Source organism: Segatella asaccharophila (assembly GCF_054687055.1).
Map to the genome: position 1 here is coordinate 1 of NZ_BAACAN010000012.1, position 57,671 is coordinate 57,671.

Here is a 57,671-nt window from a genome sequence, read left to right on the forward strand (position 1 = left end):
GCATAAAAGTTTCTTAATAAAAAGCGTTATTTGTTTGATTGATACTACAAATTTACAACTTTTTTGCGAGAAACTTTTATTTTTACAGTACTGTTTTTAGCCTATTTTATGGGGTGGGAAACTTCAGATAATAAGATTATTAAAAGCCCAACTTTATAAAATGATCCTTTTTAATCCCCAAATCTTCAATCGTTTAGCAAACAAATTAAGTGAGCTTTCCCCGGTGGAAAAGCTCACTTGTAATAGAAATCTCCAACACTTTCGAAACCAACAAGATACAGGCAGGATCAGAATCCCTGAAAATCTGTAACAAAAGGCATTAGCATTATCTGCATCCAATAAAGTTTCATTTCCTTATAAATCCAGGTTATTTCATATCTGCGCCAATGTAATAGCCCAGATTCGTGGGCTGGTTATACCCCATGTTCTGCATTGCCTGAGACATATCATAAGTATGATCTTCCATAAGATGCACGAAACGATGAGTAGTAGGATGATTGGTAGAGAAAAGATAGAGATACTTGTTATCACTGCTCCGCATGATTACCTCTTCACGATAATCCCCCAGGAAATCGCCATAATAGCAAGGGTTAGCTTTCGAACCATTATTAGAAGCACACCTGCTATCATCCCCTTCACCATAATAAGATAGAGTCAGGACCCGAGTCCATGCAGACATACCCTTTCTTTCACACCAAGGTTTTGACGGCTCATAGCTTTGAATCATTACGTCATCCAGCATCTGGCGTGTCAACGCTCCAGTCCACCAGATCGCATTATTATAACTGTTTCCGCCACCCTTAGCCGTCGGGAGTTGAGTACTTACCAGGTCACCCGTTTCACAACTATAAATTCCCGTACCCAGAGATGACCAATATTCACAGCCAGGGCTTTTCGAATCAATATCCGCCACGAGACATCTGCCTACATCAACATTACTTCCTTTTCCATGGCCAAAAATCAATTTTCCAGTTGCGGCATCCAACATCTGGCAGCCATATCCATGTCCTTTAATATTATAATTATCAGGTTCCTCATACGAAGCCACTATCTGCAATCCCGGATGAGTCTGGGAGAACTTACCTACATGCAAGGCATCCCCATGCCCGTTGCCACTCACCCATAGTCCCTTTCCATCATGTGATATTGCGGCAGAGCCATAGAGGATCTCATCTTTTCCGTCACCATTCAAATCCGCCACTCTGAAACAATGAGAACAGGATCCACAATAAGCAGGATAATTCAAGGTATTAAACATCCAGCGCTTTACTAATTTTCTGTTCTTAAAATCGTATGCCCAAACCTGATAATTCTTATAGATACCCCTCGAGACAATCAATGAAGGGTTTGAGATACGCACACCCTTCTGAGGAATACCGTCAAGATAAGCAACACCGATAAAAAACCGATCCATACGATTCCCATAATCATCCCCCCAATAATTCTGCCAATATTTTGCACGATCATAATTACTACCCGTTCCACCTCTTGGTATATTATCCACACGATCTATTTCAGCCCCATCAGAACCCCTGCAAATAGAAATATATTCGGGACCGTCAAGCACAAGTCCCTTCAATGTCGGTAAAGCCTTTCCGGAGAACCAGCCCACACCGTCTTCTTTCTGACGATAGTCATTTACCTTACCATTGGAATCCGTGATTACTTTTCCATCGCCGAATTTAGTACCTTCTGATGTCCTGAGAGCAACTTCACATTTTCCATCACCGTCAAAATCATATACGATGAAAGACGTATAGTGGGAACCGGAACGAATATTCTTCCCCATATCAATCTGCCACATAAAAGTTCCGTCCAACTTGTATGCCTCTAACAACGTTGTGCCATCATGCCATCCCCCCTGGTTAGCCCCGTCATACGGCTGCCTTTTCAAGACTATTTCCATTTGTCCGTCACCATCAAGATCACCAACTTGCACATCATTAGCTTCATAATTCAATGTAGGATCAGGTACATTTGTATTCAATTTTATTTTCCTGTAAAAAGTCTGTGCCATTGCAGGTGTAAAAGTATAAGAACAAACCGTCGAATCTGAACCGGCTAAGGTAACACTGTAAGTATTTGAAACCGTAGCATTTAACGTTGAGGAATCAACATAACAGGTCGCATCAGTAATCGGAACCTTATTCAATTTCATTTCAGTCTTACCACTTTCACACTTATATACATCAAAAGCAATACCTGCCGGGTCGGTACCAAGTAACCGCCAGCTTATTAACGGAAAGGTATATCCAGACGTCTGGCCTTTATACGACATCGCAATGGGATCATAGCTTACGAACATCGCACGATTACCTAAATAAACAGGGATTTTCTTATGCTCTGTCGTATCTTTGCTCAAGGATCCGGAATTATTAACAACAGAATTGTCAGAACATGACGCAAAACCAAGAAAGAGAGATAAGCCTAACCATAACAGATACTTTTTCATACGCTCAATAGTTTTTAAGAGTTAACTTCACATTATTAAATTATAGCATCTTGCCATTAACATTCATGGATAATATGATCAGGAGTACTGAAAGATCCCAGTACCCCAATTAACCAGTTTTTGCCCTTAATTTCCCGAACTGATGCTAAGGTATTTTTCTCCCTGTAGCATTATGCCGAGAGGATCAGAAAATTCCGGTAAGAAATTCATGGCATTTTTTAAAAGGTATTCTTTCAACTTTAATTCTATTTATTATAAACAGACCGATAGGTTTTATTTTGCAAAAGTAGCTGACTCTCTTATACGATAGCATATAGATTTGTTCAAATTCTATTCGTTTTGTTCAAAATGGCATATTCCCAAAGCCCAACAGCCCGTATAGAGGATACAGATCGGCTCAAAAAGAGTCGATACACATCCAACCTAGATTGTCACGAAAAGACATTATAGATTTATGGGACGAAAGCGAAAGTTGGTATTGAGATTCGTTTAATAGATGTAGTTAAATTATGAAAGACGAGGATGGAAAGGATCTGCCCATAGTTGTCCCCGGCCTCTATTCCCCGTATAAAAACTGAAGGAACAAGATGAGGCCGGATGGACATCACTATTCAGATTTGACATCACACCATTTCGGCGGATTCACATGCATCAGATTTTTGACAAAAAAGTCAAAACGTTTATGCTCTCCATAATCTCCGCCCATAGTATGGTGCGCTCCCGGCAATACCACCAGTTCAAAATCCTTATTCGACTTCTCCAAGGCATTGACGACCTGATAAGTACTCGACGGATCCACATTATCATCCAGTTCTCCGACGACAAGCATCAGAGGACGTTGCAGTTTCGGCGCGTTATAAACATTGCTGCATTTCACATAACTGGAATCGACAGGATAACTCATCCATTGTTCATTCCACCAGATTTTGTCCATCCGGTTATCGTGACAACCACAGGAAGAATAGGCAGCCTTATAGAAATCACCATGAAGCAGCACAGCCGTACAACTCTCCTGCCCCCCGGCAGAAGCGCCGAAAATGCCCACGTTATCCGCATCCATATAAGGATATTTCTTTGCAGCAGCCTTGATCCATAATTCCCGGTCAGGGAATCCGGCATCCTTCAGGTTCTTATAGCATACTTCCTCAAATTTCTTTCCACGCCAGGAAGTCCCCATGGCATCTAATTGAACCACCACAAAACCCAATTCCGAAAGAGAAGTTGTAGTCCAATTATAAGACACAAAACTCTTAGGCGTATAAGCATCGCCCGGGCCTGCATAGATATACTCGATGACCGGATACTTTTTAGCAGGATCAAAATCAGACGGGCGCTGGATAATCCCCCACATATCCGTTTTTCCATCACGTCCCTTGGCCTTGAAGACAACAGGCGCCTTCCATCCCTTGGCAAGCAGGTCAGAAATATCAGCCCTCTCCAGGACCTTGATCAGTTTGCCACTATCAGCATCACGGAGGACAGTGACAGGGGCCTGGTCAACCAACGAATAAGTATCTACAAGATAACGATAATCACTGCTGAACACCGCCTGATGCTGAGCCTTTTCCGGAGTAAGGCAAATCATGTCCTTGCCGTTAAAACCGATACGATAGTAATGTACCAGATAAGGATCCTCATCTTTATTCATCCCACTGGCTGAGAAATAGATTACACGATTCGGTTCATCTACCTTCAAGACCTGACGCACACACCAATTCCCTCTGGTAATCTGCCGGATCACCTTGCCTGCCGGCACATCATAAAGATACAAATGGTTCCAATTATCCCGTTCGCTCATCCAGATCAATTGTTTTCCATCTTTGGTATAATAACGGAACATCCGTTGATAATTGATATATTCCGGAGATGATTCCTGGACCACGGCACGGAGTTTACCCGTAGTTGCATTCATGGCAAGGACCTGATAAAGGTGATGCCCGCGCTGATTATACTCCATCATAACCTCCTTACCGTCAGCATTCCACTGGAAACCAGACAACTCATACTGGTTACTGATGACAGAACGGTCAGCTGTCAATTGTCTGCCGGTCTTCAAGTCAAAGATGACCGGTATCTTCTGAGGCAACGCATCGCCAGGCTTCGCATATTCCTGTTTATGCAGAATCGGCTGCAACTGATCCGCAGGAGACGACTCCACATAATACACATACCGCTTCTGCACGGGTATCCGTTTGCAGTCAAAAATATACCGTCCGTCAGACGACCATAGAATCTGATTGGAATAATAGCAGCCCAGCGTCCCATCCTGAGACAATACCCGTTTGGTTGAGAAAGGAGTACCGATCCGATGCACTACGATATTCTGCCCTTCAACATACGCCTCCATCTTCCCATCAGGAGAGGTAACCGGACGAAGATCCGTTTCTTCGTCCACTTCCATCCAGTGTCGCTGGTGTATCCTTCCCGGCCAAGGTCTCTGCGGCGGTTCCTTCACTATACCCAAAGCCTCATCGAGTTTATCCTTAGCATCAAACATCCTTTCCGTGCCCCTGGCCGCATCATAAAGGACATACTGTCCTTTACCGTCACGAGTCGTCATTTGGTAAGAAAACACATCCGAAGAATCTTTCCATTGCACCTCATGAGCCCAATGATAAACATGAGAAGGATCAAAGTCCTTCTTGACAGCGTATGCCCGGTCATAATCCTTCAGCGTACCCTGAGAAAACACCGGAACAGCCATCAGCAGTCCTACAGCGAAAAAAGAAAACCCTAATTTCTTCATCTATACTAAAATTTTAATTCCATTCCACATTCTTAACGTCATTTATAGTCAGTAGGCTTTACCCCAAACTGTTTTTGAAAGCACTTCGAAAAATAGGAAGGACTGTTAAAGCCGACCATAAAGCAGACCTCACTGACCCGATATTTTCCCTCCTTCAAGAGTCGGGCAGCACGGCGGAGACGGACAACCTGAATCATCTCATTTGGAGTGACATCAGCCAGAGACTTGATTTTCGCAAAGAGACTGGACCTGCTGATATTCATCTGCTCAGCGATAAAATTAACTGAAAGATCAGCATTATCAATATTCTTTTCAATAAGACGATTCATCCGTAAGAGGAAATCATTGTCAAGAGGAGTCCTGGCCATCCGGGTAATTGACTCAGACGGCGTATCAGAAAACTTCTTCATCAGCAATTTCCGCATATTGATCAGATTGCCAATACAAGCATTCAGATATTTTACCGAGAAAGGTTTCTCGATATAAGCATCAGCGCCACAGTTCATTCCTTCAGCCTTGCTCTCATCGTCCGTCTTGGCAGTAAGCATGATAAAAGGAATATGACTCGTGTTCTGATCCGCCCGGACATGGCGGCAGAACTCTGCGCCGTCCATTTCCGGCATCATCCAGTCGGAGACGATAAGGGTGACCGCATGATGTAAAAGGACATTCATTCCCTCCACACCGTTGGAAGCAGTATACACAACATAATCATTCCGGAAATCAGAAGCCAGGAAACTCCGCATATCTGCATCGTCCTCGACGATAAGCACCGAAGCCCTGGTGCCATCATCCGGCATCTCCACTCTTTCCGGTTTATCTTGCATGATCATTTCTCTACTATTCTCCATCCGGCCACTGCCATCCTGATGTTCTGGAACCTTCTTTTCTCCGTCCATGTCAACCTGGTTGACCGGGAAAGTAATTATAAATCTTGTACCCTTATTAGGTTCAGAATCAAGTTTCATCTGACCATGATGCAGATCAACTATACTTTTGACAATAGCCAGTCCAATGCCCGCCCCGGGAGCATTGGACTGCACCTGATAGAAAGCATTAAAGACCTTTGGCTGCTCCTCCTTGCTGATTCCAATCCCATTATCAGACACGATGAGTTGAAAAGACTGGCGGTCATCGGAGACGACACCACTCAAGCATATCCTGTCTTTGGTATATTTCAACGCATTCATCATCAGATTACTAATCACTTTCGTCATCCCCTCCGGGTCAACGATGGCGGAAAAATCAGCCGGTGGATAGTCGACACGAAAGTCAATCCCCTTCTGTTGGAAGAAAGGCTGGAAGCGGATGACCACCGATTTCATCAGATTACTGATATTCTGTGACTTGAAGTGCGCCAGGAGCCCCTGCCTCCGCTCTTTACTGAAATCCAGTAACTGGTTCACCAAGTAAAGAAGACGGCGGGCATTCCGGTCAATCACCTGCAGAGCCGTCATTGCATTCGAATTTCTCTTTCTATCCCAAACAGGTTCATCATCCTTCACCTCCAGATGCGACATCAACTGTTCCAGCGGTCCGATAATCAAAGTCACAGGAGTCCGTATTTCATGAGCGATCATCGTGAAAAATTTCAGCCGTGCCTCCCGTACTTCAATATTCTTACGATCATCAAGCGCCTTCATTTCATTTTGATGCTTCTTTTCAGCCTTTAGCAGACGAAAATGTGTATATTCATAAACCAGGAAAAGAATGAGGAAGATATAAAATATTTTTGCCGGCAGGCTCCACCAGAAAGGAGGATGAACGACTATTTTCAACTGAGCCTCATGACGGCTCCATACCCCATCATTATTGGTAGCCTTAACCCGAAAGATATAAGTCCCTGAGGGAAGGTTTGTATAGGTAGCATGATGACAACTTCCCACATAGTTCCATTCTTTGTCAAAGCCCTCCAGTCGATAAGCAAAATGATTCTTGCCGGGAGAACAATAGCTCAACGAAGAAAATGACAGACTGAACATCTTGTCACCATGTTGAAGATCAAGTTGGGGGACATAGCTAACAGCTTCCGGCAGCAATCTTGATCCCACTTTCTGCTGCTTATTATATACCTCCAATCCAGTTATAAATACAGGAGGATTCATCCGGTTAATCCTGATCTGATAAGGGTAAAAAGCCGTAAAGCCATTGACACCACCAAAGAAGATACGGCCGTCCAAAGTTTTCAGTTCCGCATTTGGTCGAAAGACCTCACAGCATAGTCCATCATACCTGTTGAATATGCGAGGAGCCTTTCCCTGTTCATATCTCAGGATCCCATGAGTTGTCGCCAGCCACAGGACACCCCTGTCACTTACGATGCTGCTTACCTCAGTACCATCCTGACCTAAAGGGACACGATTGAAATGATCTCCCGACGGATTATAGTAGCATAACCCAGCCATAGTACCTATCCATAACCTCCCCTTCGCATCCCTGTCCATACAGTCCACCTGATCAGAAGGAAGAGAATCGGCAAACTTTAAACTCCGGTAATTTTTCCATCCCCCGGTAAGCGGATGATAACAATAGAGACCAGCACCCTGAGAAGAGAACCAAAGATCGCCCTTTCTGTCCTCATCAATATCAAGGACCAGCGCATCCGTCTTATAAACCTGATGAAAGCCATCCCGTTTCCTGTCGTAGAGAAATATCCCATAGCCCATCGTAGAAAGCCACAAATGCCCCAGATGATCCTTATAGATCGCATAGCAGCTCTTGCTGTCAAGTCCGTCCTTTTCGGTATACTGCTTTATCCTGCCGGAATTGAGATTCATCCTAATCACTCCATTGGAATAAGTGCCTATCCAGAGATCCGATCCGTTCATACACAGAGCATGCACATTATAGGTAGAAAGAAGGCTGCTGCCGGCATAAGTAACAAACCTCCCCGTCTTTTCATCAAGGCAAGATAATCCCCCGTCATCGCTGGCTATCCATACCCTTCGATAAGGATCCTCACAGAAATGACTGACCACATTCCCCCTGAAGCCAAACCGGCCATTCGTATAACTTGAGAAGCGCCGCCCCATAGGAGATACATATTTCACCCCACCATAAAAAGTTCCTATCCAGACACCCCCTTCCCGGTCACGCAGGATAGAATAGACGAACCTCCCATCAATAGAATTCATATCATCCCCCTGAAAAGTCAGCCTGTTCCACTTTCCTGTCCGGGTATTATAGACGATAACCCCATCATCACATCCCATATAGATTTGGTCATCCGGCATTTCCACAAGAGTATGGATATGTCTTCCTGTTCCCGTCAATGTCGGATCAAGCACATGCATGACCTGACCGTTTTTCAGACAAAAGAGTCCCTCATTCCACGTCCCTAACCATAACGTTCCGTTATGAGTCTGAAGCATTTTCGCACCAGATACACCAAAGTCTGCATGAAGATGTTCAGGTAGAAAAGCATGGCATCCCCGGTTTAATCTGTTGATGGTCCAACACTCATTTTTAACTACTGCCCAGACCTGTCCCTCAGAGTCTGCGAAGATCTGAGAGACCTCACCCCTGGCTGTACGAAAAGCGAAATGCCGGACATGATGCGACCGGAGATCAAAGCAAAATCCCCCCTGTCCCTTTGTCGCAATCCATACATTTCCAGACATATCTTTTGCAAAGGAGCTGATCTCAGATTTAATCTGCGGGATAAAGCGGGAAAAGGTCTCTGTCCGGTAATTAAACCAGAAAGAGCCATGGGAAGTCCCCACAAGCATCCCATCAGGAAAAGGGCAGATAGTAGAGATATACTGGTCAGCTCCAGTTTGCAAGATACGATAAAATTCTACATTATACCCATCATAACGGCACAAACCATTATCTGTCCCCAGCCATATAAAGCCCCTGTAATCTTGTACGACATTCCTTACCGTATTAGAACGCAGTCCATCTTCTATCGTAATATTACGGTAGAGAAAGTCAGAAGTCTGTTCTCCAAAGGAGAATAAAGATACCGGCAAAAGGGCAACAAGAAATATATATCGATTAAAGGACTGTCGAATAGCCATCTTTCGTGTAGATTTTACAGCAAAGGTATCATTTTTTTACTTTATGTCAAAATTTTCATTCATTTTCATTATTTAATGAAGTCAATAGCTTTCAGAATCATTCCATTGTTTTTAATGAGTCTGAGGAAATTCATTTAGGAAAAATATTTTGCAGGACAAAATCCAAGCTTACCAATCTGCATAATCAGGACACTGAATCCGTCAACAATCATCATACAGATGGGTAAGTTGCCTTAAATTCATATCCCTGCTGAAAGATGACCATAAAACAGGGAAAAATCCATTTGATGAAAACTACAATGTTGTGTTTAACAGGCTGAAAGATGACCATAAAACAGGGAAAAATCCATTAAGCAGAATGATCTGCCCCAAACATTCATAAAGAACATCCTTTACCTTAATAGGACTTATCAGTCTTACTATAAGCAGTAATGATAAAAAGTCAAGAATGCAAATATGGCATTCTTGACTAACAGAATAATCTATATTTACATTTTATATTATTCAAAATCAGCAGTAATCACTAATTCTATATATTTGCTATTATCCGTCTTACAGGCATAGACAAAGTGGATCTTAACCTGTGTTCCTGAAGGTATACCTGCATAACGACCGATACCCACAGAACCATCATGTGTCTCAACAAAATACTCACAGCCACTCCCCCAATTTCTTGGATTACCGTTAGCATCACACCAGAAGCCGAGGCCGTTGGCAGTATAGTCACGCCCCGTAATCCATTTTCCATTAGCATCAACCATGTAGAGAGCAATATTACCATCAGCATCCTGGACCATCTTATTGAAATCTGTAACCGTCATACCCATGCATGTTTTGATAGCCGATTCCATATCACTGAAATTCACTTCCGTTGCAGAATAATCACCCGTAGGAATCGAAATCGTCTTGATAATTGTGCCCGGATCACTAACAGCCATACTGATATTAAAACGGACATAATTATCATAGTCCTTGCCATTATTAACGGCAAAGCCTACATTTTCATTAACCGACACACCAGCACTGGAATTTGTCGGCACGCTGAGGATTAAGGCTTTGTTTTCTGTATCCAGTTTGATACTGGCAACTTGAGCCGTATCAGAGATATTACCGGAATTATTATAACTCCACCCCGAACTATCATTAGGCGCCGTCTTGTTCCAACAGCCTCTGTTGACGTTGATATTGTAAAACACAACTTTTCCAGATGCCAAACCTGTGATCATATCGTCAACTGTCATTCCTAAATGACTCTGGATTTTCTCAGCATAATCTTTCAAAAGAATCGTCTTATTGATAATATGCCCCTTTCGGAATTCAGCAGAAACAGCAATATCTGCAGAAGTATCAGCACGAAGATAAGGTGATTCATTCTCTTTATAGACATGCTTACTGACAGCATCATTAGGATCAGTGCTGCACGAAATCATTATCAGCACTATACCGGTTGCCACAGCGTATAAAATATTCTTTTTCATTGTTTATGACTATTAAAATAACTACTTCGAAGTACCATCATAACCAGGATTTTGCTTTAACTTTGAATTACCATCTAAGGCTTCCTTTGGAATCGGGAAAATATCACAATAACGGTCCTTAACAGCGTCCTTGCAAAACCATGATTTACCATTATAAACATTCATATTAGTACCCTTAACATTAAATCGGATCAGATCATCACGACGATGAGCTTCACATACAAATTCTTTTGCATACTCATCCAGTAATCCTCCAAATTCAATATCTTGTCCTCCTTCATGAGTAACAATCCACTTATCAGGACCACCTTGCACTCCTTGATTTTCACGATGGCCATAATCATAATTACTCCCCCCCTTAAGTTGATCCACTGTGATAGTAGCCAGAGAAGAGTCAGACTTGAAATCACGCTTACGGACAGCCGTAATTAAATCAGCAGCTTCTTGTTCATCCTCTCCAAGACGAAGCAGGCATTCAGCCTTAATGAAATAAGCATCAGCCAGGCGAAAATAAGGTACATCATCATAGCTGGTTCCATAATCTCCACTCTTAATTTCATATTTAATCAAGCGGTAACTTTCGAAAGGATAACATCCAGGATTGTCAATGCTATGAAGTTCTTTCGTATAAATGAGAGGTTCACCGTTAACCATAATGGGAGAACCATCAGCAGCATACTGCTGCCCACCAGTCCAGGTATCATCGAAACGAGTATCTCCCTTTTCATAAGTATCCAGAAATTGAGGGAATACTACACCTCCACCAGTGGCCCAACCAGAGAAATTCCAACGAGCACGGCCAGCATTACTGATCCACAAGTTAGCCATATAATTACCGCTTGCATACTTTATGGCGAAGGGTATACCGAAGATAATCTCCGGTGAACTGGAAATATCCTCTTTGAAGTTATCACTATAGTTAGGTGCAAGAGAGAACGGCCCTGCTAAGACCTTATTAATTTCATCCAAGGCTTTACGGTACCAGCTTTTATCATTATCATCCTGAAACCAGGCATTATGGTTCAGATATAATTTTGCCAACAGCATATGAGCTGCATACTTATTGATCTTACCCATTTCAATTTTTGACGGGCACTGGTCAGCGACATCCTTTAACTCTTTCTCAATCCAATTAAATGTAGTCGCCGGAGCTGCCTGTGTTGGTTGAAATCCCTTTTCATGAACATAAGTCGTATCCAAAGGAATATTACGGAAGAGATCAAAGAGATTATAATAATACAAGGCACGGTAAGCACGAACTTGTGCCGTAATCTGCACATTAGATGTAATAGATTTGTTAGACAAGATCTTATTACAAGCATTTACTCCTGCATAATTATTATCCCAATTGACCGCAAAGAAACCCATTTGAGAATTGAACTGATGCTTATGCATGGATACATAGAGATCTCCCCAACCAATACCGATGCGGGAAGGAACCCCCCAGACATCCGAGCTCATGTCCATAATATCTGACAATCCAAACCATCCCCAATACACATTACGGAGGCTGCTATAAACAGGAGCAATAGTATGTTCCAGTTCCGTACTTGAAAAGTCATGCGACTCAGAAGAGATAGTATCATAAAGCTTTTCATCAAGATTTGTGCATCCAGTCAATACGGAAAAACCAATAATTCCACATATTGAAGAAAGGATAACATGATTATATTTTGTTTTCATGATTATAAATCTTTAAAATGTAAGTTTAACTCCAAAAGTAAGAGTACGGACAGTAGGATACTTATCACGCCAGTCAATTCCAGAAGACAGTGGATCACTATCAGAAAGCTCCGGATCAAGACCACCATAACTGGTAATAGTAAAAAGATTATCACTGGACACATACATATAGATATTCTTCACATAGCTATTCTTCTTTAAGGGGACAGTATAGCCAAGCGTCAAGTTGGAAAGTTTCAAGAAATTACCATTCTCCAAATAATAGCTGACAAATGTTTGTTTCTGAGCTGGCGACAATACATATTCTCCATATTGCTTCTTAGCTGCACTTTTCAAGCGATTATACACTTCTGCATTATTCTCATAATACGCACGTGCCTCATTCAAAATCTTAAAACCAAATTGACCGGTAAACTGCATATTCAAATCAAAGCCCTTATAGGTCAGAGCATTGCACCATCCCACATTTAACTTAGGAATTGCATTCCCAAGATATTGATGATAAGTGTCATCTGTAAGCATATTATTAGTAAATTCCTCTGCTTTTCCTGTTTTCTTATTCTGGATCATCCAAAGTCCATTCTTTGATACACCGACACTCTTCATGCCATACCATTGACCTAAAGCCTTACCAACTTCAATACGTTGGGTAGGTAAAGAGATCGGTTCACCAAGATAAGCTTCATCATGTTGATTAGCCGTTTGATAAAGTCCATTGGAAAGACTCAATAGCTTTGTCGCATTGTGAGCAAGTGTCAGTATTGTTTTCCATCGAAAATCTTTTGATTGGACAGGAACACCATTGATTGCAATCTCAATACCCTCATTACGCATCTTACCCACATTAGCAAGAGTAGTATTATAAAGATTAGGAGGACAAGGGACATCATAATTCCAAAGCATGTCAGAAGTTTTCTTATGATATAGATCAATCGTACCTCCCAAACGGTCTTCAAACAAACTAAAATCAATGCCAATATTAAATTCAGTTGATTTTTCCCATTTTAGATCTGGATTAGGATTAGAGACCACCTGCAATCCTTGCTCCCACTTACCATTATCATAATAATAGGGATTACCAAGACTCCAGCGAGTTAATGACAGATAAGGAGACGAAGGAATAACGCCGGTAACGCCGAAACCTGCTCGAAACTTGAGATTATCAAGCCAGGAATGAGTAGATTTCATAAATTTCTCGTTGCTGACCGTCCATCCTAATGATGCTGAAGGGAAATTACCCCATTTGTGATTTTCGCCAAATTTAGAAGAGCCTTCATGCCTCATGCTCAGCAACACATTATACTTATCGGCAAAACCATAACTGATACGACCAAAAAAGCCTATCAACTTATCTGAATTTTTATAACTGCCCATACCTGCTTTTCCTTCTTTCAGATATTCGCCGATAGAAAGGTTATTATATTGATAGAAATCACTCATAAAATTAGTATTATTGGCATTAAATCCATCATACTCATCACATTGATAACTATAACCGGCCATAACTTGGAAACGATGCATTCCCCATTGATGTTTATAGGTAGAAGTCAACTCCAGGTTATCCGTCTGGCCATAACTATAACTTTGTGAAGCATATCCTGTAGTATAATCAATTTTTTGCTGATAATATTTAGAAGTATAATAGCTTTGATCATGAGCATTGTCACGGTCAGTACTAAGCATCAGATTCGTTTGCCAACCTTTTACAGGCTCTACCGTAATATTCCCTGTCAGCCGTGTTTCTTCTGTCTTATATTGGCCTTTTTTTTCTTTCAGCAGTGCAACAGGATTCATATAATAATTGATCGCCATATTTTCATAGTAATCACCATCAGAAGTATAAATAGGTTCCGTCGGATTACGCATAATCGCCTGACGATAAACCTCTGATCCAGCCGCATCTACCGGCCCATTTTCATGCCAGTTTTTCATAATATTCAACTGAATTTTTATGATGTCATTACAAAACCAATGGGAAAGGCCACCATTAAAACGCATCTCATTATTAAAGGTATTAATAAATACCCCCTCTCCATTTCGATAAGTAAAGTCTGCATTGTAAACAGTATTCTTATCACCACCACTAATCATCAGATTATGATTATGAGTAAAAGCTGTACGTGTAACCGCATCTAACCAGTCCGTATCATACCCTTCATCCTGAAAGTCCGTTAATCCTGCCCTGATATCCGAGCCATCCATCATTTTCAATTTCTTTCCAAAACCAGAAAGGGTCAAATAGCCAGAATAGTTGACTGTTGTATTTGATTCCCGATGTCCTCCCTTAGTCGTAATAAGGATAACCCCTGCAGCACCACGAGTACCATAAATAGCAGCGGCAGATGCATCCTTTAACACGTCAATACTGGCTATGTCTTCCGGAGCGACTGTACTTAAGCTACCTTCAATACCATCTATAAGGACAAGAGGAGTATTTGCACCAGAAAGAGAAATTACACCACGTAGACGAATACTTGACGCCGAATTCGGATCACCACTCCCATTAGTGATCGTCAGTCCAGCAACCTTACCTTTAATCAAATCGCCAGCATCCTTGATATTACCTTGGGAAAAATCGCCTGATTTAATACTGGTAATGGCAGAGGTAACATCTCCCTTGCGTTGGGTACCATAACCGATAACAACCACATCACTTAACGTCTTCGAATCCTCTCGCAAGGTAATATTACCACCCTTTCCAGCACAAAATTCTTGTTTTACAAAGCCCACATAGGAAACTACAATATGGGCTCCAGGGGTTACTCTTAAGGTATAGTTTCCATCCAAATCTGTAATCGAACCATTCGTTGTGCCTTTTTCTATGATGCTTGCCCCAACAACAGGTTCACCCTTGTCATCTTTTACGGTTCCCTTAATGGTCATGGTACTCTGCTGGATCACCATTGTCGATAAACTCCGCGGGACATTCGAAATGGCAAACAACGGCTGAATAAATCCTCCAGTACAGAGCAAACACATCGTAACCTTTAAACATTTATTACCATGTAAAAAGTCTGAAAATTTCTGTGCCTTTTTCATAATTGACTATTTGGTTATTATTATTGATTCTCATTCATCACTCAGATATAAAGCCTTAACTTGAGAGAATAATCCCCAAGATTGGAAATTAATTCTTAGTTCACTTTCCATTCTATTATACCTCCACTCTTTCTCTTCCGGAGTTTGGCGACAATTTTCAGTCCGGTAGTCCTCACAGGTTTAAAGTCGACACTGTTATAGCAATCCTTGGCGATTCCATATTTGCTATGATTTTCTACCTCTTTCCATTTTCCCTGACCATCTTTATAGAAAAGACGCCAATATTCAGGTACACGAAAATCACCATCATAGAAATCAAAGTCCAGCCAATAAACTTGGACATTACTGACCGTATAAGGCTGGTCAAACTGATAAGAAATACTTTCTTCTGTTCCTTCTTTCTGCCACCAATATTGATAAGGCTTGCTGATGTCTGAACTACAACGTGGCTCCCATTGGTCATTGACCCCCCACGTCTCACTTTCTATCGCAGCTGCTTCAGGAGCATCTTTCTGTATCGGACTTTGATAGAAAAATGTTTTCGCCTTACTGGCAATTGTAGGTTCTGGGGTGACATGTGCATAAGCAGGAGTTGAGGGAATCCAGACTTCCATCTGATCAGCCCCCCGATTATCCCAGGTACTATACGGTATAGCCCGGAAAGGCACATTTTTGACCGTACCATCTTTCTCCAGTTCTTCAGCCTGGCCGGAAAGTTCTACGATACCTTTCAATTTGTCAGCCAGATACTGTGTCTTAATCGGAGCTCTTTCCGTAATTACCTTATTGAATACGGTTGAATCATGCTGATCAGCACCTTCCAGACAATACATTACCGGTCCACGCTCCAAGGCCAGTTTACCCCGGTCATCTTCCACATTATCATTAGCCTTTATACGACGGACAGCCATGGGAAGATTAATTTCCACTCTATCGTCCCGCTTCCATTTACGGTTAATGACTACATAACCTTTCTGCATGATTGCCGTGAGATCAGAAATCCGATGTCCGTTCACCTTAACCACATAAGGGCACGGAGCATCAACGAAGGTATAAAGGCTAGTCGGAACAGGACTATTCTGTGCCCATCCTGGAATACGAAAATGAATATTGAACCTGCTACTTCTCTTCGGATTCACCGTAATCAAGATTTTCCCATCCCATGGATAATCCGTTTTCTGGTTCATTTTGACATTGCGGTTGATTGTAGCATTTCCCTGAATATAAAGGTTGACATAAATATCCTTCCCCTGAGTTGCATACTGATACTGTGGAACACTGGCCATAAAACGCGTTATATTCCCCGGGCAGCAGGCACACCCGAACCATGGCTGACGCTGATGCTGTCCCATACTCTCCAAAGGGTTATCATAAAAGAAACGATTTCCACTTAAAGACACTCCACTGATAACGCCATTATAGAGTGCCCGCTCATAGACATCTACATATTTAGCATCACCCGTAGCCAAGAACATCCGATAATTCCAGAACACATTAGCGATAGCCGCACAAGTCTCACAATATGCAGTCATATTGTTCAACTCATAATCAGGTCCGAAACCTTCACCTTCCGCCCTACTGCCAACGCCACCGGTAATATAAAGCTTTTTGCCAGCCATATTGTTCCAAATACGTTTCAAAGCATGAAAATAGGCGGTATCGCCAGTAAGCGCACATATATCTGCTACACCGGAATAAAGGTATCCAGCACGAACAGCATGACCAACAATCTCATCCTGCTTTAAGATTGGTTCATGATCCTGACTGTATTCACTCAATCGGTGTCCGTCAGTACCCCGTCCAGTCTCTTTAATGAAATACTTTGCTGTTTGCAAATATTTCTTATTATGAGTTATTTTATATAATTTACAAAGTGCCATCTCTACTATAGGATGTCCGGAAGGACGATGTATCTGACCGGGATTAGGACCAAAAGTCTTACAGACCAGGTTTGCATTTTTAATGGCAACATTCAGAAGGGTCTTCTTGCCAGTTGCCTTATAATGAGCTACAGCCGCCTCTATCAGATGGCCACTATTATAGAGTTCATGAGAATTCAGTTTTTCCCACTTATGAGTCCCCCACCAACCCGAAAGACGGTAGCATTTATTGGTTACACAAGTTGTAAGATAGCCATCAGGCTCCTGTGCCGCCGCGATAATGGCAATGACACTGTCAAGATAATGATCCAGTTTTGCATTATAATGTACGGCCAACGAATAGCTTGCTCCCTCTATGACCTTATATGGATCCGTATCATCAAAAGGGAAATCTCCCCGCTGCTTGCCCTTCTTCAGTCCCGCAGCGATGGCAAAGTTATCAAATCTCCCATTAATTTCACATTTATGAAATGCATACGGAATAGTAACCGTGCGGTTGGTTTCAATACGAGGACTCCAGAAATCATCAGAAAGGTGTACATCCGTGAAAGGCACCTCACTGATAGGCCTCTCAGGGTATTGCAGATATGCAGGCATCCTGTCCTTTGCACTGATCTGCAAGGAGAATATCACACCACTTACTAATAACAGCATTTTTGTATTCATGGTATCTTTTTTCATTTCTGGATTTTCATGATTAGCAATCATCATCAGCCCTCAGAGAAAGACCTTTCTGATCTGAAATTTCCGCAAAGTAACATGAATTTTTATAAACATACTAAAAATATCATCTGACAATCTATCAAAATCGTCCAGAAAGTCATCCGATCAACTATTTTGGACGATTATTCCAATTTTCCTGGACTTATTTGACATACATTAATGATAAAAATCAGTATTTTTGTATCATCAATAAATTACAGGCCATGAGAACAAATCACCTCTTCCCTCTAAAGATCCGAGAATTCATTTATATCAACACTATCATAAACAATAAACAATGAAAACACTTCTTTTAATGGTTGCATTGATAGCTACGACTCTATCAGCTAATGCAAGGAACGAAAAATCAAGAGGATACCCCATCACACCTGTACCTTTCACCTCTGTAAAAGTATGGGACAACAGTTTCTGGGGACAGCGTCTGGAGACCAGTCGTAAGGTAACGATTCCCCTGGCCTTCAGCAAATGTGAGAGTGAAGGAAGATACAAGAATTTTGAGCGCGCAGCACACCCAAGCGATAAATATGATGTAGAAAAATTAATGCCTTATCCCTTTGACGACACTGATGTCTATAAAACCATTGAAGGAGCAAGCTATATTCTCCAGACCTACCCAGACAAGAAACTCAAACTCTATATTGACAGCATCCTGAATATCGTAGCAGCTGCCCAAGAACCCGACGGCTACCTGTATACAGCCCGTACACAAAACCCCAAGCATCCTCATCCCTGGTCAGGAGCGACCCGATGGAGTGAAGAAGAGAACCTGAGTCACGAACTCTATAATCTCGGACACATGATTCAGGGTGCCATTGCCCACTATCAGGCTACCAAAAGCAAGAAGTTCCTGAATATAGCTATTCGCTATGCGGATTGTGTCTGTCGGGAAGTCGGTCCTCGCCCCGGACAGGCACATGTCGTTCCGGGACACCAGATTGCAGAAATGGCCCTAAGTGAACTCTATGTCGTCACAGGCAACAGGAAATACCTGGATGAAGCAAAATATTTCCTCGACTACCGTGGAAAGACAAAGATAAGACAAGAATATTCCCAAAGTCATATCCCTGTAACCCAGCAAAGTGAAGCTGTAGGCCATGCCGTACGTGCTACCTATATGTATGCAGGAATGGCTGATGTGGCTGCACTTACCGGAGATACGGCTTATATCCATGCCATAGATCGTATCTGGGATAATATCGTCAGTAAGAAACTCTATATCACCGGCGGCATCGGGGCAAGGAGCAGTGGTGAAGCCTTCGGAGCAAACTATGAACTTCCCAACATGAGTGCATACTGTGAGACCTGTGCTGCCATCGGAAACGTATATGTCAACTATCGACTGTTCCTACTGCACGGAGAGAGCAAGTACTATGATGTCCTCGCCCGTACTCTCTATAACGGTTTGATCAGTGGCGTATCCATGGATGGCGGAGGTTTCTTCTATCCTAATCCGTTGGAAAGCATGGGACAGCATCAGCGTCAGCCCTGGTTCGGATGTGCCTGCTGTCCATCCAACATTTGCCGGTTCTTGCCTTCTCTACCAGGATATGTCTATGCCGTAAAGGACAGAAATCTGTATGTCAATCTCTTTCTCAGCAATACCTCACGGATAAATCTTGCAGGCAAGGCTGTTTCCATCAGTCAGGACACCCAGTATCCATGGAACGGGGATATAGCCCTCCGGATAAATGGCAACAAGGCAGGACAATTTGCCTTGAAGATCCGCATCCCGGGATGGGTTAAAGGACATCCCGTACCTTCCGATCTCTATGAATACGCGGATCACAAGAGGATGAATTATAAGATCACCGTCAATGGCCGGCAGGTTCCTGCTGCCTTGACACCGGATGGCTATTACACCATCAGCAGGAAGTGGAAAAAAGGAGACCGTATACAAGTTCATTTCGACATGGAAGCACGTATCGTCCGGGCGAATAATAAAGTAGTAGCTGACCGGGGGCAGGTAGCCATAGAGCGGGGGCCAGTCGTCTATTGTGCAGAATGGCCGGACAATGCTTTCAACATCATGAACGTCCTTCTGAACCAGACCCCTCAGTTTACCTCCGGGACCATCCCTGACAGCCGGTTCATTGCAGACAGTCTGAAAGATAAATTGACCCTTTACAAAGATCAAAGTCTGAAGACACTGACCACCCAGGCACAGACATTGGCTTATGACTCAACCGGCAACCTGACCGTACAGAACGTCACACTAAAACTCATCCCTTACTTTTCCTGGTGCCAGCGCGGAAGCGGCAACATGAAAGTATGGATTCCCCAAGACCTCAAAGCTGTGCGCCCCGCCGTACCGGCCACATTAGCCTCTCTTTCTAAAATTGCCTCCTCCACTCCCTCCCGTTCTCTGGGCAGCATCGCCGACGGACTGGTCCCTGCAGATGAGAATGACCGGTCCATCCCCTATTTCCACTGGTGGCCCAAACAGGGTACGACGGAATGGATCACATATACCTTCCCCAAAGAAAGAACGATACAGACTTCCACTGTTTACTGGTATGATGACCAGCCCTGGGGCGGTTGCAAGGTTCCGGAAAAATGGAGTATCCAATATATGGACCAGCACCAACAGTGGCAAGACGTAAAGCATGCTGATCACTATCCTATCCAGAAAGGACAACCCTGTACGGTAGAGTTTGACCCCATAAAGACAAAAGTCGTAAGAATCAATGTGAAGCAACCGGAAAAATATTCTTGTGGACTTTTTGAATGGTCCGTAAATTAAACCCGTATCTACGCCCAGAAAGGAACATTGCCAATGTTCCATGAAAAAAGACAGATAAACTATAGAAAACCAAAGAGATGCAGGAAACCGAATAGTCCTGTACCTCTTTTTTTGAGTTGCCGCCAGATGAGCAGCAGTCATCCCTTAGACCTGCTTACTGTTTTTTCAGCCACGCCTCCAACTCCGACAGATATTCCTGTTTGTGAGGGTAAGCATCCTTGAATCCGAACCCATGGCCACCATTCTCATAGATATGCAAAGCAAAAGGTACATGGTTCCTCTCCAGTTCCGCAGCATACAGGATACTATTCAGCGGACTTACAGCCGGATCATCGGCACTAGCCACGATAAAGGCAGGCGAGGTGGATGACGTGACATGTTCCAGAGGAGAAAGTGCACTCAAGTGATCCTGCCGGTGATCACCTCCCATGATACACTCCTGACAATGCTTATGGGTAAGACCTTCCTCCATCGTTGTCACGGAATACAAGAGAATTTGGAAATCATTCCGCCTGCTTTCAGGCAACTGGGCAGAAATGGCAGCATAATAGCCACCGATAGAAGTCCCCATAACCCCCAGTTTAGCGCATCTCTCCGGATATTGCTCTCTTAGAAGATCCATTGCACGTGTGATGTCCTCAAGAAGGACCTTGCTGTCACCTCTAGGATAACGATACTTCAAGATGGCAAGATTAATGCCTCTCTCATTAAACCAAGGTGCAAAGTCAAGTCCTTCATAGGACAAGTTTATCTGGTTAAAACCACCCCCCGGACATTGGATGACTGTCATGTGAGAAGGTCGCCTTGCAGGAAGGAAGAACAGAGTACCTTCGGGTGCATCCTGCATATCACTCAATGCTGATTGCTTTTCATTACCCAATGATTTTATTTTTCCATCCTGGCCATATAAAGCGATTTGAATTACATTTTCCATCACTACCTCCTTATAAATATCTTTTTCTGTTCCGTTTCTATCCATCCTGTCTCATCTTATAGCCCGCCTGCAGAGAGCCTCAAGACTTTCTACTTTCCGAAAGGATCTTCCTGTTCATCTTCTTCACTATACCCGGCCCGCTATAGATCATGGCAGAATATATCTCCACCAGATCAGCGCCGGCACGGATCATCCCTTCAGCATCCTGAGGGGTCATCACATTCCCGGACCCGATCACTATCATCTCCTTACGGATATGATCATGAAGATATTTGACCACATCCCGAGAGCGCGAACCGATTCCTCTTCCACTCACCTGACCGCTGCCGATATGCTGCAGCAACACCGGGGAAGTTCTCTTCAGATCATACCGGCTCTTTGTCGGACCGGTGGCAATAAATCCCTGGAGGCTATAATGCTCAGCCATCGCGATCGCCTTATCCACCACTTTTTCAGAGACATCAGCCGGAAATTTCATGAACAGAGCACGGCGTACAGGAAGAGTCTTGCGCAGATCCGTCAGCCTGGAGAGTACCTGATCCATCTCCTCAGCACTAATACTTCCCCAGTTGACGGTGAAATAATCAGCTACCCCATAAAGGCGGACAAACACCTTCTCAAAATCTTTCACGATCTGTTGGCCGGTAGAGTTTGCATCCTTGTTGATGTTCACACCCAAGATATAAGGATGCTTCCTGTTTTTGGAAATACGCTTAAAGGCTATTTCCACACCTGGATTATTGAATCCTGTGCGAGAGATCAGGGAGCGGTCAGCAGGTGTTCTGAAAATTCTCGGACGAGGATTTCCTCCCTGCGGAGAAGGAGTAATCGTTCCTACCTCCAAAAAGCCAAAGCCGAAATCAGAAAGTTGGTCAAACACCTGTGCATCCTTATCAAAACCCGCAGAAAGGCCTACCCGGTTCTGAAATTGCAGACCTTGAAAGCGCAAAGGGTTACTTGTGTGATAAGATTTCCGATAAAGTACTCTCAAGGGAGAGATGTGACCATAAAATTCCAATGTTTTTACCAGTATCCTATGGCATTGCTCAGGATCGATGGTAAACAATAAAGGGCGAAAGATGTTTCGATATAACATGACAGTCTTCTTATGAATTCATACTTTTCATTCAGAGATTTCCGGACAGATCAGTCTTACTTATCTCCTGTAGTCGAATGCAAAGGTAATAGAAAAAAAGACCGGTTGGTTATACCTTTATCTTATGCAATATAATTAAAAGTGATAGGGCGATTACGAAACTGTCCATTTTTAAAGTCCTTAATGAATGGCATGAAGGACAAACCGCTTCAGAATATTCTGAAGTCCTGCACTCTCTCCCTGTTTCTCTACGAACACCAGTTCACGGGATAAATCCAGGCCCTGGACCTTAACGGTTTTAAAGGTGCCGTCAAGAATTTCCTCTTTTACTGAGCATACACTGACGATCCCCATACAATCAGATGATTTCACAAACTGCTTGATACCTTCCGTGGAGCCCAGGTACATTTCAACACGAAGATCATTCAGACCTAATTTGTAAGAACGCAACGCCCTTTCAAAAACATCCAGTGTCCCCGATCCCTGTTCACGAAGGACAACGGGAATCCGTTGTAACTCATTGAGAGAGATGCTCTCCCTACGCGCCCACGGGCCGTCAGACCTGACAATGGCAACCAGCCGGTCTTTCATAAAAGGCATATATTTCAACTGTGGTTGCCGGATGACGCCTTCTACCATCCCCAGATCAATTTTGTCAGCCAGGAGGGCAGTTTCTATCTCACGGGAATTACCACTCAGCATGGAAATCTTTGCCTTGGGATACCGCTTGCAGAAAGCGGCCAGGATTTCGGGAATCACATATTGGGAAATGGTCGTACTGGCGCTGATGCGTAATTCCCCTTCTGTCTTTTGCTGCAAGGCACGAACATCATAGTCCAGATTCCTGTAATCCTCCAGTATCCGATTCGCATGATCCAGCATCAACTTCCCCGCTGCGGTAAGTCGGATACTGTTCCCCATACGGTCAAACAGCCGGGTATCATATTCTCTTTCCAGTTCACGGATATGCTTGCTGATCGCCGGCTGACTGATGAACAACTCCTGAGAGGCCTTTGTAAAACTCAGATTCTCAGCCACACTGCGGAAAACTTTCAATCGAATATCGATCATAAATCTAAAATTAGGTATCTGTCCCCCGGAAGCATCAGCAGAAATCAATCCCTAAGAGGAACGTCATCTCTACCTGCTATCCGCAGACCATAATCTCATTGGTAATTACGGATCCTGACATCAATGCCCGAACCTTTCAGCAATTGGGCAACACGCTCAATCTTCGTATCTGAATAATGATAAGGAAACAAGACTTTCGGACGAATGATTCTTGCCGCTCTTGCAGCCTGTTCAGGAGTCATCGTAAAGGGTTGGTTGACAGGCAGAAAAGCAATATCTATATTCTTCAACTGCCTCATCTCCGGAATATTTTCCGTATCTCCTGCAATATAGATGCGAAGGCCATCAAGGGTCAGCACATAGCCATTGCCAACACCTCTGGGATGAAACTGCAGATGCCCGGGAGTATTATTATATGCCGGGATAGCATCTATTTGTATATCCGGGCCCAGATTCAGATGATTCCCATTCTTCATTACCGTACTTTTCCCCATGATCTTCTTCGCCGAAGCAGGATTTGCAACAATAATCGTTCCGGGGTCAGACAACTCCGCGATCGCCTTCGGGTCAAGATGATCCGTATGATCATGTGTGATCAAAATAAGATCAGCCTTGGGAAATTTACGATAATCCGTTTGAGGTTCCATGCCGCTCACCGGATCTACCTCTATCTCCTTTCCGTTATAATTGATTTCAATACTCGCGTGCTTAATAGCCGTCAGCACAACCTTTTTACCACTTTTAGTGATAAACGTATCTTTTTGGAATTCCTGTGCACAAGCTGTTGTCATCATTAACATCAAAAAGATTAAGATATTTGCTCCGTGATGGATTCTCTTCATATTGCTTACGAAGATAGTAAAAACCAGGTAAAAGTCAAAATATTTTAATATCTTTTTACATGGATAATAGGTCTTTCCTGCTGATCACACATTTTGATAAACAGACCTTACAAAGAACGTTTTTTAAGAAATTACAACAATTAAAATACGAAATAAATGTCAGATTATCTATCTTTTTATTATCTTTGCAAGTAGACTATGGTGAGAGGAACTGCATCATAAAGCGGTGTCCTCTGTTAAAACGTGAAGTATTTTAAATATTTTAAATATCTTGTAATTATGGATTTTTTAACAAATGACAAGCTTGTGATCGTCGGCGCTGCCGGCATGATCGGTTCTAACATGACCCAGACAGCTATCATGCTGCACTTAACTCCTAACATTTGTCTCTACGATGTTTTCTCAGCAGAAGGTGTTGCCGAGGAAATGCGTCAGAGTGGTTTTGACGATGTAAACCTCGTTTCTACTACTGATCCAAAGGAAGCCTTCACCGGTGCTAAGTATATTATCTCCTCAGGTGGTGCTCCACGTAAACAGGGCATGACACGTGAGGATCTTCTGGATGGTAACTCCAAGGCTGCTAAAGAGCTGGGAGACAACATCAAGAAGTTCTGTCCTGACGCTAAATTCTGTGTAGTAATCTTCAACCCGGCTGACATTACCGGTCTGGTAACACTGGTTCATTCCGGTCTGAAACCAAATCAGGTGGCTACACTTGCAGCACTTGATTCTACCCGTCTGAAGGGTGCTCTGGCCAAACACTTCGGCGTAAGCCAGACAGAGGTTAAGAATGCTTATACCTACGGTGGCCATGGAGAGAAGATGGCTGTCTTCGCTTCTCCTACGACTGTCAAGGGCGTAAAACTGCTGGATGTGATTGCCGGCAAGGCCAAAGTCAACGGCAAAGGCCTGACTCCTGACGAGTGGAAACAGATGCAGGTAGAAGTCACCAAGGGTGGTGCAAAGATCATCGAACTTCGCCGTCGTTCTTCTTTCCAGAGCCCTGCTTACCTCGCTGTCAAGATGATCGAGGCTGCCATGGGTGGTGAAGAATTCAACTATCCTGCAGGTGCATACGCTGACACCTCTCGTTATTCTCACATCATGATGGCTATGCCTACACGTATCACTTCTGATGGTATCTATCAGAAACCGGTTTTAGGAACTGAAGATGAATTCAAGACTCTGGATGCAAGTTATGAGCATCTGGAAGGCCTTCGTGACCAGGTCATCAAGATGGGTGTTCTCCCTGAGGTGAAAGACTGGCACAAAGTAAACCCAAACTTGTAATCTGTAACAAGTAATATAAAAAGAGCAGGCTGATTGGCCTGCTCTTTTTATATATCCGTATGGCAAGTTCTCTATATCCTCAATTAAAAACCATAGAGAATGTAGTCATTCCCTGTTTCATATCTCTATTAAGCATCAGCGTTCCCCCACTGAGACGCATAATCTGTTTGGAAATCGACAACCCGATGCCACTCCCCTCTTTCTTTGTTGTAAAAAACGGAACAAAAATATGTTGTGCCACCTCTTCAGGAATCACTGGCCCATCATCTGAGACGTCAATGATAACCGCTTCGTTCTCATTGCAGTATGCCCTGACTATGATACGCCCGCCCTTGTCCAAGGCCTGGACGGCATTCTTCAGCAGATTGGTGACCACATGCCCCACAAGACTTTCATCAGCATAAAGGATCAGATCATCGGGTGAGACCGTATTGCTAATAACGATTTCTTTTCCTGGCATTTGCTGTTCTGCCAGACGAACCATCCTCTCCAGAAAGGGTTTTATATAAAACAAGGTAGGCACCGGTGTAGGCACATGCGTGAATTTACGGTAATTTTCCACAAAGGCAACCAGTTCCCGGCTTGTCCTGTGAATAACTTCCAGGCCATTGTGTATTTCACCTTCTGACTTTTGAAGCAATGCCTCACTGAGGGACGTGATCGGCGTCACAGTATTCATGATCTCGTGTGTCAGCACCCGTATCAGTTTAGCCCATGAATCTATCTCATTCTCGTCCAGTTCCGCATTGATGTCATTAACCGTTACCAGCCGCACCTGGCATCCTTTGAGCAAGGTCCGGGAAGAACGGAGTGACAGGTGACATTCTCCGCATTCATTACTGAAAGACACCTGGCTTTTCTCTCCAGGCAAAATATCCCGTATCTGCCGGTAAAGTCCCATATTGATATGTTTCAGTTGGTCAATATGTGTCAAGACAGAAGTACCGGTTAACCTCAACGCGGCTTCATTATACTGCCTCACATTTCCTCTCTCGTCTATCACCAGAATACCGGTATCCACAGAATTGATGATCCGCTCATAATATTTCTCACGTTCCATGGCCTCATTGCGTGTACATTCCATGATTCGCTTGATCCGGTTAAGGGCAAAATTAAGGACCTTGTCTTCATGGGATACCTTGTTTACGGGGAATTGGAATGTATAGTCGAAATTGTCCATGGCATCAAACATGAAAGCCACCTTACGTATATTCCGGCGATAATGACGGTATAAACGTATATATCCGAACACGAACAGAAGGAACATTCCACTAACAGCTGCAATCATCAAGGGACTCATAATCCGTATCTTTTGATTTTATTATACAAGGTCTGGCGTGATATGCCCAAACGAGAAGCGACAACAGACAGATTCCCCTCACATTCCTGAATGGTCCTCTCTATAAGCTGCCGTTCCATCTCCTCCAGAGTCTGCACCTTTTCCAAAGGATCATTTGAGTGGATATCACTGCCCTCAATGTCATCACCGTGAATATGAGGCCCATCAGACAGGATCACCGCTTTCTCGACAGCATGCTCCAGTTCCCTGATATTCCCATACCAGGGCATCTCCTTTAATTTCCGCTCAGCGTCTTCAGCTAAAGACAGGTTTTCCTTGCCATAAATCCCGCCATATTTTTTCAGGAAAAGGCAGGCCAGAGGTACTATATCTCCTTTACGCTGTCTCAAGGGAGGCAGATGCAAATGGATCGTATTGATACGATAGAGCAGATCTTCCCGGAACTCCCCTTTCTGTACCATTTCCTTCAAGTCTTTATTAGTTGCGCAGATCAACCTCACGTCTATCGGTATACGAACAGAACCGCCAACACGCACGATACTCCGTCGCTGGAGAACTGTCAGGAGTTTTGCCTGAAGAGCATAGCACAGATTACCGATCTCATCCAGGAAGAGGGTCCCACCTTCTGCCAGTTCAAACTTCCCCGGACGATCGGTTTTTGCATCTGTAAAAGCTCCCTTCACATATCCGAAGAGTTCACTTTCAAACAAAGTTTCAGTAATCGCACCCATATCAATGGGCAGCATCTTGGCTTTAGAACGACTGGACCAGCGATGTATCTCTTTAGCCAGGACCTCTTTCCCCGTCCCGTTTTCCCCGGTAATCAGGATGTCAGCATCCGTTGGTGCTACCTTCTCCACCATCAGCCTCAACTCCCTCATAGCATTGCTGTCCCCCCAGAACATCCCACCCGGTTCTGATGCCATGACTTTGCGGGTACTCTTGTCCCTGGCTTCTTTCAGCGTCTGGATCAGTTTTTCATTTTCAAAAGGCTTGACGATAAAATCTACTGCCCCTTCCTTGATCCCCTTTACAGCAAGTTGTATATCGGCATACGCTGTAAAAAGTACCACCTGAGTCTGTGGATTCATACGCTTGATCTCTTTCAGCCAGTACAGTCCTTCATTGCCACTATTGATACCACTTGAGAAATTCATGTCAAGCAATACTACATCCGGTTTTCCTTCACGCAATTGAGCAGGAATGAGATTAGGATTACTAATAGGGATAACCGTTTGAAAGGTATCTTCAAGCAAGATGCTTACAGTAGTCAGAATATTTCGGTTATCATCTACGACGAGTAGGGTCCCTTGTTTTGCCATGTTCTATGATTCTATGCCTGCAAATATAATATAAACTCCCGAAATTGCCAAATTTACAGGTGCTTTACAGGCTAATAGTTGCCTGAAAACAGGCTCAAACGACACAGGGGATCATTTACGGCATAGATACTTATGAATCTGTCCCACGGCTTCCCCAGCCCATACCGCATCATACCCCGCATTGACACGGATGAGCTCACGTCCCTTGATCCGGGTACTGAAAATAATCTGATACTCACCTACCGTATACGGTGTAGCCATATTCTTGGCGCTTACGCCAATAATATCAGTCATACTGATTTTCTCCCCATCAACGATCAGGAAATCTCCCTTGACATAGATCAGGATAATACCGGCAGGCTCATTTGCTTTCGAGGCATTGATGATCACGCTATCATCCGGCTCTCCATATTCTGCCACCACCGATTCCAGGGAAGTGAACTTATCAAGCGCACTGCCTGCCTGAGTCCCCTTCGTCTGTTCCCTCTTCTCCTTCTGCTTCAAGAAAAAATAAGCCAGAGGAAGGACCAACAGGAAAAGCAGTATTGCTACTCCGGTATAAAGAGTCAATAACAGAATGGCAATGACTGCAAGGATCATATTTCGTTTCATAAGCATATTATCTATATGGAAAAGTTATAAAAATTTCATTAACGGCTTTCATTCATCGGTTGTAACGAGCTGCAAAAGACAATGCACATTTTGTCAAATCACTTACCTGTGATATGGTCAGTGTATTCAGCCCATGTCCCTCACCCGGGTAGATACGAAGAAGATAAGGTATATCCTTTGCTTTCAACTGTTTCTCCAATTCGTAGGCCTGTTTTACAGGAACAAGTTTATCCGCTCCACCATGGGAGATCAAGACTGGCGGCATCCCCTTATGTATTCTATTGACAGGAGACAAACGGTCCGTGTTGCCATTTGCGAAGATCCGTAACATCAGTTCCCGTTCATGCACCAGATCAGGTTTTACGATTCTGATCAAAGACACGGCAAGAGGAGAAAGGCCCGTACGGAAGAGACCGTTCAGGTCCGTCGGGCCATAATCATCCAGGATAAAGCGGATGCCGGAAGAGTGTGGTTCACTCCCCAACACCAAGGCTAAATGAGCCCCTGCAGAAGTGCCCCATAGCCCCATGCGATGGGCATCAAGATGATATTTCCCCGCATTTCTGGAAATCCAGTCAAGGGCATCCCGGCAGTCACTTAATTCCGTAAGGGCATCCCGTCTTTTCCCGTCAGCCAGCCGGTAATCAATGGATACCACTGCATAATGTGCTCTTAGAAAAGCTTCCAGGAGGGCCTGGCGGTAATCCTTTTCTATCCAGGACTTGTCACCGTGTATCCAACTGCCGCCATGAATATAAACGAGCACCGGCCGACGCGTTACGGTATCCTTTTCCAAAGAGTAAATATCAAGTCGCAGCATACTGTCATCCACCGTTTTATATGGGACATCAGTAATGACCTTCATCCAAGACCCTGGCCGGGTGTTGGCATAAACATTCGTTTTCTCTATCCCCAGGTGAGCACATGATCCAAGACCCATAAGGATGGCGACAAACAGCAAAATTCTGCGTAATGTCATTTTCATAAAAAGATTCTTTTACAATTTAAGTATAAAGATAGCTCATTTATTTTACATCAAAGAATACAAACTCCATCGTTGTCCATTATTTTTTACTTTCAGAAGCAGTTGTCATATATTCTTTGACAACTACCTTCTTAGCTAACTCTCTCTTTCAATATATTATCAACATTCCAGCTTACCATCTGCTTTGAGGTGGAAAAAGCTCAGCTATTTGTTAATGTCAAGAAATAGACTCATGCCATAAATCGGTAAGTGAAAGATGAACCGTTATGAATACAAAAATAGATAATTTTATCAGAATATTCAAATTCATAAAGGTTAAAAAACAGATGAATGCCGATTCACTTGTCCTTTCCACCAATTTAAAGTCTAAAAGGCCATCTATATCTGCTAAAGTCATCAACTCTCAGTGTCCAAATATTTGACAGCAGTGTCCAATATTTGGACATCCATCCTTTTAAGGATTTAATATAACTATCTGATTATAAAAGCCATAGCTACTTTGGCACGTCTATTGCCCTGTCTATAGCAACAAGAAATAAAAATGAAGCATCTACTGGATTTAAAATCTTACCTGGTATTCCTCAGCCGGAACAAGACCTACACACTGATCAATGTATTTGGACTATCGTTCAGTTTGATGTTCGTCATTCTTATCACCGTCTACACTACTCAAGAATATACCATAGACCAAATGCATTCCAAAGCAGACCGTATTTTCTCTTTAGGATGCAAGATCAAAGAAAATGGGACCACGCAGGAATTGGATGGCGCACCTTGGAAGATCCAGCACTATTTGAAAGACCGTTATCCGGAAATAGAGAAAACCTGCGCCATAAGCACAGCGAAAGCCATCGTCAATCTCCCTACTGGAGAGCAAACAGAAACCACTTTCCTGTTCACTGATCCCACCTTCTACCAGTTGTTTGACTTTCAACTGACAGAAGGTGACCGTAATCATGTACTCGATAAACTTAACAGTGCAGTACTTACGGAAGATTATGCAAGGAAGGTCTTCGGCAAGAAAGATCCACTCGGCAAAGTAATCACCTATAATGATTCCATTCACCTTGTAGTAACAGGTATCGCTAAGAAGATGACAGGTTCATCAATCGGCAATCAGGACATTATTGCCAGATATGAGAATATGGAGAACCTCAATCCCACCTGCACGGATGCCAACATGTCAAATGCTTTCGGAGGAGAAGTGTTTATTCTCACTAAGCCACATACACATCTGGAATCAAAGATACAGGATATGGATCGATATTTCAGGCATTTTTACTGGATCTACAGGTTACCCGGTGCAAAAGCCCATGTAATACTCACCCCCTTCAGTCACCTGTATTTTTCAAAAACTGACAATTCAGGAGATACACTTCGCGGGAACAAGATGCTGGTTAACATTCTTTTCTCTGTAGGACTGGTGATCCTGCTCTTCTCCGTCATCAATTACATCAACCTCACGATCGCTCAATCCGGCAACCGTGCACGAGAGATGGCCACACGAAGGCTCTTAGGCAGTCAGAAGAAAGACATTGCGATAAGACTGATCTCAGAGAGCATCCTGCTCTGTTCCATTTCTATGATCATCGGCGTATTACTTGCTCTTGTCGGCGCACCATACACATCAAACCTACTGAACACGAAACTGTATATGAGCCGCCTGTTCCAGCCCATCCACATCCTTGAGTTGCTCCTATGCGTGCTGATCATAGGGATTCTCTCAGGCATCATCCCTGCATTTTTCATTTCCAGGGCAAAGCCTATAGAGGTAGTACGTGGAACATTCCGGCACCAGACAAAGATGATTTTCAGCAAGTTCATGATTATCCTGCAAAGCACAATAACCATAGTGCTGACGGGCGTCTCCCTCACGATGATACTGCAAGTGAACCATTTGACGAAAGCTCCACTGGGGTACCGGAAAGATAACATTATCGGAATTGACAATCCAGGAGCAGACAGTGCTCATATCGCCCAGTTCCTCCATGCCGTGAGAAATCTCCCCCACATCAGGAACATCTCCGCCTGCAACGGCTATCCATTGAACCGAGGGAGCAACAGCACCATAATCTATAAAGGCAAAGCCATCAGTTTCCAGATTTTCTCGGTAGACCGGCAGTTCATGAATATCTTAGGCATCCACGTGGAAAAGAAATACCCTCTTAATGAGCAACAAGGATGCTATATTAACCATCAGGCCTACCAGGAGCTAAGGCTGAAACCCGGCATCCATGAGATCAGTTTTTACCCAAACATGAAACTAGGTATATGTGGTATTCTCATGGATTTCCATATCGGAGATATTACATCCGGGCAGTATCCCGTACTTATCTACGTCAATAAGAAACTGGCTCATCCCCGGAATTTCATTATCCAGGTCACCGGTAATCCCAAGGAAGCCTACAGAGAAGTACAGAAGGCTTACAAGGAAACATTCCATCTTGACCTGGACACGGATCATCCCTTTATAGATCAGCAAATTGAAAAGGTATTTGACCAGCAAGTACGAATGTCAAAAACGATTCCCCTTTTTGCGGGAATAGCAATACTGATCTCCCTATTGGGACTAATAGCTATGAGCTCCTACTTCATCCAGCAGCGCAACAAGGAAATTGCCGTGCGCAAAGTATTTGGAAGCTACAGCCATCAGATAATGATCCACCTGATACGCACATTCCTCTCCTACGTACTGATCGCTTTCGTCCTGTCTGTTCCGGTAACCAGGTATTTCATGAGCCGCTGGCTGTCGGGTTACAATTACCGTATCTCTCTCAGTCCGTGGATTTTTCTTGTCTCCGGTCTGTTCTGTATCATCATATCAATAGGCGCAATACTTATACAAAGTTACAGGGCATCACATGAAAATCCAGTCATTCACATTCAAGAGAACTAAAGGGATCAAATCTGCAGGAGACGAAGAAATGGCCTATCAACCCAGTTGCCACAGACAGTAGAAGCTCCCAGAAAAAGGCAAATAAACTCCATTATGATGATAAAAGTAGAAAATCTTTGCAAATCATTCCGAACGGAAGATGTAGAAACCATAGCATTGAACAAGGTTTCATTTGAAGTGAAAGCCGGCGAGTTCGTTGCCATCATGGGTCCGTCAGGATGCGGGAAATCCACACTGCTGAACATTCTCGGATTGCTCGACAACCCCACCAGCGGCAAATACTGGTTAGACGGCAAAGAGGTACAGGCGCTGAAAGAAAAAGACCGTACTAATATACGAAAAGGGCAGATCGGTTTCATCTTCCAGAGCTTCAATCTGATCGATGAGTTGAATGTGGAAGAAAACATCGAGCTCCCTCTGACCTATCTGAACATAAAGTCTTCAGAGCGCAAGGAGCGTATAAAGGCGATCATGAAAAGGATGAACATCAGTCACCGGACCAAGCATTTTCCACATCAGTTGAGTGGCGGTCAGCAGCAGCGTGTCGCCATAGCCCGCGCCGTGGTATTCCATCCGAGGATAATACTGGCCGATGAGCCGACAGGTAATCTGGACTCCAAAAACGGAGCCGAAGTGATGCGGATGCTCACGGAGCTGAACCAGGACGGGACCACGATCGTCATGGTCACCCATAATGACCATGATGCCGCCATCGCCCATCGCATCATCCATCTCTTTGACGGACGGATCGTAGAAGAATAAACAACGGGTGGATATTCCTGTCTTCTTCCTTTCATGATCAGGCTATTCCCGTTTGATCCACCAATAAAGGCTTTCCATTCCAACTCTAAATTAATTTACAGATATGATTTATCGCTTGCAGTATTCAAGAATGTATCCACTTAGAAGCAAACTCAAGAGTTTGTACCTATTTTTAATCGTGTCAACGATCTGTCTGCCCCTGACAGCGCAGAATCAGATTATCGGAAAGGTGATCACTTCCGACAAAGACTCAGTAGTCTATAATGTCAACGTGAAATACCCCGGCACGGGAAGACAAACCAACGGTACGTTTTATTCTTCCGGATTCGAGATCCCGGTAGATTCTATCGGCACCGTATCCATAACCGTCTCTTCCCTGAGTTATCATCCTGCACAGTATACGTTTCACCTCCAATCAGGAGACAACAGGCTGCCAGACATCATACTTGACAAAAATGCCATTCAACTTCATGAAGTACAGGTAAGAGCCAAGAAGATCAACATCGAACGGAAAGGAGCCGATTTCACCATCCGCAATATTCAAGGCACCCATCTGGGAGAGGCGGGCACACTCATGGACATGCTGGAATGGACACCTGGAGTATTAGTAACGCATATCGGTGACGAAGATCACATCTCTGTCATTGGAAAAGGTTCTCCGGAGATTTACATCAACAATCGGAAAATCAAAGATTATTCCGAATTAAGAGGCCTGCGTTCTGAAGATGTCAGCCGTATAGAAATCATCCGCGATCCCGATGCCAGTTATAAGATCGGCACGACTTCAGCCATACGCATCTACCTGAAACAGTCACTGAAGGACCACCTGGGAGGATCCTTAACCAACTCGCTCAGGGTTTTCAGAAAGACAAGCGATTATCCGCGTCTCGAATTGAACGGCAAGTCCGGGATCATATCCGGAAACGTATCCGTTTCATACGGTCACGGAAAAGGCCTGGCATACGATCCGGCAGGAACAGTGATTACTCATGGAGATAATGACCTTTTCACGAAAAAATCTGACGGATATTATAATTGGTTATATAACAGATATGACCTGTTTGCAGGCTTGAACTTCGCCTTGTCTAAAAAGAGCAACTATGGCATCCAATATAGCGGGGACTTCTCAAAAGAACATAGATACCAATTCCGCACCCAGCAGATTGACGATAATGGGAACCAGTGGAATAAGATGATGAACGACTGGACCCATACAAATAACAAACTCCATAGTATATCTACCTTTTATTCCTGGACCCAAAATGAGAATAACACCCTGACACTGGTAGCCGATTATGCTACACGAAGAAATAGATCAAGCAACAATATTCTTGAGAAGAATCTGATAACAGAATATGTGGATTCTACTTACAAATATACACCCATCAACTATGATATTTATACCTTTAACGGAGATTACTCCTTTACCGTAAAGAAGAAAAACAAATTAAGCATGGGTATAGAACTTGGAGACACCAAGAATAAATCAGATGTGACGACAAACACCATTCCGCAATTGATCAATCGCAAGAACTTCTGGTTAGACTCATACGCAAGTTACCGAAGGAAACTGGGGAAATACGGAATCTATGCTGGATTACGTTACGAATACGATTATACAGATACGAAATTGAATGATAACGGAACGAAGAACGGTTTGAAAAAGATCTATTCCGATTTCTTCCCATCCGCTACCTTATACTATAATCCCAATCAAAAACAGTCCTATTCACTCGGCTTTCAAACAGGAATGAGCCGTCCGTCATTCAGTGATTTAAGTCCGATCGTCTTCTATGATGACTCCTTACACTATTTTACAGGAAACCCATTACTGAAACCTGCCTTTTATCGTCAAGTCTCCTTAACCGCTAATCTGGGGGCATTCAGTATCAACACATTTTATGTATATGAGAAAGATACCCAGGCAAGTATCTTAGCACACCCCGAAGACAATTCGAATATCATTGTAACCAAGCCTGAAAATATAGACCATTCAAGTTTTCTGTCTTTTTCTGTTGACTATGCCTTAAACACCAATAAAGTAAGTTTATATACATCAGGAGCCGTAAGAACCTCGTTTATTAAGTACCCCTATTTGGGTAAGATAAAATCGTTCGATCAAACGTGGACACAACTGTCAGCGACTCTGAATTATAATTTCTATAAGACATTTAGTATCTTTTCCAGTCTTTATTACTGCAGTCCCTGTGCTGTCAATCTTGAAAAGATGGGATACCTTTTATCCGCCAATGCCGGTATATCCGGTAATTTCTTCAAGAAGAAACTCTATATTTCCATCCAGGGGAACGACTTCTTCAGGCGGAGTGTTACCCCCTATATAGAAAGTTACTATGGAGATATATACAGTTGGCGACGGAACAAGTATGATACCCGAGGCGTCATCCTTACCCTGCGTTATACCTTTAATTCTATAAAATCACCATTCAGGAGCAGAAGCGGGAACAGGAAAATACTGAACCGGACCAACTGAACCAGGACGAGACCACGATCGTCATGGTCACCCGCAATGACCATGATGACACCATCACCCGCCACATCATTTCCCCCCTTAACAGACAGATCGTGGAAGAATAAAGCCATCCCCCCCTTCAGCGATCATAGTCATTAATTACCTGTATGGTACATAGAGATGGTCCCGATGGTGCATAGAGAAGGTCTCTATGCACCATCGGGGTGATTTATGCCTATCCTCATCAGAAAAGACAGCCATAGACTTTATGATTCCATACCATCTTCAGGTCCCATAAAGATCTATTCCGACCTTCTGGTCACAGGAGCAATTGCAGCCCTCAGAGGATTACGCAAGTCCTGTAATTTCTCCTTTACGGCCAGTTGCCATTCCGGGAAAGTCTTGATGTCATAATCACTCCACGCCGAGCCAAACAGATAAGAATAGCGTTTACCTGCATAATTCTTGATGATCCCCAAGGCATGCTTCCCGTCATTTTCGACAAAAGTACGATCCACCCCATGAGGGAACAAGGCTGCCACATAAATGGAAGAGCCACATTGTGTCGGATCCTGTGTCGGGTCAGCATAACATACATAATCCTTATCCATTGCGATATTCACCCCCTTCTGCAAAAGTCCTTCCGGAGTATGGAGGACGACCCCGGAAACGAAAGATAACGGTCTTTGCAGATGATCATACCATACCGTAATACGATTAAAATGTGTCCCCTTATCCAGACTGATTATCCGATGCTCCACAACTCCATCCGCATTCGGAGGAAAGTTCAGCAATACCGTAAAGCGTAATGGACCATTATCAAGAATCTTGTAAGTCTGGTAGCAATACGGATAAATGATCTTTCCATCTTCATCCAGCAGTGCCGGCGTTCCGCAACCTAATGTCGGACCAACAGCATAAACGTCCATGCCATTGCCATGGTCAAGATGAAAGGAAGTAGCCAGGTCTACCGAATCAGCTTGCAGATCTAGTCCCCTTTTTTTCAAAGAATCTTCCTGTATATTCCCTGCGGCATCCTTTAAATACCTGCTGTCCAGGATAAAGTCAGGCGTGTTCTTCACCCAAATATCAATACCATAGGATTTCTCCCCCGTACGGGCAAGAGCCGGGCCGTACACCCGGTAAGCCCCCTTGTCATTCTCCCAGGCAATATCATCCTTCCGGATGGGATACACCTTGCCATGGACAGAACAGGGCATCGGCCCGGGAACGCCCCGCTGAGCAGTAAAATATACGGTAGTATGAGGCCTTGCACTGACATAGAGCAAGACCTTGCCATCATAAGTAATCTGATAAGCGACCTTCTGTCCATAAGGATTCCGGATGATGAAAGGATCCGAAGGCTTCAAAAGCATTCCCTCCCTCAGCATATCCACATTTATCTCCGCGACCTCACTCCTCTGAAGATTACCGGAATTCGTAAATTTTATTCGTATCTCCCGGGCGCTGACCGTCATAGCACAGACACCCAATGAAAGAAACAGCAACATCAACAAGAACCTTTTCCTAACCATAGTCACATCATTTTATTTTTAACAAGGCAAAGATAATCAATTTTACAGAGATGACTCCAAAGACCTTCCCTTTTTCGTTCTACTTTCCAACAGGCCAAAAGGCTTACCTCCCGGAATTGTTGATTTTCCACAGCACAATCCGATTATTTTACGTACCTTTGTAACTAACAGGAAAACCATTATGGAAGAAAACGGAGACTTGAGAACGGCATGGGAATTTATAGAGCATACCGGGAAAAGTGTCTTCCTCACCGGCAAGGCAGGAACAGGGAAGACGACCTTTCTGAAAACCCTACGCAAGAGATCGACGAAACGGATGATCGTTGTTGCCCCTACCGGTGTAGCCGCTATCAACGCAGAAGGGATGACCATCCATTCATTCTTCCAGCTTCCCCCCTCACCCTTCATTCCACAGGCAACATTCAAGAATCATTTTGAATACAGCAAGGAAAAGCGCAATATCATGCGGACACTGGATCTGCTGGTCATTGATGAGATCAGCATGGTCCGCTGTGATCTTTTAGATGCCATTGACCATGTCATGCGAAAATTCCGGGAGCACGACAAACCATTCGGAGGTGTGCAACTGCTGATGATCGGAGATTTGCAGCAGCTCACCCCCGTAGTAACCCCTGAAGAGATCGAAATCTTGAAATCGTATTATAACACCCCCTATTTCTTCGGTTCCAAAGCATTGCAAAGTACAGGGTTCGTCACCATAGAGCTCCATCATGTCTATCGCCAACAGGACGAGAAGTTTATCCGTATCCTGAATCATATCCGCGACGGGCAACCAGCGAAAGAAGACCTTGCACTCCTGAACAGCCGATATGACCCTGCATTTCATCCCAAAGCGGAAGAAGGCTATATCCGCCTGACCACCCATAACCGTTCCGCAGACAATTATAATGGCAGCGAACTGGAAAAGCTCACGGCCCCACCTTATACCTACCAGGCCCGAATCAAAGGTACCTTTCCCGAATACAGTTATCCCACAGGAGTAGAACTGACTTTAAAGACCGGCGCCCAGGTGATGTTCGTAAAGAATGATCCGTCAGAGGAAAAGCGCTTCTATAACGGCCGCATCGGAAGGGTCATCCGTCTGAGTAAAGACCTGGTCCAGGTACAATGCCAGGGAGATGATGAGCCGATCGATGTCAAACCCGAAACCTGGGAAAACGATAAATATATCATCAATCCGGAAACGAAAGTCATCGAGCCCGAAGTACAAGGCACTTTCGAACAGTTCCCCCTCCGCCTGGCCTGGGCCATCACCATCCACAAGAGTCAGGGGCTGACCTTCGAGCATGCCATCATTGACGCACGGTTCTCCTTTGCCTCCGGCCAGGTATATGTCGCCCTGAGCCGTTGCAAGTCCCTGGAAGGACTGGTGCTGGCTTCTTCCATTTCAACTTCAAGCGTGATAAGGGATCAACGCGTGGACTCCTTTATTCAAAAGCAGGCAGATGAGACGGCGGCGAGCATCCAGCAACTGCCGACGCTGAAAGAAGAGTACTTCAGAGACCAACTCATGGAACTCTTCAATTTTAACGAACTCACCCAGGAGACCAACAGTATGTTGCGCCTGATGGCAGAATCCTTCAGAAGATACTCACGACTCCTCAATGCCTACCAACTCCTCCATTTACAACTTTCCCAAAAGATTGTGCCCACAGCCCGGAAATGGATAACAGTCATTGCAGCAATGGAGGTCCCAGCCCTTCACGAAGAGGAATTTCAGGAACGGGTAAAACGCAGCGCAGGGTATTTTCTGGAAGAGCTCCGGAAGGCCTTCGGGACAACACTCCTGATCTCCAAGGAAATCAACACCGACAACAAGACGGCAAAGAAACGGATGGAGAACGACCTCTCCGCCTTGTCCCAGACCTACCACATCGAAATTTATCTCTTGGCCCACATCGCCGCAAAAGGATTCTCGACAGCCAATTATCAGAAGTTCAAACAGGAAGGTATCCTATCCACGCTCGAAGGCAGCAGCCCGGCCAGGAAAAGGAAAGAGACAAAAAGCAAACCCAAGAGGGAAGATACACGGACGGTAACTCTCAAAATGCTCCAGGCAGGAAAGAAGCCACAAGAGGTAGCCGTAGTCCGCCATCTGACCCTTGCGACCATCCAGGCCCATATTGCAGCACTGATAGAGAAAAAGCTCTTAGCCCCTGAGGGGTGGCTCAGTGACGAGACACTGGCAGATGTCCGGCAAGCCCAGGAGAAATCGAATGGTGGCGGACTCTCTGCCATCAGAGAGAACTGCAAATTCGGCATCACCTATAACCAACTCGAACTGGCCATGGTCATTCTGAAACGATTGAAAGACAAAAAGCAAGGATAATAAAAAAGATGCCCTCCAAGCCGGAGGACACCTCTTATCAAACAAAATCACCTGAATCGGAGATACCCATCAGAAAATTCAAAAACGATAGACAACAAAGGATTCAGCCGGTATTTTTACGGTCAGTACATTATTACCGGTGGCCTCAACCACAGAAGTTACCGGGACGACAACATCCGGATGGTTCAACGTATTCTCTGCCTGTAGATTATCACTATGTAAAATAGTCATTTTTCCAGTATTCAAACGCTTTAAACCCTGAAAGACAATAGTAATTGGTTGTTCCGTCTTACCTGTATTAACTACTTTTACGATATAGTTTTTACTCGGCCGGTCATAGCAAGCAGTAGCATAAAGTCCATCAGCACCTTCCACAGGACGATCCTTTTCCGTAAGGCGCAGCACATCCGTACCCTTATTCGTTCCATACATCATCTGCACATACCAGTTGACTGTCCTCAGACTCTTCAGATTATCAAACCAGATCAGGTCCGGTTTCCACTGCCAGCCCTTTACGTGAGCGAACAGAGGCGCATACGTACTCTGATAGACCACATCCGCATTACGCTCCAGCCCCGTCATGAAAGCCGCTTCAGAAAGCGCAGCCTCCCAGTTGTTACGCTCCCCCTTACCATGCGCAGCATACTCGCCGGCAAAGACCTTCGGTCCTTTACGAGGATATTGATCATACCTGTTGGCATTTGCCAGGAACCATTTCGGGCTCATATAGTAATGCTCATCCACGAGGTCCACTCCCAGCCTGCGCATCTGATCCCATCCATAGTCAAATTCTTTTCCAGAAGCGTATGGGCCTGCCGAGCCACAAATCTTTATATCCGGATATTCAGCACGGATCTGTTTCACGAATGCAGCCAGCCTTACCGGATAAAGAGATCCCCACTGCTCATTTCCGATCGCGATCTCCTTCAGGTGGAAAGGCTGAGGATGTCCCATATCAGCACGCAATTTCCCCCACCTGGTATTAACTCCTCCATTGGCAAACTGGATCAGGTCAAGGGCATCATCAATATAAGGCTGAAGGTTCTGGAGGCTGACATGTGCCTGATCATCCGTATCCTTATTTTGAAACTGACAAGCCATGCCACAATTCAATACCGGCAATGGAGAAGCACCGATATATTCACTTAAAAGAAAATATTCATAAAAGCCCAGTCCATAGCTCTGATAATAATTCGGATACAAACGATAAGGGAACGTATAATTCCAGCGATTCTCATTCAACGGACGATTCTCCACCGGTCCCACACTGTTTTTCCACTGATAGCGTGTAGCCAGATCCGTTCCCTCCACGATGCAACCGCCGGGAAAGCGGAACACCCCCGGATGAAGATCCTTCAGGTCCTGAACGAGATCAGCCCTCAACCCATGCCAGTTGTCAGCCGGAAACAGAGACACCTGGTCAAGGTCTATCCCCTCTTTGCTCTCCAGAAAGATACGCAGGAAAGCATCTGCATCCGTCCTATCAGACTTCAATCGAGCCGAATATTTTTTCCATTGATTATCCGTCACCGTAAGATGCTGGCAGGCGATGATCTTATCATCTGAACCCACCAGTTCCACCCGGAATTTTGCCACTTTTCCTTGAAGATCATTCAGGCGGGCATAGACACTGAAATCATAGTCCATGCCCCTCTTCAGTCCCATGCCGAAATAGCCATGGTTCTCTATGCCCGTAGATTTCTGGTCATGGCCAGCATCCAGCAAGGTCACATAATGCGGATTACGGTCAAAAGCCGGTTTCAGGTCATTGACAGACACCTTGCCAAAAGTATTCCATCCCATCAGATGCTGGGGGAATTCAAAAGAACGGTTCTCCACCAAGTCAGCATACAGTCCACCGTCAGCACCAAAGTTGATGTCTTCGAAAAAGACACCATACATCGTCGGTTGAATCTTTGCAACAGGTTTTGAGGTCCGGACCGTAAAGACATGCTGGGCAGCAAGGCCCGACACAGACATGCAGGCAAGACAGAATGCCACAGTCCTTAAAAGATGATGATTGCTCATTTAGTATTTAGTTTTAAATTAATCCTTCACGCCAGCAAGAGGGAAAGAGTCCATCGACAGGTCCCTCCTAATTCCGTTTCACTCCATTCACGTACAAAGATAAAAAAATCCACCCGTAATCAGGTGGATTTTAAAAGGTAACTGGTGGACAAAATGTCCCAAAAGCCAGTATGATCAGTTCTCCGGTGTCAAGATAAAAGAGAAATCACGGTTCTGATAAGGTACCAGATACGGTTTCAGAGGCCACGCTCCCCAGCTGTTCGTTCCTCCTACACCCTGCTGAACACCATCGATACAAAGTTCAGTAAACTTAGACAGAGGAACCTGGTAGCTATGGCGCTGGTGTTTCTCCATACCCTCATCCAGATCATCAATATTATAATGCAGAGCACTGGCATCAAAGAGCCGTCCGTCAACGCCGAAGATCTTCAGGCCCTTTTGAGCCCCGTTCAGCTGCTTCCAATAGCGAATATCCGATTTTGTACCTGTTTCCTGAGGCCGGATATAAGGATAGAACTGTTCGTCAGCCGTCTGGCGATAGATGCCCACCCTCATGCAATCCTTACGATCACTATAGTTTTCAATCGGTCCGCGGCCATAATATTCAGACTGGTCCATATTGTAAGGCATATCCATGACCATTCCAAACCTGAACATGTCCGGTTCCTTAGCAGAAAGATCCGCCGTCATCTTCTCATTCACCAGCATGGTACCCGCAGGAGAGATCTTATAAGTAAGGGTCAGGTGAGCTTTCACCGTAGGCATTTCATACTGTGCAGTCACTTCCATACCCTTTCCGAAACTTGCATCTTTCATCTTCTGAACCGTCAGGGAAGAAAGATTCATTTCCGGATGGTGCCAAGGGGCAAAAAGTTTCTGCAATCCAGCTCCGAGGTCATTATCCGTCACAGCACGCCAGAAATTAGGTTTCAGGCTTCCACCTTCACCCAGATAGTCCACCCCGTCAACACTATATTTCTTGAGGAAACCCGTTGTCTTGTCAAAGCTGATCACCACGTTATTATCCGATAAGGTAAGATCCGTCTTGTCTTTCTTATCTATGCCGATTTTCCCCTTCTTATCAGGAGTCACCGTCAGGAATGTCGTAGCCGCCTTCACAGGAAGTTGAGCATACGCTATAGTCTGGCCGGCAGCCATCAGAGGCTCAGCAGTTTTCAGTTGGAAATCGATATTCAAGAACACTTCATTACCTTCCACCGGTCCGTATGGCAAAGTAAACTCCTTTGTCTGTCCCGGAGCGACATCAAGATTATCGACCTCACCACTTTTAATAGTCTTTCCGTCATTGACCAGACTCCAGACCAGTCTATCATTACTCAGGTCACGGAAGAAGTTCTCGTTCCTAACCGAAATCTTACCTTGAGAGAGATCAACCGGCGCAGCCCAGATATTCTGATACTGGTAAGCCACCTCGTACGCATGAGGATTCAACTGACGATCCGGGCCGATAATACCATTACAATTAAAATTATTATCCGAAGGATCATAACTGTTATAATCACCACCGTAAGTATATTCCGTCTTTACCGAAAAGTCCTTCGTCAGGTTTTCATAATCAGAGAGTGTCCTGCTGGCGTCAAAATGCGGATGACGGTGCAATCCCTGGTCCACGAAATCCCAGATGAATCCACCTTGGAAGATCGGGTATTTACGGATCAATTTCCAGTATTCAGCGAAGTTACCACCAGAGTTGCCCATGGAATGATTATATTCACACTGAATCAGCGGTTTAGGCGAATTTGGATCCAAAGCATATTTTTCACAGAGATCCACCGGATAATACATCGGGCAGAAGATATCAGTAGCCCCCTTCAGGCCAGCCTGCTCATACTGTATAGGCCGATACGGATCCTGCTGCCGGATCCAATCATAGGCAGCGACGAAATTAGGTCCATACTTTGTCTCATTGCCAAGGCTCCAGATGATCACGCTCGGGTGATTGAAGTTCATGCAGACATTATGCTGATTACGCTGCAGGATCTGTTTGGCAAACATCGGTTTTCCAGACATGGCATCATCACCATATCCGAATCCATGACTTTCCTGATTAGCCTCAGCAACCACATAAATACCATATCGATCACACAGATCATACCAGTAAGGATCGTCCGGATAGTGACTCGTACGAACCGCATTGATATTCAGCCGCTTCATGATCTTGATATCCTGAAGCATCCGAGCATGAGTTACGACATAACCACCATCAGGATCCATCTCATGACGGTCAGCGCCCTTAATCAGGATCGGCTTACCATTTACTAATACCTGGCGGTTTCTAATCTCAACCGAACGGAAGCCCACCTTAAGGGAAAGGGTCTCATAAGCATGGTTATTCTTCACTGACGGAAGAGCATCAGCCACGAGCGTATACAGATAAGGAGTCTCTGCCGACCACAGATGAGGCTGACTAAGATTCAAAGTAGTTCTGGCCAGTCCATTTTTGACGCCGGTAACAACTTGATTGGCAACCTGTTTGCCGGTAGCATCAAAGAGTTTGAAGTCTGCCGTATTGCAGCCTTTCAGCAAAGCCTGGATATTCAGGACCCCATCCGTATAATGATTGGTCAGATTCTGAAGTACCCGTATGTCCGTCATCTGATGATCCCTGTTGCGAGTAAACAGATAACTGTCACGGGCCACACCGCTCAGGCGCCAGAAATCCTGGTCTTCGTCATAACTCCCGTCACACCAGCGAGACACCTGGAAAGCGAAAAGATTATCCCCCTTTTTCAGATAAGGGGTCACATCAAACTCAGCCTGGGCCTTGGAATCCTCCGTATAGCCTACGAAGTGCCCGTTGACCCACAGATGGATATTCGAAGTGACAGATCCGAAATGAGCGATCACCTGTTTGCCGTTCCAACTGTCAGGGATAGAAATGATCCGGCGATAGCTTCCCACATGATTATCCTTGATAGGAATCTCCGGCGGATTATTCTTAAAATGCCCCCGCCAGGCAAAACCAATGTTCACATACTCCGGATCACCATAGCCGTTCAGTTCCCATATTCCGGGAACAGGCATCGTTTTCCACGAAGAATCATCATAACCAATCTTGTAAAAATCCACCGGGCGCTGGTCCAAGTTAGCCACCCAATTGAATTTCCACGTTCCATTCAGGCTTAACGTATCCCCATTCTCTATCCGGAATGCCGTATGCATAGGATAGCGATTGATTTCATTCACCTGAAGGTCATGCCATTCCGGAAAGATCACGGGATCAGTCTTTTCCTTAGGCTGTCCCTTCTTCACATTAACGGCCAAGGCCGGCGCCGCCACCAACAAAGATGCCGCCACCAGTAAACACAGATTTCTTTTTGTCATAGTATTTATTATTAGCAATATATCGTGCATACTCACAAGAAGCGAGGAGAAACGCACCCACGCCGAAATCCGACTGTGAGTGCTGGTCAATGGACTGTCCAGGAATAGCCCGGTCACCAATGGGTTGCACATAACCGACACTCCCGTCCTTTTGCAGAGCCTTTTCCGAAAGGTATCTCCAGGATCGTTTGATTACCGGTTTAAAAGCCGATTTCTCCAGAATGCCATGATTGATCCCCCAGAGGATCCCGTATGTAAAAAGAGCCGTACCACTGGTCTCCGGTCCCGGAGCCTGTGCCGGATCCATCAAAGACCGCGTCCAATACCCCTCTTTCTGCTGCAAGCGAGCCACAGCGTAAGCCAGACGGACAAACTTCTTCACGAAGAAAGAATAATACCTGCAATTTTCCGGCATATCCTGCAGTACCCGTGCCAGTCCGGCCAAGACCCATCCGTCACCGCGGGCCCAGAAATCCTTCTCCCCCGAAAGAGTCCGGTGAGCAGGATAGACATAACGCGCGTCACGATAATAAAGTCCAGTCTTTTTGTCGAGCATGATGCTGTCACTATAACGGACATTCTCATAGAGTTTATCCAGATACTTCTCTTCTCCGGTCAGCCTGTACATTTTTGTCATCACCGGCATCACCATATATAAAGCATCAGCCCACCACCAGTAGTCATCCGCCCCGGAATCAGCCTCATAGCCCATAACTTCCTTTGCACGTGCGATTTTTATGGGATCAGGAGCGATCTGGTACAAGTCCAGATAAGTCTGGAAGCACACCTGCCAGTCACCGAAAAGGACATGCTGCTGGTCTTCTCCATATTTCTTATAAACCCACCTGGAAGCATCTTTTTCGCTTGCACCCTCCCAGTGATTATATTCAGCCCAGTTTTCAGAATATTGCAGCCACCGAGGATTTTTCAACAGTTGATAAGCCGCCATATTCCCGGTATGATAGACCGCGACATCCCAAAAAGCATGAGTCTGAGGCCTGTGATTCATCTGCCAGTAATTATTTACCCTATTAATAATGCTCTCCACATGCTGCAATGATTCAGCCTCAACAGAGTAAAGAGGCAGGAGACACCACATCAGGACAGCATATATTATTCTATTTATCATTTGTTCATATCAAATTCAAGGGAAACATACAAAATGTTCCCCAAAGTTACTCATTCTTGAACAGAAATCAGAATAAAAAATCACAAATTTTCATTCAAGGCATTTATTTTCATTTTTCATTACCATTTGTCCGGAGTCTCAATCTGATCTTTCCATAAATGATCCTTAGGAAAAGGATGACCACCCCACGCCTTCACCTGAGTCCAGGGCTGTGGAGCATCTGTCCAGAAAGGATCATCAGCAGGAAGACCCAGAGGCATAAAAATCAGAGAAGCCATATATTCACTGCCATTATTCGTATACCAGTCAGCCACATCCGGTTGGTGACCACAAAAGCCGATATTCAAAAATCCCTTCTCATTATAATTGTCATAATGGTCCCACATCCTGTGCATGACCTTGGTGAGTGCTGCACGAACCTGTCCATTGGTCAGTTCCTCCGGGAGTTTCCTATACCACGCCAGAAGAGCCAAGGGCTGCATGGCAGCATCACGATAAGGGATGCTCCGTCCGAAAACCGGGAAAGTTCCCTCGGGAGAGATAAAACGTTCCAGGATGATCGCATACTTCTGAGCCCGTTTTAGTTCCCGGTCATAATATTTCTGGTAGTCCAGACGCGTATTTGCCTTCGCATCCATCATCGCCTGCAGCGTCTCCAAGTACATCGGGTGAAAGACATAACTGCTATAATAATTAAACGTAAAGTAAGGACCATCCGCATACCAGCCATCGCCGGCATACCACTCCTCGACTTTACGGCAAGCTATATTTACCCGGAACTGGTCATAATCCCCTCCAGCCTTAGCCATGAAGCTCTCGATAGTAGAAGAGAACAAGAGCCAGTTGGTATAGGGAGGATCAATCTTCCGAAGTTTGCGGAATTCCATAAAGTAACGTTGTTTTGTAACCGAATCCAAAGGCATCCATAAAGTATGATAAGCACGAAGAAAACTCTCTGCGATATAAGCTGCATCTACCAAGTTCTGGCCTCCGATACCCCAGCAGAGATAATCCGGACTCTTGGGGTCCACAGCATTCTTATAGCTCTGCAAGGCCCATTCCCGTAATTGTCTGCGCTGTTTTCCTTCCGCCGTAAGATCATCAGGGAGAGAAAGCCATGGAGCAATGCCAGCCATGAGACGTCCGAAACATTCCATGTAAGCCACCTTTTTATTACGGCTATCAAAACTCGGACTGAACTCCATCTGCATATTTTTCTGGAGTGTACCATGAGCCATATTCTCCAAAACCGGCCGGGCCATTTTCCATGCCTGTGCGCACCAGTATTCCCTATCGGTCTGTTGAATTCTTTTTTTTGCAGAAACCGTTTGAAACGGTAACATCATCGCCAGAACAACTACTAAATATCCGATAATTTTCTTCATAAAACTTTTAAGTGATTAAATAAAAAGATAAATATTACTCTATAAATAAGTTAAATAACATGAATGTAAATCATCTTAGACGAGGGGATAGTGGTATAACCATCAGATTATACCACTAAGAACAAAGATTCTTTTTAATCCCCTACTCACAGGGATCACCCGCAACTGTCGGCCAGCCCGGATTCTGATAGATCGGAGAATCCTTAATCGTCTTGCCATCATCAGAGGTATTCAAGAAATTCTGTACGGCAATGGGATTCAGATAATGAGCCTGATAGAAGAAGAATCCATTATAATACAGATTATTGATTGTTGTAATCTGATTTGGACGCAGATACTCACTTAATGAAGGAGAAGAGACATTATCTTTACTTTGATCCGTCTGATCATACAACAAATTATTGCCAAAGAGGCTTTTCATTGGTCCAAATATTTTAGCGCCTTCCAACTGAAAGCCTTTTAATTGATCTAAGGAACACCAACGGTACAGATCATCTTTTCTAAAACCTTCCCCAATAAACTCACAACGCCGCTCCCTGCGAATATTATACAAGGTAGGGTCAACTAATTTGCCATGAGAGTATGCTCCCCAATCATTCTCAGCCTCTTTCTGCATATCTGTAGCCGCAATTGTTTTATTATAATCAGGATCCACGCCAGCTCTGGTTCTCAGAGCTCTCCAATAAGCATCAGCCTTGGCATCAATCCGGCCATTCAGTTCATATTCAGCCTCAATATAATTCAAGTAAGCCTCTGCAGCGCGATAGACGACAAAGGCCGTTTGATCCTGTCCCAGCACCTGATCATCATAATCAAGCGAATGACCTTTTCCAGGGATATACCCTGTAGAAGTACTTGCGCGCATATCATATTGATAAACAAGAGGAGCTTCCGGGAAATATTCCGGATCTTGAATATTCTCCAAAGCCTTCACGTCACCAGGAGCTTTCATGAATAATATCCAGCGCCAATCACGATTAATTTTTGTATCTGCAATATAATCATCGCCTTTATAGCCACTCCCAGGAGCATAATAAGGCAAGCCATTCTGCATTAAGAAACATTTCTCAAACTGTTTAGTCATTCCCTGGTTTCCCCCACTATACATATAATGATTAAAATGATGAGTTACGCCAGCAGCAGAAGAGTACAACCGGCACATAATCACTTCAGAATACTTTGTCGGATCATGCGAGGCAAACATATTATAATAGGGATTAGTAGCATCAGAAACTTTCTGCCGATCAACTTTATTATTTTCAACCAAAGGGATATTGTCAGCCACCTGAGAGGCTGCATCCATGGCCTGCTGGAGGAAATATTTCACTACACCGGCATTATCATATTTGAAATCAGCATTATAACTCATATTTGCACCTGGCCATCCAGCAGCCTTATCCGGCACCAATGGAGTTCCTGCGTGATATTTTTCCCAAGTCCCCTCATAAAGTGCCACGCGCGATTTCAAGACCAATGCCGCATTTCTAGAAATACGAGTTTTCGGTTTATCATTACCAAGATCAGTTATAGCCGAGTCGAGATTATTAATGATAAAGCGAGCGACCTCATTACGCGGGCAGCGCTCAGAAGCAACAGCAAGAGCTGTTTTTTCGTCAGGCAGAGTAGCCGTTATAATAGGGAAATCCCCCAACATCTTCAGGCGGAAAAAATATTCCAAGGCACGAAGGAAATAGCCCTCTCCTAAATATTGATTAATATCAGCTTCAGAACCTTTTATCAGCCCAGCGGACTTACGTGCCTTTGTAATATTAATAAAATAATTCAATGCACGAATATTATTAAAATTCCAATAGCCACCAGTCTGTCCTACCGTCCAGGCATCCTTTATATAGCGAGCATCAGTACCCTCAGAATTATCCGTTGCATTATCATCATAATATGGTGTACCATTAGAACTACCAAAATGACTCGGTATCATTCCTCCGGTAGAAGCATCATAACTGTTCCAGTTACTATAATTAGCATAATAGGCATCCAAATAAGCTTTCAGCTGGTCAGCAGTGGTGAGATACTTCTCCGGAGAGACCTGAGATGGTGGAGACACGTTCAGGAAATCATTACAGCTTACAAGGCATAAAGAAACGACACTAAATATCAAGCTGCAAATAAAATATTTGTTATTAATTGTCTTTTTCATTGCTTTAAGATTTTAGAAGTTAATACTTAAGCCAAAAGAATAGGTTCTGGAAAGCGGATAAGTCATTCCTCCTTGAAAACCATAACCAGCAGTCTCCGGATCAATGACTTTAGCCAAACTGGTGATCGTGATCAGATTTTCTCCAGAAAGGTAAACACGTACATTCTGCAAGCCAATTGCATTAACCAAAGTATGAGGAAGGGTATAACCAATTTGAAGATTTTTCAGACGCATATAAGCTGCATTCTGCAAATATTTTGTCTGCGACAAATGATTTTTATTACTAAACAAGGGCCGAGGATAATAAGCATTCACATTCGGGCCAAGCCTATCCTCAGATGTATCAGCTGCGCGAAAATAATCCAACTGGTGTTTCAATGCAGTTGACCACCATTGTCCTGATCCGGTGACCCCCCAAAACAACATATTGTTTTCACCAGGATACCAGTCTCTTTTCAGGACTCCCTGCCAGAACATTGAGAAATCAAATCCCTTCCAGCTGGCATCAAGAGTAACCCCTGTACGAAAACGAGGATGATCATTCCCAATCTTCTTTAAATCACCCATATTATCTTCTGTATCCGCGCCACTGTTTACCTTTCCATCACCATTCAAATCAGCATACATGATATCACCAGCCGACCAATTTGAACCAAGCGCTGTCTGATCCGCATTCTTCAGATGGTTATCCATCTCCTCTTGTGTCTTAGCAATGCCTATCGTCTGATAACCATAGATATTGCCAATCAATTCTCCTTGTATATAAGTACTAAGGGAACGAGTCGGATTCGGATATTTATCAATACGCGTTTGGTCATCAGAGATATTCAACTTTATTCCATAATGGACCTCTCCGATCTGATCACGCCACTGTGCCAGAAGTTCCCATCCATAAGTAGTCAAGTCACAATTATTCGTTTTGGGAACATCTGTTCCCAGTGTTGCCGGAAGTTCAACACCCGGTCCAACCATATTCTTTGTTTTACGCCAATAATAATCCAGGCTACCCGTAAAACGATTATTAAAAGCTCCCCTATCAAGACCAATATTTGTATCATAAACTTTTTCCCATGTCAAGGAAGAAGATATAAGTGCAGGCATCCATGCCGTAGTCGGTTTTGAGCCATCCTGCAACCAAGTTCCATTCACAGAATAAACATTCATTGTCTGATAAGTAGGATACCAACTAGAAGTATTCTGATTAGCTAATTCACCCCACGAGAACCGGAGTTTCAAAGTGTTAACATAATTCACCAATGGTTTCCAGAAGTTCTCACGTGCGACATTCCAGCCAGCAGAAAAAGAAGGAGTCCATACCCAACGATGATCGGCTCTAAAACGTGAAGAACCATCATACCGCAGATTTGCTTCAAAAAGATACTTTCCATCATAGTCATAATTTATACGACCGAAGAAGCCAGCATTACGCCATTTCTGATAGACCCCTCCAATACTATAGGTGTCCGTACTAGTTGTCAGATCCAGTACTGGCAATTCCTCCGTGATCATGTCATTACGTGATGCGGAGATATCTTTATAGTCCATCTTCTCAGCCTGAAAGCCAAGCATAAATTTAAAATGGTGCACTTCATTCAAATTCAACGAATAATCTGAATAAAGAGTAGGATTCAGGTAAGTACTTTTATAAGAATATTCGTATACAGAATCATGAGTAGGACTCGTAGCACTTGGAATATAAGTTTGTTCAGGATTATCAGCATAATGAGCATAGGTTATATTTGTAGCCTGATGGGTCCAGTTATCATCGGTTTTCATATTGAATTCACCATAAATATTCCAGTCTTTCAAAGGAGTTACGGTCACCAGGATTTGTTGAGAAAGCTCATCATTATTAAGTTTATATCGTCCGCCATCCTGCAATGCTTCTATATAATTAATATCAGCCATATAATATCCATTAGGATCCTTTATTGCACGATTAGGTCTGCATCTACGCATAATATTATTATAGAATCCATCATCCATCACCGTAGGGCGAGCATAATTATTACGTGTCCACCGAGAACTGTATCCGATTTTCACATATTTAGAAATTCTAGCATTAATCTTACCTGCAAGATTGAATCGTTCAGCCTGGTCTGTGCCATATCGCAAAAATCCTCCCTGGCCCAAATAATTACCTGATACATAATACGTAACCTGGTCATTTCCCCCACTTATACTTGCATTGTGCTCTTGAGAGAAAGACCAGTTTTTATAATACTGTTTCAGCCAATCTACATTTGCATAAGTATGGTCATAGTTCCATTTACCGCCAGAGCCTTGCTCTACATAGACGTCACTGGCTCCAGTCATGTAATCATAAATTTTCTGGCGTTCATCATCACTATAAAGATGTTGGCCACTGCCATTAAAATTTGCCTGATCAAAGAATGTAGCGAACTGATACGAATTCATCATCTTGGGTAAAAACACAGGAGTATTCCATCTTAAATTCGTATTATAATTAATTACAGCACGCCCCTTATGTCCCCCTTTAGTTGTTACAAGAATAACGCCAAAAGGTGCACGAGACCCATAAATAGAAGAAGCAGCAGCATCCTTCAATACAGAAATACTTTCAATGTCTTGAGGATTAATTGTATTCAGATCACCTTCCATACCATCTATCAAGATAAGAGGAGAACTACTTGAGCCCTCATTAATGGAACCCGTACCACGAATATCTATACTTTTCGAAGCATTCAGATCTCCACCATAGTTACCGGTATCAATATTCAAGCCAGGTACGACTCCCTGAAGAGCATCCGTAGCACTTGAGACAGGACGAGCTTCAATGTCCTTTGCAGTCGCAATCCCAACAGCTCCCGTCAGATCACTTTTTTTCTGAGTACCAAAACCGACCACCACTACCTCATTCAAGGTTTTGTTTTCCTCTACTAGATGTATTGTTACAGGACCTTTGCCAGCCTTTACCAACTGAGTCTTGTAGCCAATATAGGAAATTGAAAGGGTAGTCCCTGCCGGGACATCAACAGAAAATTTCCCATCAAGATCCGTTACAGTACCACGAGAAGAACCCATAATTTTGACGGTTGCTCCGATAACCGGTTCTCCATTCTGATCTACGACCGTCCCCTGGACTGTTCCAGATTGCTGTTCCAAATGGATGATTTCAGCAGCCTGAACCCTATCGGATATTGCAATACCTGCTGAACCTAGCAAAAACAAAAATAATCCTTTAGACAGGATTTTAAAATTAGCATTTTTCATGAATACATTGATTTTATTTATAAAAATTAAACTTTCATCGATTACTATAAGCTATTAGTTTCTCGACTTTCAATAGATTGAGTCCACTTTAAGGATTATTTTAAAGTGGACTCAAAACAGATCACAACCATTCAATTACTTTTCAGCAGGCTCATCAGGAACAGTCGGCCAATAAGGATTCTGGTACAACGGTGATTTATCTATAGAAGCATGATCACTGGCTGTCAACAAGAATTCCTTGATTGGAAGGGGCTGCAGATATTGAGCCATAGCCCAGGTATAGCCATTAGCAAATGGATTATTCGTCAGCACAATCTCATAAGGTCTGAAGTACTCACTTCTGGATTCCTCAGAAGCATCAGAACTAGAACTGCCATCAGCAACCAAATTGTTGTACCATTTCTCCATAGGAGTATTCCAGAGATGGAAGCCTTCGATATGATACGGAGTATCGATCATCTGATCAAGAGATCTCCAACGTTCCAGGTCCATCCAGCGCAGGCCTTCAGCCATCAGTTCACAACGGCGCTCCCTGCGGATATTGTACAACACTTTATCCGTCAGTAACTGTCCGGCCGTATATGCCCCCCAGTCAAGTTTCTCCTTACTCATATCAGTCGCCTGGATCGTTACTTCCGGATTAACGGCATCACCTGTAAAGCCAGCACTTTGACGGATAATCCTCCAATATTCAAGGATATGACCGGCATTAATATCCTTAGTCAGCATATACTCTGCCTCCATATAATTGAGCAGGGCTTCCGTTGCCCGGAAGGTGATGGAAGCCGTATATCCCCCACCATTCGCACATAAGGCCTTGTCAAAGGTACCCCCCTTCCGGATCGTATATCCTGTACTATAGCCTTTCTCATAACTTCTATTGGTAATATTAGGAACCGGCTCAACAGGAACTGCATGATCACCATAAGTAGCATCCATATTCTTAAAGACATTTACCTGTCCGGGGACTTTCATAAATATGGTCAGACGAGGATCCCGGTTTTTGGCAACAGATGCCAGAGTCGTATCTTCATACTGATAATCAGAAGAATAGATAGGACGTCCATCCTTCATCAGGAACGATTGTACCAGACTTCTAGTTATTCCCGCATCAATATCACCATGCTGGATCGCCACCTCGACATTATTGACCTCACCTAAAGATTTATTATATTCCCTCCATAAGAGCACTTCCGGGTATTTAGACATATCCGTATTGCCAAAAAGGCTGAAGTAAGGATTGTCAGGATCATCAGTCGACTGAGGCACCAGACCAGTATTTACTGACAATTTCCCCTTATATTTCTCAGCAACATCCTCAGCAGACTGAGCTGCAATCTGCAAGAAATATTGAGCTTCAGCATCAACACTACCTGTCGGATACTTATAGTCCGCATTATAATCCTTATTCTTGCCAGGCCATCCCGGGCCATCCGGAACGAACGGAGTCCCTGCGAAATTTGTCAACCATGAACCCTCATAAAGCGCTACCCTAGACTTGAACAATTCAGCTACATCAGGAGATATTCTCGTATGACGAGCTTCAAAATTATCCTTCATATAAGTCCTTGCCGTATCCAAGTCACTGATGATGAACCTTGCCACCTCATTACAAGGTCTGCGCTTATTAGCAGCAACCAGAATGGATTCCTCGTCAGGGAAAGACTGTGTGACAATAGGCAGATCCCCAAATTTCTGGAGCATATCGAAATAGGCATAAGCCCGGAAGAAATACAGTTCACCTATATATTGCCGGATATTTGTGTCAGAGCCCTGGATTTTCTTAGCCTTATAATTAGTTAAGACAGCATTCAGCTGATAGTTGATATTACGAATAGTATTCCACGACCAGTTACCATTCGTCTGTCCTACAAGCCATAATCCCTTGGCATATTTATTATTAGCAGACATACCAGCCTGATTATCCGTATTATTATCAAGTCCGAAAGTACCATACCCCCACACATTACTTGAATGAGAAGGCAAAATCGTATAAAACTCATTAGCACAAGCCTGGACCTCCGATTCACTGGTATAATAATCCTCCGGTGTAATGTATGAAGGAGGCTGCTTATCCAGGAAATCATCACAAGAAGACAGGGCCATTCCGCCCAGCAATAAGATTATTATTGATCTAACATCTAATTTCATAACTTCAGTCATTAAAATGTTATACTTAGCCCAAAAGAATAAGTTTTAGATAATGGATAACCATTTCCACTATATGAGAAAACCGTCTCCGGGTCAAACTGTTTAGCTAATTTTGTACCTGTAAGAAGATTTTCCCCTGAGAAGAAGACCCTCAGGTTATTCACCCCCCAGCGGGAAGTAAGGATACGAGGTATAGTATAGCCGATCTGGAGGTTCTTCAAGCGGATATAGGCAGCATTCTGCAAATAGCGTGTCTGGATCTGCAAATTCTTATCACTATAGACAGGACGCGGCAGATAAGCATCAGTGTTTTCTGTCTCATAGCCATTCTTTACGGACCACGTATCCGCATCACGGAAATAATCCTTCACCTTAGTAATCCCCGCAGACCACCATTGTCCGCCGGAAGTAGCGCCAAACAAATAGTTACCGCCTACCCAGCAGTCCCTCTTCATGACCCCCTGCAGGAAGACACGTAAGTCAAAGCCTTTCCAACTTGCGTTCATATCCAATCCGAAAAGATACCTAGGAGTACTGTTTCCGATTAATTTCAGGTCACCATGATCTTTCAGCGTATAGGATCCGGATGAAATCTTGCCATCACCATTCAGATCGGCATACATGATATCACCTGCACCCCAGTTGCTCCCTAAGGCATTCTGTCCGCCATTCTTCAAGGTTGCCATATATTTATCCATCTCATCCTGAGTCTTGGCAATGCCAATAGTCTTGTACCCCCAGATTTCGTTGATATAGCGTCCCTGGATATAAGTAGACAACGACTGTGTCGGATTATTCGGATAGCGGGTAATCTTTGTACGGGCATCCGAAAGATTGAAGTTGACACTATAATTTAGTCCGTTTGATAAATGGTCTCTCCATCCGATTGCCAGTTCCCAGCCCAGCGTCCTCAAATCCGTATTATTAGTTACCGGGACAGCAGTACCCAGTAAAGCAGGAAGTTCAGGGGCATTACCAACCATATTCTTCGTATTACGGACATAGTAGTCAAAGGATCCTGTCAGCCGGTTATTGAAAAGTCCCCAGTCCAGGCCCAAGTCATAACTCTGAATGGTTTCCCATGTCAACGACTCAGACACCAGTCCAGGAGCTATGGCTATATTAGTCTTCTGTCCGTTCTGCAGCCAGTCACCAGCAGAAGACTGGACCGTCATCGTCTGATAGGTCTGATACCAGTTAGTCGTATTCTGGTTACCCAGAGAGCCATAAGAGGCACGCAGTTTCAAGATGTCAATCAGATTGTTGAGAGGTTGGAAGAACTTCTCCTGTGCAATGTTCCATCCTGCAGAGACAGAAGGGAACAACTTCCACTGGTGGCCTTTCCTGAAGCGTGATGTACCATCATCGCGCAGGTTTACCTCCAACAGATATTTGTTATCGAAATCATAATTGAAGCGTCCGAAGAAACCAGCTGTTGTCCACTCGTTACGAGAGCCATTTGTAGCAGGAACGATTGAGGAACCATCATAGCCCAATCCACTTGTAAGATCGATTTCGGGTTTTCCGGGTATCAGGATCCCATAAGTCTGAAGTCCGAACTGTGTCTGTTTCAAGTCTTCAGCCTGAAAGCCGCCCATGACATGGAAATGATGTTTTTCAAAAAAAGATTTGGAGTATTCCGAATAAGCCTGAAAATTATAGTAGTTTTCCTTGTAATAGCCCTCATGTACATTAGAACCGGTACTATAGATCACCGGTTGTCCATTTACGTCATGGTTATAAGTTTGCTGGCTGTCCCAATGTCTGTTCTGGGAATTAATATGATAGTTGAAGATAACATGTGTTATCCAGTCCTTTACGGGTTCCAGGGTAAATCCGATCTGATGGTAGATATTATCTGTCTGGGTCTTATCAGTTCCCCCCGTTGCCAGTCCCAAGGCAGGAGAAGGAGAGGAATAATAATAGCCATTGCGATCATACAAAGGCAATACCGGCCATCCCTGGCGCGTCATATTGCTGTAGAGGCCACTGGTCAACTGGGACGGACGCTGGTAA

Annotated in this window: 30 protein-coding genes (1 of these 30 running past the window's edge); 6 read left to right on the forward strand and 24 right to left on the reverse strand. The window is 44.0% G+C overall.

Features of this window, described 5'->3' with window-relative positions; translation table 11 throughout:
• Positions 1-367: 367 nt before the first annotated feature.
• From ACYRYG_RS08470 to ACYRYG_RS08500, 7 genes are all read right to left on the reverse strand, one after another.
• On the reverse strand, positions 368-2,452 hold the full coding sequence (locus tag ACYRYG_RS08470; RefSeq protein ID WP_293429474.1) for a rhamnogalacturonan lyase family protein: 2,085 nt from the start codon (positions 2,450-2,452) through the stop codon (positions 368-370).
• 607 nt (positions 2,453-3,059) lie between these two features.
• Positions 3,060-5,198, reverse strand: coding sequence for a DPP IV N-terminal domain-containing protein (locus ACYRYG_RS08475; protein WP_460197989.1), 2,139 nt, complete (start codon positions 5,196-5,198; stop codon positions 3,060-3,062).
• A gap of 38 nt (positions 5,199-5,236) precedes the next feature.
• Positions 5,237-9,217, reverse strand: coding sequence for a hybrid sensor histidine kinase/response regulator transcription factor (locus ACYRYG_RS08480; protein WP_460197990.1), 3,981 nt, complete (start codon positions 9,215-9,217; stop codon positions 5,237-5,239).
• Between the two features lie 500 nt (positions 9,218-9,717).
• Positions 9,718-10,695 carry a DUF4859 domain-containing protein gene (locus ACYRYG_RS08485; protein ID WP_294075498.1) on the reverse strand — a complete coding sequence of 326 codons (978 nt, stop codon included), beginning with the start codon at positions 10,693-10,695 and terminating at the stop codon, positions 9,718-9,720.
• A gap of 21 nt (positions 10,696-10,716) precedes the next feature.
• Positions 10,717-12,378: a RagB/SusD family nutrient uptake outer membrane protein gene (locus ACYRYG_RS08490; protein WP_293428435.1), complete on the reverse strand. Its 1,662-nt coding sequence runs from the start codon at positions 12,376-12,378 to the stop codon at positions 10,717-10,719.
• A gap of 12 nt (positions 12,379-12,390) precedes the next feature.
• The gene (locus ACYRYG_RS08495) at positions 12,391-15,417 is read right to left on the reverse strand and encodes a SusC/RagA family TonB-linked outer membrane protein (protein ID WP_460197991.1); all 3,027 of its coding nucleotides are present in this window, start codon (positions 15,415-15,417) and stop codon (positions 12,391-12,393) included.
• A gap of 95 nt (positions 15,418-15,512) precedes the next feature.
• Entirely contained in the window at positions 15,513-17,894 is a 2,382-nt protein-coding gene (locus ACYRYG_RS08500) for a glycoside hydrolase family 127 protein (protein ID WP_460198007.1), read from the reverse strand.
• Positions 17,895-18,297: 403 nt separating this feature from the next.
• Between ACYRYG_RS08500 and ACYRYG_RS08505 the strand changes: the two genes are divergently transcribed.
• Complete coding sequence (locus ACYRYG_RS08505) at positions 18,298-20,760, forward strand: glycoside hydrolase family 127 protein (RefSeq protein ID WP_460197992.1); 2,463 nt, start codon at positions 18,298-18,300, stop codon at positions 20,758-20,760.
• A 154-nt stretch (positions 20,761-20,914) separates the two neighbouring features.
• On the opposite strand, the gene ACYRYG_RS08510 is transcribed toward ACYRYG_RS08505, so the two are convergent.
• From ACYRYG_RS08510 to ACYRYG_RS08525, 4 genes are all read right to left on the reverse strand, one after another.
• Positions 20,915-21,739, reverse strand: coding sequence for an alpha/beta hydrolase (locus ACYRYG_RS08510; RefSeq protein ID WP_460197993.1), 825 nt, complete (start codon positions 21,737-21,739; stop codon positions 20,915-20,917).
• A 34-nt stretch (positions 21,740-21,773) separates the two neighbouring features.
• Positions 21,774-22,790: a quinone-dependent dihydroorotate dehydrogenase gene (locus tag ACYRYG_RS08515; RefSeq protein WP_460197994.1), complete on the reverse strand. Its 1,017-nt coding sequence runs from the start codon at positions 22,788-22,790 to the stop codon at positions 21,774-21,776.
• Between the two features lie 180 nt (positions 22,791-22,970).
• Positions 22,971-23,861: a LysR family transcriptional regulator gene (locus ACYRYG_RS08520; RefSeq protein WP_293419790.1), complete on the reverse strand. Its 891-nt coding sequence runs from the start codon at positions 23,859-23,861 to the stop codon at positions 22,971-22,973.
• Positions 23,862-23,956: 95 nt separating this feature from the next.
• Positions 23,957-24,655 carry an MBL fold metallo-hydrolase gene (locus tag ACYRYG_RS08525; RefSeq protein WP_460197995.1) on the reverse strand — a complete coding sequence of 233 codons (699 nt, stop codon included), beginning with the start codon at positions 24,653-24,655 and terminating at the stop codon, positions 23,957-23,959.
• A 327-nt stretch (positions 24,656-24,982) separates the two neighbouring features.
• Here ACYRYG_RS08525 and ACYRYG_RS08530 point away from each other — a divergent pair, with 327 nt between their 5' ends.
• Positions 24,983-25,993 carry a malate dehydrogenase gene (locus tag ACYRYG_RS08530; RefSeq protein ID WP_460197996.1) on the forward strand — a complete coding sequence of 337 codons (1,011 nt, stop codon included), beginning with the start codon at positions 24,983-24,985 and terminating at the stop codon, positions 25,991-25,993.
• A 79-nt stretch (positions 25,994-26,072) separates the two neighbouring features.
• On the opposite strand, the gene ACYRYG_RS08535 is transcribed toward ACYRYG_RS08530, so the two are convergent.
• The 4 genes from ACYRYG_RS08535 to ACYRYG_RS08550 form a co-directional block, all read right to left on the reverse strand.
• Positions 26,073-27,293, reverse strand: coding sequence for a sensor histidine kinase (locus ACYRYG_RS08535; protein ID WP_293419796.1), 1,221 nt, complete (start codon positions 27,291-27,293; stop codon positions 26,073-26,075).
• Entirely contained in the window at positions 27,290-28,615 is a 1,326-nt protein-coding gene (locus tag ACYRYG_RS08540) for a sigma-54-dependent transcriptional regulator (RefSeq protein ID WP_460197997.1), read from the reverse strand. Before ACYRYG_RS08540 ends, ACYRYG_RS08535 begins: the two co-directional genes overlap by 4 nt.
• A gap of 111 nt (positions 28,616-28,726) precedes the next feature.
• Positions 28,727-29,227, reverse strand: a complete 501-nt coding sequence (locus ACYRYG_RS08545) for a hypothetical protein (protein WP_293419802.1) — start codon at positions 29,225-29,227, stop codon at positions 28,727-28,729.
• Between the two features lie 52 nt (positions 29,228-29,279).
• Entirely contained in the window at positions 29,280-30,212 is a 933-nt protein-coding gene (locus ACYRYG_RS08550; protein ID WP_293424274.1) for an alpha/beta hydrolase, read from the reverse strand.
• Positions 30,213-30,753: 541 nt separating this feature from the next.
• On the opposite strand from ACYRYG_RS08550, the gene ACYRYG_RS08555 reads away from it, so the two are divergent.
• The 3 genes from ACYRYG_RS08555 to ACYRYG_RS08565 all read left to right on the forward strand — a co-directional run bounded on the left by ACYRYG_RS08555 (position 30,754) and on the right by ACYRYG_RS08565 (position 36,361).
• Complete coding sequence (locus ACYRYG_RS08555) at positions 30,754-33,108, forward strand: ABC transporter permease (protein WP_460197998.1); 2,355 nt, start codon at positions 30,754-30,756, stop codon at positions 33,106-33,108.
• 96 nt (positions 33,109-33,204) lie between these two features.
• Positions 33,205-33,870 (forward strand): ABC transporter ATP-binding protein, encoded by a 666-nt coding sequence (locus ACYRYG_RS08560; RefSeq protein WP_293425319.1) that lies wholly within the window; start codon positions 33,205-33,207, stop codon positions 33,868-33,870.
• A gap of 160 nt (positions 33,871-34,030) precedes the next feature.
• A complete protein-coding gene (locus ACYRYG_RS08565; protein WP_460197999.1) occupies positions 34,031-36,361 on the forward strand; it encodes an outer membrane beta-barrel protein in 2,331 nt (776 codons plus the stop codon).
• A 281-nt stretch (positions 36,362-36,642) separates the two neighbouring features.
• Here ACYRYG_RS08565 and ACYRYG_RS08570 read toward each other — a convergent pair whose 3' ends face one another.
• Entirely contained in the window at positions 36,643-37,875 is a 1,233-nt protein-coding gene (locus ACYRYG_RS08570; RefSeq protein ID WP_294732028.1) for a DUF4861 family protein, read from the reverse strand.
• 181 nt (positions 37,876-38,056) lie between these two features.
• Between ACYRYG_RS08570 and ACYRYG_RS08575 the strand changes: the two genes are divergently transcribed.
• Positions 38,057-40,225 carry an AAA family ATPase gene (locus ACYRYG_RS08575; RefSeq protein ID WP_293425305.1) on the forward strand — a complete coding sequence of 723 codons (2,169 nt, stop codon included), beginning with the start codon at positions 38,057-38,059 and terminating at the stop codon, positions 40,223-40,225.
• Positions 40,226-40,303: 78 nt separating this feature from the next.
• Here the strand turns inward: ACYRYG_RS08575 and ACYRYG_RS08580 are convergent, their stop codons facing one another.
• The 8 genes from ACYRYG_RS08580 to ACYRYG_RS08615 all read right to left on the reverse strand — a co-directional run.
• Positions 40,304-42,253 (reverse strand): alpha-L-arabinofuranosidase C-terminal domain-containing protein, encoded by a 1,950-nt coding sequence (locus tag ACYRYG_RS08580; RefSeq protein ID WP_293419561.1) that lies wholly within the window; start codon positions 42,251-42,253, stop codon positions 40,304-40,306.
• A 174-nt stretch (positions 42,254-42,427) separates the two neighbouring features.
• The gene (locus tag ACYRYG_RS08585; RefSeq protein WP_460198000.1) at positions 42,428-45,598 is read right to left on the reverse strand and encodes a glycoside hydrolase family 2 TIM barrel-domain containing protein; all 3,171 of its coding nucleotides are present in this window, start codon (positions 45,596-45,598) and stop codon (positions 42,428-42,430) included.
• Positions 45,528-46,727, reverse strand: a complete 1,200-nt coding sequence (locus ACYRYG_RS08590; protein WP_293419567.1) for a glycoside hydrolase family 88/105 protein — start codon at positions 46,725-46,727, stop codon at positions 45,528-45,530. Before ACYRYG_RS08590 ends, ACYRYG_RS08585 begins: the two co-directional genes overlap by 71 nt.
• Positions 46,728-46,846: 119 nt before the next feature.
• Positions 46,847-48,112: a DUF2264 domain-containing protein gene (locus tag ACYRYG_RS08595; RefSeq protein WP_293424288.1), complete on the reverse strand. Its 1,266-nt coding sequence runs from the start codon at positions 48,110-48,112 to the stop codon at positions 46,847-46,849.
• A 142-nt stretch (positions 48,113-48,254) separates the two neighbouring features.
• Positions 48,255-50,270 (reverse strand): RagB/SusD family nutrient uptake outer membrane protein, encoded by a 2,016-nt coding sequence (locus tag ACYRYG_RS08600; RefSeq protein WP_460198001.1) that lies wholly within the window; start codon positions 50,268-50,270, stop codon positions 48,255-48,257.
• Positions 50,271-50,282: 12 nt separating this feature from the next.
• The gene (locus ACYRYG_RS08605) at positions 50,283-53,504 is read right to left on the reverse strand and encodes a SusC/RagA family TonB-linked outer membrane protein (RefSeq protein WP_460198002.1); all 3,222 of its coding nucleotides are present in this window, start codon (positions 53,502-53,504) and stop codon (positions 50,283-50,285) included.
• Between the two features lie 135 nt (positions 53,505-53,639).
• Positions 53,640-55,655, reverse strand: coding sequence for a RagB/SusD family nutrient uptake outer membrane protein (locus ACYRYG_RS08610; RefSeq protein WP_460198003.1), 2,016 nt, complete (start codon positions 55,653-55,655; stop codon positions 53,640-53,642).
• 11 nt (positions 55,656-55,666) lie between these two features.
• Positions 55,667-57,671 carry the 3' portion of a SusC/RagA family TonB-linked outer membrane protein gene (locus ACYRYG_RS08615; RefSeq protein WP_293442399.1) on the reverse strand. 1,271 nt of this gene lie beyond the right edge of the window, so 2,005 of the gene's 3,276 nt are visible here — the last part of the coding sequence; the start codon falls outside the window, past its right edge; the stop codon is at positions 55,667-55,669.

Bases quoted from the DNA above. Each gene is read 5' to 3' on its own strand.
- ACYRYG_RS08470 (WP_293429474.1), bottom strand. From the start codon at position 2,452: ATGAAAAAGTATCTGTTATGGTTAGGCTTATCTCTCTTTCTTGGTTTT.
- ACYRYG_RS08475 (WP_460197989.1), bottom strand. From the start codon at position 5,198: ATGAAGAAATTAGGGTTTTCTTTTTTCGCTGTAGGACTGCTGATGGCT.
- ACYRYG_RS08480 (WP_460197990.1), bottom strand. From the start codon at position 9,217: ATGGCTATTCGACAGTCCTTTAATCGATATATATTTCTTGTTGCCCTT.
- ACYRYG_RS08485 (WP_294075498.1), bottom strand. From the start codon at position 10,695: ATGAAAAAGAATATTTTATACGCTGTGGCAACCGGTATAGTGCTGATA.
- ACYRYG_RS08490 (WP_293428435.1), bottom strand. From the start codon at position 12,378: ATGAAAACAAAATATAATCATGTTATCCTTTCTTCAATATGTGGAATT.
- ACYRYG_RS08495 (WP_460197991.1), bottom strand. From the start codon at position 15,417: ATGAAAAAGGCACAGAAATTTTCAGACTTTTTACATGGTAATAAATGT.
- ACYRYG_RS08500 (WP_460198007.1), bottom strand. From the start codon at position 17,894: ATGCCTGCATATCTGCAATACCCTGAGAGGCCTATCAGTGAGGTGCCT.
- ACYRYG_RS08505 (WP_460197992.1), top strand. From the start codon at position 18,298: ATGAAAACACTTCTTTTAATGGTTGCATTGATAGCTACGACTCTATCA.
- ACYRYG_RS08510 (WP_460197993.1), bottom strand. From the start codon at position 21,739: ATGGATAGAAACGGAACAGAAAAAGATATTTATAAGGAGGTAGTGATG.
- ACYRYG_RS08515 (WP_460197994.1), bottom strand. From the start codon at position 22,790: ATGTTATATCGAAACATCTTTCGCCCTTTATTGTTTACCATCGATCCT.
- ACYRYG_RS08520 (WP_293419790.1), bottom strand. From the start codon at position 23,861: ATGATCGATATTCGATTGAAAGTTTTCCGCAGTGTGGCTGAGAATCTG.
- ACYRYG_RS08525 (WP_460197995.1), bottom strand. From the start codon at position 24,655: ATGATGACAACAGCTTGTGCACAGGAATTCCAAAAAGATACGTTTATC.
- ACYRYG_RS08530 (WP_460197996.1), top strand. From the start codon at position 24,983: ATGGATTTTTTAACAAATGACAAGCTTGTGATCGTCGGCGCTGCCGGC.
- ACYRYG_RS08535 (WP_293419796.1), bottom strand. From the start codon at position 27,293: ATGAGTCCCTTGATGATTGCAGCTGTTAGTGGAATGTTCCTTCTGTTC.
- ACYRYG_RS08540 (WP_460197997.1), bottom strand. From the start codon at position 28,615: ATGGCAAAACAAGGGACCCTACTCGTCGTAGATGATAACCGAAATATT.
- ACYRYG_RS08545 (WP_293419802.1), bottom strand. From the start codon at position 29,227: ATGAAACGAAATATGATCCTTGCAGTCATTGCCATTCTGTTATTGACT.
- ACYRYG_RS08550 (WP_293424274.1), bottom strand. From the start codon at position 30,212: ATGAAAATGACATTACGCAGAATTTTGCTGTTTGTCGCCATCCTTATG.
- ACYRYG_RS08555 (WP_460197998.1), top strand. From the start codon at position 30,754: ATGAAGCATCTACTGGATTTAAAATCTTACCTGGTATTCCTCAGCCGG.
- ACYRYG_RS08560 (WP_293425319.1), top strand. From the start codon at position 33,205: ATGATAAAAGTAGAAAATCTTTGCAAATCATTCCGAACGGAAGATGTA.
- ACYRYG_RS08570 (WP_294732028.1), bottom strand. From the start codon at position 37,875: ATGGTTAGGAAAAGGTTCTTGTTGATGTTGCTGTTTCTTTCATTGGGT.
- ACYRYG_RS08575 (WP_293425305.1), top strand. From the start codon at position 38,057: ATGGAAGAAAACGGAGACTTGAGAACGGCATGGGAATTTATAGAGCAT.
- ACYRYG_RS08580 (WP_293419561.1), bottom strand. From the start codon at position 42,253: ATGAGCAATCATCATCTTTTAAGGACTGTGGCATTCTGTCTTGCCTGC.
- ACYRYG_RS08585 (WP_460198000.1), bottom strand. From the start codon at position 45,598: ATGACAAAAAGAAATCTGTGTTTACTGGTGGCGGCATCTTTGTTGGTG.
- ACYRYG_RS08590 (WP_293419567.1), bottom strand. From the start codon at position 46,727: ATGATAAATAGAATAATATATGCTGTCCTGATGTGGTGTCTCCTGCCT.
- ACYRYG_RS08595 (WP_293424288.1), bottom strand. From the start codon at position 48,112: ATGAAGAAAATTATCGGATATTTAGTAGTTGTTCTGGCGATGATGTTA.
- ACYRYG_RS08600 (WP_460198001.1), bottom strand. From the start codon at position 50,270: ATGAAAAAGACAATTAATAACAAATATTTTATTTGCAGCTTGATATTT.
- ACYRYG_RS08605 (WP_460198002.1), bottom strand. From the start codon at position 53,504: ATGAAAAATGCTAATTTTAAAATCCTGTCTAAAGGATTATTTTTGTTT.
- ACYRYG_RS08610 (WP_460198003.1), bottom strand. From the start codon at position 55,655: ATGAAATTAGATGTTAGATCAATAATAATCTTATTGCTGGGCGGAATG.